The sequence below is a fragment of the Streptomyces sp. TRM49041 genome (assembly GCF_008271805.1).
Lineage (GTDB): Bacteria > Actinomycetota > Actinomycetes > Streptomycetales > Streptomycetaceae > Streptomyces.
Window position 1 is genome coordinate 114,066 of the sequence record NZ_VSRY01000147.1, and the last position, 56,181, is coordinate 170,246.

The following is a 56,181-nucleotide window of genomic DNA, read 5'->3' on the forward strand; positions in this document are numbered from 1 at the left end:
CCTCGCCCCGTCGGCCGCAGCGTCGGTGAGCGGCACGGACCTTCTGCTGTGGGTCGCCGTCCCCTACATCTGCCTCGCGGTGTTCGTGGTCGGGCACGTCTGGCGCTACCGCCAGGACCAGTTCGGCTGGACCACGCACACCAGCCAGCTTCTGGAACACCGCTGGCTGCGCTGGGGCAGCCCGCTGTTCCACCTCGGAGCCTTCATGGTCATCGCCGGGCATGTCGTGGGACTCGCCATTCCGGACTCGTGGACCGAGGCCGCCGGCATCTCCGAGCACGTGTACCACACCACGTCCGTCTGGGCGGGTTCGGTGGCGGGCGTCGCCATGGTCGCCGGGCTGGGCATGCTGTGCGCCCGCAGGCTGCTGACCCGCCGGATCCGGCTCACCACCGACCGCAGCGACAAACTCCTCTTCCCGCTGCTGTCCGCCACCGTCCTGCTCGGAATCACCGCCACCGCCGCCCATAACGTGTTCGGCGCCGGCTACGACTACCGCTCCACCGTCTCCGTCTGGTTCCGCGGACTGTTCGTCCTCCAGCCGCAGCCGGAGGCGATCGCCGGAGCCCCGCTGCTGTTCCAGCTACACGCCCTGACCGCCTTCCTGCTCTTCGCGGCCTGGCCGTTCACCCGGCTGGTGCACGTGTGGAGCGCCCCGATCGGGTACCTCGCCCGGCCCTATCTGGTCTACCGCCGGCGGACCACACCGGCGGCAGCCCCCACGGCCCCGGGCCGACCGCGGTCGGCCTCCGGCTCCCGGTGAGCCGCATGACTCACGGACCCGCGCTCGCACATGACTCACGGACCCGCGCTCGCAGCGGACGCCACGACCGCCCGTCGCGGGAGCGCGGTGGGCGCGAGCCGCCGAACGGGCCCGGTGACACTCCTCAGTGCCCGCCTGCACCGGCTGCTGTGGCTCGCGCTGAACGCCGGGGCACTGGTGGCGGTGGTGTTCGTCCACTGGCTGATCGGATCGTCCACAAGTACCTCTTCCGTGCCATCGCCGACGTGCTCGGCGACGCGGTCACGCCGGAGGTGGCCGCCGCCTGGGACGACAGGAACCCCCCGACGCGGTCTCCTTCCTGCTGCGCCCAGCCGACGAGGACGCTCTGTCCGCTCCGTTCGGCGATCTGCTCCTCGATGAGGCCGACAGCCCGCTGCTGCTGGTCTCGGCCGGTATCGGCTGCACTCCGAAGGTCGGCATGCTCGAACACCTCGCGGCGACCGGAGCCGCCCGCCCGGTGACGGTGCCGCACGCCGACCGTTCCCAGGCCGACCATGCCCTGCGGGTGGACACCGGTCGCCTCGTCGGCCGACTGCCCGGTGCCCGGGCGGAGTTCTGGTACGAACAGGACGCCGCCGCCGAACCCGGCGCCCGCACCGGCCTGATGGATCTCTTGGGGCTGGACCTGTCCGCCGACGCCGATGTCCACCTGTGCGGCTCGCTGCCCTTCATTCGGGCCGTCCGGGCCCGGCTGCTCCAGGCGGCCATCCCGGGGGCGGCCGGCCGGCGGGGCGGCTAGCCCGCCCGGGTGGCGGAGAGGTGGGCGTCCACGGCGACGACACCGTCGACGCCCTGGCAGAGACCCACGACCACCTGGACGAGGCGCGGTGCCGGGACGTGACCACGAAGGGTGACGACACCGTCTTGGACCTCGACGGCGACGGTGCCCTCTTCCAGGCCGAGGATGCGCCCCAGGACGTCCTGCTCGACCTCGCCTCGGATCTCGACGTCGGAGCGGATGAAGGCATCGAGCAGGTCGCTGCGGGTGACGATGCCGGTGAGGAACCCGTCGTCGCCGACCACCGGTAGCTGCTTGACGTGCCGCCTGCGGAGTTCCCGCACGGCCCGGGGGATCGTCCAGTCGGCGCGGGCGGTGAAGACGGGGCTGCTCATGAGCGCGCCTGCGGTCCGTGCCCGCGCCTTGCTCCAAGCGTGCTCGTCGGTCCCCTCCTGCCCCTGTGGATCAGGCGCGCCGGTCTCGTGCCGCAGTACGTCGGACGCGGACACGACGCCGACAGGGGCGCCATCGTCGTCGACGACTGGCGCCGCGACGATATCGTTCGCGTCCAGCAGGGCGGCGACCTCCTGGAGTGGTGTGGTGGGGCGGAGGGTGACGACCTCCTCGGTCATCACGTCTCCGACCGTGCGGCGGTGCAGCATGGCATCGGTCTCCTCCGCATTGCGACGGGGCGGCCGCGGTCGGACCGCCCGGGCGGGCCACGCGCGGTGCGCCGGCTCGTACACGCCGTCCTCCCTACCCATGACAACACCGCGCCGCTCCGGCGACCAGTGAGGTTCGGCCTGGCGGGGGAAGGCCGACGGGGTCCCACGGCCGGCAGTGCGGCCAAGTGCGCAAGATGGTGCTCAGCCGCGAATACGCGACCACCAGCCGGATGCCGTTCACCGGCCGCCCAGTGGCGGAACCGATCGTGACGGAGATGATCGGCGCCGCACGGGCGGAGGGCGCGCACCTGGAGGTGCCCGACATCGTGGGGATTCGGAGCCTGCTGCAGTTGGCCCAGGCGGGCGAGGTCCGCAACGCGTCCCACGCGGGAGCACGGCCGAGGCGCGGCCTGGCCGGCAAGCAATCCGGGGCGCGCCGAAGAGGAGGGGCGGCCGGACCCGGCACGAGGACCGTCAGCGCCGCGGCAGGGACCCATGACCCATGCCGCCCAGGCGTCCCCTGGCGGACAGTGGCCGAGGAGTCACCGACCCGCGGGGCAAGAGGCCCGCGGGTTTTCGCCTGCGACCTCTGTCGCAGAACTGGCGTGAGCAAGAGGGAAGGGACGGACAGCATGGTCCAGTCTTCGATGACGGAGAGCGGCAGGGCGGCCGCCGGTGCGCCGGCGCCCGGACGGGCCTGGCTGATGCTGACCCTGGCCACCGTCGGATTCGCCGTCAACTTCTGGGCCTGGGCGCTGCTCAGCCCGCTCGGCCCCCGCTTCAAGGACACTCTGGACCTGACATCCTTCCAGCAGTCGCTGCTGGTGGCCGTACCAGTCGTCGTCGGCTCCCTGGGCCGCATCCCGGTCGGCGCACTGACCGACCGGTTCGGCGGACGCGTCATGTTCCCGATCATCTCGGCGGCCACCATCGTCCCGGTGCTCTACCTCGGTCTCGCCGGCCACTCCTCGCTCACCGCCCTGCTGGCCGGCGGGTTCTTCCTCGGCATCGGCGGCACCGCCTTCGCCGTGGGCGTGCCCTTCGTGAGCGCCTGGTTCCCGCCCGAGCGGCGGGGTCTTGCCATCGGCGTCTTCGGCATGGGCATGGGCGGCACCGCGATCAGCGCCCTGACCACCGTGAAGCTGGTCGACGCGAACAGCGTGGCGACGCCCTTCCTGATCACCGCGGGGGTGCTCACGGCCTACGCCGCCGTGGCCGCGCTGGTGCTGCGGGACGCCCCCGGACGCACCGTGCCGTCCGAACCGCTGAGACGGCGTATGGCCGCCACCCTGCGCCTCGGCGTCACCTGGCAGGCGTCCGCGCTGTACGCGGTGGCCTTCGGCGGCTACGTCGCCTTCTCCGTCTACCTGCCCACCTACCTCAAGACCGGCTACGACCTCACCCAGGCCGACGCGGCCAACCGAATGGCAGGCTTCGTGCTGCTCGCGGTGGCCATGCGGCCGATGGGCGGCTGGCTGTCCGACCGTATGGGCCCGGTGCGGGTGCTGGCCGGCACGCTCGCGGTCGTGCTGGTCGGGGCGCTCACGCAGTCCTTCACACCGGCCCTGGCCCCGGTGGGCACGATCGCCTTCCTGGCCATGGCCGCCGCGCTGGGCGCGGGCAGCGGCGCGGTGTTCGCCCTGGTGGCCCTGATGGCCCCGGCGAACAAGGTCGGCTCCGTCACCGGCATCGTCGGCGCCGCAGGCGGCCTGGGCGGCTTCGTGCCGCCGCTGCTGATGGGCTCGCTGTACGGCGCCTACGGCTCCTACGCGATCGGCCTCATCCTGCTGGCCGCGGTCGCGGCGGTGGCGCTGGCCTTCACCGAGACCGGGGTGCGACACGCGCTCACCCGCCGCACCCGCACCGCCCACTCCCACTGAACCGACGTAGAGCAGAACCGGAGTCCTTCGATGTGCGAATACTGCGGCTGCCAGTCCGTGGCGACGATCGACGAGCTGACCCGCGAACACGACGAGGTCGTCACCCTCATCAGCCACGTGCGCGACGCCCGGCACGGCGGCGACATCGCCGGCATGGCCGAAGTCGCCCGCCGCATCACCGCCGTCCTGGACCCGCACACCCAGGTGGAGGAGCACGGGCTGTTCCCCGCGATGGCCATGGAGTTCCCCGACCACATCGCCGCCCTGGAGGCCGAGCACCCTCACATCGAGGCGGTGCCGGCCGAGGCCGCTCACGGCGTGCCGGGGGATCCCACCTGGCCCGACCGGGTGCTGGAGGTGCTCGACGTGCTGCGTGATCACATCCTCAAGGAGCAGGACGGCGTCTTCCCCGCCTCGCTGGCGACCCTGTCGACCGAGCAGTGGGAAGCCGTCGAGGCCGTGCGCGCCGAAGCGGGCAGCGCCCTGTCCCGGCCTGCCGCCTGACCGCCCACGGCCGGGCGCCAGGTCGCGCCAACCCCGCCCGTTCACCGCTCCTGTGCCCGACCGGACCGTCCCGGCCGGGCACAGGACGTTCGGCCGACGCGCCCGGGGCGGAATGCACGGTGAGCACGGAGACCAGCCCGGAACGGGCACAGGCGCGCATGGACGGCGAACTGGCGAAGGCGCTGGTGCGCAGCCGCCGCTTCTTCACCCGCGCGGAGATCTCGAAGGACCTGCGCACCCTGCACAAGGGCGGCGGGCGCAAGGCGGACGAGTTCTACCGGGACCGCTGGTCGCACGACAAGGTGGTGCGCACCATGCACGGGGTGAACTGCACCGGCTCGTGCATGTCCGTGACGGCGAGTTGGGATCGTTGCTGCAGCTCGTCCGGTTCGTCCCGTGGGACGGCCCGTCCACCGGGACGGTGGACGGGCCGCGAGGTCGTCAGCCGGAAAGGCCGTCGTAGGACGGCAGGCTGCTGTCGATGAACAGGTGCCTGTCGCCGGGGCGGTTCTGGGCCAGCTTCTGCGCCGGCAGGACGCCGAGCGAGAAGCCGACATGGACGAGCTGCGCAGGCAACTCCTCGGCGGCGGCGGTTCCGCGTGCCGTGATCGTGTCGAACCCGGCGTTCTCGGCGTAGCCGATGCCCTCCTCAAGGCTGTCGAATACCTGCCCTTCGAACAGGTCTGGGGCGTGGATGTCCGGCCCGTCGCAACTGCTCGGCGAACTCGCGAACGCCGGCGGTCAGCCCGTGTCCATGGTGGAAGACCAGCACCTCAGCCACGTTGCTCCTCTCGTGCTGCGGTGCCCGGATGGTGCCGCGGCACGAGTGTGGCCCGCGGCACTGACAGCCACGGGCCTCGGCCGGAACCTTCTGGGCGGCGCAACCACTGTCCACCACCGCTGCGAACGCGCGGGGCCGTGCGCATCACGGTGAGCCGTCGGCGCGGGCGGCGGGACGCGGCTTGGCCGGCTCAGCCGAGCAGTTGTGCGCTGCTGACCGGTTCGCGCCGCTGCTGTCCATTGATGCGGTGCCGCTCGATGGACGAGCGCCGGTACACCTCCTGCCGCACCCGCTGGATCTCACCGATGGGCCGGTGCTCCTCACGTGAGCGCCACGGTGTGATCGACGTGGCGTCGGCGGCCGCCACGTTGTCGTCCCCGCCGATGTCCTGACGCGGGAGGTCCACACGGGCGACGGTCACCCAGGGGGACAGCTCTTCGGGCCACTTCACGGAGGTGTTGTCCACCGGCATGCGGGCCAGATCGGTGTTGAGCTGCACCTGGAGCTCGAAGGAGTGGTCCCGCTCCGCGGCCTCGGCAACCAGGGTGCGGCGGAACGCCTCGTTGTCCGCGCGCACATCCACGATCTGGTGCGTGAGGGAGGCCAGGGACTCGACCGTCGGCACGGTGCGGATCTTGGCGATGTGATCGCCGTACCGGAAGGCGCCCATGCTGTTGTAGGCGTACGACAGCAGGTTCCTGCGCGGGACGGTGGTGAACGAGAGCATGGCGAACAGTTCGTCCCACAGCCAGCTGTCGGGATCGGTGAGCGTGCCTCGGCGGGTCAGGAACTCCGCCATCCAGGTCTTGCGGCGGGCGGGGTTCGCCAGTCCCTCGGGCAGCTCGGCGAACAACTCCTCGATGACCATGTAGTCGTAGGCGGTGTTCGCGAAGAAGACCTCGTTGTTGATGAGGTTGAGGTCGAAGGTACCGGTGTCCGGTTCGTCGGCCAGCAGTGAGGGGCCGGGGACCCCGAACAGCTTGATGCCCATCCCGCACGCGGCGCCCAGCTGGTGATCGGGACGCTGGTGGCCCAGACCGTTGGAGTAGCGGACGACGGCGTCGTACACGGCGGGCAGGGCGAAGATGCCCTGCCCGTGGAAGCCTCGGTTGTCACCGATCGTGACGGTGGCCTTGAGCAGGCCGTAGGTCTTTCCGTGGGCGGTGCGGACGGCGCGGCCGACGGCCTCGCGCTCGACCGAGGCCCCGGTGCGCTGTGCCACTTGTGCGACCACAGCATCCAACTCCTCCTGGTAGCCGGGACGTTCGGCGGGGCGGTAGTCCTCGTAGCGGACGGGGTCCATGGTGCTGCCTCCCTGTGCGGTGGTGTCGATCTCGAACGCTAGCCATCAATTAAATTGTGCACAACATAACTATCTGTGATGAATCACACGCAGGCCAGTGGAACCACATCGTGGGCACGGCACCCAGGGTCGATTCGGCCTTTTCCCCGCCTGTGCGTAGACACGGTCCGCTCTGAATGGAACGCTCCCTACAGAGACGCGGACCTGTTCTCCCGCTCCGCCGGTTCTTCTTCCGCTCGTCGGTCGGCGTCGCCGCTCCAGCGCAACTACGCCCCGTTGTCCGCACGAGCCGTGCGTCCCCACCAGTGCGCAGATCTCGCAGCAACCGATTCCTCGTACGCCCAGATTCCTCGCCGGGAGGAGTTCACCGCATGAGAGTCCGAGTCACCACTGCGGCACTCGCCGCCACCGTTTTAGCCATGGCGGCGCCATTCGCCGCCGCCGCCGCGGCCCAGGCCGCCGACCCAGCGGAATTCGTCGTGGACACCACCTCCGACGCGGTGGACGCCGATCCGTCGGACGGCCGGTGCCGCACCGTCGGGAGCCTGCAGTCTGCGTGCCGCCGTCATGGCCGCCAACACCCGGCCGGGCAGTACGATCACGCTGCCTCCCGGCCGCTACCGGCTGACGATCCCGCCCGACCCCCGGCTGATCATCGGCGACCATCCCGACCCGACCACGGGGGACCTGAACGTCGACGCACCCACCACGATCCGCGGCGCCGGCGCGCGTAGCACCGTCATCGACGCCAACCGCCTGGACCGGGTCTTCCGCCTGCGGGCGGACACCCACATGTCCGATGTGACGATCACCGGGGGCAGGGCCAGGCAGCGCGAAGTACCCTTCGCCGGCACCGGTGGCGGCGGCATCGCCAACGGACGGCACCTGACGCTGCGTCGGGTCGCCGTGACCGGTAACTCCGCCGGCTACGGCGGCGGCATCTTCAACGTCCCCGACTCCCACCTGGATCTCGTCGACAGCACGGTCAGCCAGAACGCCGCGGGAGAGGCCGGCGGCATCAGATTCGACGACAGCGGCACCGTGACGAACTCGACGATCGCCGACAACCGGGTGACGGACCCCGGCGACCGCCCCGGCAGCCTCGGCGGCTACGGCGGAGGCATCGACATCCGCGGCCTGGGAACCGTGCAGATCCTCAACTCGACCGTCACAAGGAACAGTTCCAGCCGTGGCGGGGGCGGAATCAACATCGCGCCGGCCTATCTGGACAGCCTGCCCGCGCCCATCCCCGACATCATCGATCTGCCACTGGGGCATCTGACCCTGCGCAACTCCGTCATCGCGGGCAACACCGTCGACGGCGCGGCCGCCGACTGCGAGAAGGCCTTCGCCACCATCAGGTCACGCGGCCACAACATCGACGGCGACGGCAGCTGCCGGCTGACCGCGGCGGGTGATCTGCCCAGCCGCGACCCGCTGGTCGGACCGCTGGCGGACAACGGCGGCCCCACGGACACCGTGGCGCTGCTGCCCGGCAGCCCCGCCCTGGACGCGGCCGACGGCTGCCCGGCAACCGATCAGCGCGGCGTCGCGCGCCCGCAGGGCGCCACCTGTGACATCGGCGCATACGAGCACACGCCATGACCCCCACCCCGACACCGGCACCTCTGGAGCGATGGATGAGAGTCCCGAGCCCGCGCCCCGCCCTGGCCCGCGCCACAGCAGCCGTCGCGGCCCTGCTCCTGTCACTGGCCGTTCCCCCACCCACGGCGGGCGCCGCTTCCGGCCCCGACTCCCCGGTCGTGCGTACCGACCGGGGCTGGGTGCGGGGCGCGGCCGTCCGCGACGGCGGGCGGGTCTTCCAGGGGATCCCGTTCGCCGCCCCGCCGACCGGTGAGCTGCGATGGCGTCCGCCGCGCCCCACGCCGCGATGGTCCGGCGTACGGAACGCCACCGCACCGGCCCACCCCTGCCCCCAGTTACCGCTGACGCTGCTCCCCGACGGCGGCCCCGTCCTGCCCGGCGAGTCCAACCGCACGGGCAGCACCGTGGAGGACTGTCTGTACCTCAACGTCCGGACACCCGCCCGCACCGGCAACCGCCCCCTTCCGGTCCTGGTGTGGCTGCACGGCGGCGGCAACGTCTACGGCGCGGGCAGCGACTACGACGGCGCCGCGCTGGCCGCGCGGGGTGTGGTCGTGGTGACCGTCAACTACCGCCTCGGAGCACTGGGGTTCCTGGCCCACCCCGCCCTGTCGGCCGAGAGCCCGGACCACGCCTCCGGCGACTACGGCCTGATGGACCAGCAGGCCGCCCTGCAGTGGGTACGGCGCAACATCGGTGCCTTCGGTGGCGACCGGAACCGGGTGACGCTCGGCGGCCAGTCCGCCGGATCGGCCGACACCTGCCTCCACATCGCCTCCCCGACCGCGAAAGGCCTGTTCCACCGGGCGATCCAGCAGAGCGGAGCCTGCGCCTCGCCCGGCGGTCTGACCCCCCTCACACTCGACGCGGCCGAGCGGAAGGGAAGCGACTTCGCGGCCTCGGTCGGCTGCACCGGCCCGACGACCGCGGCGGTCTGCCTGCGTGCCGTGCCCACCACCGAGCTCCTCCGCGCCACCGGGACAGGGGCCGCCTCCCTGTGGGCCCCGAACACCGGTCCCCGGGTACTGCCCCGCCCCCCGCACACCGCGTGGGCCGAAGGACGAGTGAACGCGGTCCCGACGCTGAGCGGCAGCACCCACGACGAATACCGCTACTTCACCGCGCTGTACGTGGACCTGCTCGGCGGCGGCCCACTGACGCCCGACTCGTACGCCGAGCTCATCGGGGTCCAGCACGGCAACCGCGCGACCGCGGTCCTGGACACCTACCCGGCCTCGGCGTATCCGTCCGCCAACCTGGCCTACTCCGCCGTCGGCACCGACCAGCGGTTCGCCTGCCCGGCACGGGCCGACAGCCGGCTGTACGGCAGCCGCGCACCTGTCTACGCCTACGAGTTCCACGACGCGGAGGCACCGCCGTTCATCCCGGCACCGCACACGCCGCAGGGCGCCTTCCACGCCTCCGAACTGGCCTATCTGTTCCCGACCGACGCGGTAGCGCCCCTGACGCCCGCTCAGCGGCGGCTGTCCGCCACGATGACCGCCTACTGGGCCCGCTTCGCGGCCACCGGTGACCCCAACGCGCCCGGGACTGAGCCCTGGCCGCGCTACACGGCCGAAGGGGACCACATCCAGGTGCTGGCACCGGACCGGGTCGGACCCACCACCGGGTTCGCGGCCGACCACCACTGCGCGTTCTGGCAGCCCGCTCCCACTCCCGGAGGAGCCGTGCGATGACATCGACACCGGCCCTGATCCGGGACGGGCGCCGGACACTGCGGGAGGGCCCGGACGCCCTGGCCGACCGGCAGCGGGAACGGCTGGCCGCGATGGTCGACTTCGCCCGCACCCACTCCCCGTACTACCGCGAGCTGTACCGGACGCTGCCCGAACGTGTCGAGGACCCCGCCCTCCTGCCGGTCACGCGCAAGCAGGACCTGATGGCGCGCTTCGACGACTGGGTCACCGATCCCGAGGTGACCATCGACCGCGTACGGGCCTTCGTCGCGGATCCCCGGCGGGCCGGTGAACGCTTCCTGAGCCGGTATCTGGTCACCACCACCTCCGGAACCACCGGCCACCGGGGCCTGTTCCTGCTCGACGACCGCGCGGCGGCGGTGGTCAGGGCCCTGTCGCTGCGGGCCGTCGGGCGTACCCTCACGCCCGCCGTGACGGCCCGGTTGCTCGCCCGCCGCATGCGCTCGGCGCACATCGTGGCCACCGGCGGCCATCTGGCCGCGTACACCGTCATCGTCCGCTCCCGCACGGCCGGTCGGCTGCCCGCCGGGGGCCGCCGGGTGCTGTCGGTGCACAGCCCGCTGCCTGAGTTGGTGGACCAGCTCAACCGCTGCCGCCCGGTGTTCCTGTCCGGCTACGCCACTGTGATCGCGCTGCTGGCCGGCGAGCAACTGGCCGGTCGGCTGCGGATCACGCCGGCCGTGGTGTCGCTGCTGGCCGAGGGCGTCAGTGACCGCGACCACCACAGGATCCGCTCTGCCTTCGGGGCGCACCTGGTCAACACCTACGGCTGCAACGAGAGCCTCGCCTTGAGCTACGGCTGCCCGTCGGGATGGCTCCACGTCCACAGCGACTGGCTGATCCTGGAGCCCGTCGACCCCGACCACCGCCCCACCCCGCCGGGCCGCGAGTCCTTCACCGTGCTCCTGACCAGCTTGGGCCGATGGGCGCAGCCGATTCTGCGCTACGACCTCGGAGACAGCGTCCTGCTGCGTCCTGACGCGTGCCCGTGCGGAGACCCGCTCCCCGCGATCAGGGTACGCGGCCGCGCGGCCGAACTGCTGTCCTTCCCGCGCCGGGACGGCGGCACCGTGCAGATCGTGCCCATGGCCTTCGAGACCCTTCTGGAGAGCATCCCGGGCATCGAGCTGTTCCAGATCGTCCAGACGGCGCCCGCGCGCGTCCGCGTGCGGATCCTGTCCGCCGCCGGAGCCGATCGGGAGCGACTGTGGGCGGCGGTGCGAAAGGAGTTGGTCGCCCTGCTCTCCGCCCACGGCGCGGGCCAGGTGAGCGTCGAACACGGCCACGAGCCACCCGAGCAGACTCCGGGCGGCAAGTACCGGGTCGTCATTCCCTGGCCATGACCCCGTTCGACGGGGCGTCCTCGCCAGGGACGCCCCGCACCGGAACGCCGTGGTGAGCCGCCAGCGCCAGCAACGCCACGCGCAGTGGTCCGGTCTCCAGGACGGTATCCGGCTCGAACCAACGGGCCACGGCGGTTCCGCTCGCCACCCTCAGCGTGAAGCGCGCCAACTCGTCCGCCGCCTCGGGGCGGTCACGCAGCGCGAAGACGGAGCTCACCGAGTCCCGGGCCCAGGCCACCAGCGCGTCGCGGTAGTGACGCACCTCGGCCACCGCAGCCGCGCTGGCGTCCTGCCGCACCATGCCCAGCCCCAACAGCAGCTTCACACCGTGCGGGTGGCGCTGGAAGGCGTCCCCGACCTCTGTGAGAAAGGTGTCCAGACGCTGCGCGACGTCGGCTCCCGGCACCTCGGCCGGGGGCAGAGCCGCCAGCAGCGCGGTGCCGGCGCGCTCCAGCACCGCGACATAGATCCCGTCCTTGCTGCCGAAGTGCCAGTAGATCGAGCTGACCGGCAGACCACATGCGGCGGAGATCATCGAGATGGACGTGGCGGCGTAGCCGTGGCGCGACATCAGGTCGGTGGCGGTGTCGAGTATCGCGTCACGGGACCGCGCGCCGCGGCCCTGGGCCGGTGCCTCCGTCATACGGCGACTCTAGAGGATGCACCGGCCCACGTGCCTGACTCGAACCCCGCTCGGGCGTCCGCGGGGCGCGGCAGGGGACGGGGGCGGTCCTCAGGTGTCGGGCATCGACGGACCGCCCCCGCCGGCTCATTTCGCCAGTGGACCGAACTCCTTGCGGGTGTCCACCGGCTTGCCGAACAGCTGCCACCGCTCGCCCTTGAACCGCATCAGCTGCATCGTCTCGATCGGGAAGGCGTCATCGGGCCCGGTGGCGAGGGTGACACCGGGCAGCAGCATGTCGACCTTGACGTCCTTGAGGTTGCGCACCGAGTCCCGCAGCCCTTCCCTGGTCGGGCACTTCATCGTGTCCAGGGCCTTGTGCAGGCTGGAGGCTGCGGCCCAGCCGTAGGCGTTGAACTGGTTGGCCGGGTCGGAGTCGGGCGCGTACTTGCGCAGCGCGTCCTGGTACGTCTTCATCTCCGCGTCGTCGGCCCACTGCGGGTCGGCGGGGTCCTTGAAGTAGGTCGCCGACACCACGCCCTGGACGTTCTTGAACCCGACGGGCTTGAGCACCGTGGCGGACGAGGACACGTTGTTGACGATGTGCAGCGGGTTCCACTTGGTGTTCTTGGCGTCGGCGGCGAGGGCCTGGCTGCCGAACTTCGGCGTGGTGATGTTGAGCAGCACATCCGCCTCGGACCGGGCGAGGCTCGTCATCTGCGCCGAGACGGAGGGGTCGGTGACCTCGTAGCTCTCCTCGGCGACCACCTTGATGCCGCTGCCGGCGACGGCCTCCTTGAATCCGCCGAGCAGGTCCTTGCCGAAGTCGTCGTTCTGGAAGAGGACCGCGACCTCGGCCTTCGGCTTCTCGTCCTTGAGGTACTTGGCGTACACCCGCGCCTCGGACACGTAGTTGGGCTGCCAGCCGATGGTCCAGGGATGCTTGTCGTCGGTGCCCCAGAGGGAGGCGCCCGTGGCGACGAAGGGCTGCGGCACCTTCTGCTTGTCGAGGTAGTCCCAGACGGCTGCCGTGGACGGAGTGCCGAGGCTCTGGAACACGGCGAAGACCTTCTCCCGCTCGACCAGTCTGCGGGCCTCCTCGACCGCCTTGGGCGGCTGGTAGCCGTCGTCGCGGACGATGAACTCCACCGTACGGCCGTCTATGCCGCCGTTGTCGTTGACGTGGCCGAAGTAGGCGGTCACGCCCTTGCTGATCGTGCCGTAGGCGGAGGCGGGTCCCGACAGCGGGTAGATCCCGCCCAGCTTGATGGTCTTGTCGGTGATGCCGGTGGTCTGCTGACCCTTGCACGCGCCGTCGGCGGCGCTGTCCTGGGAGTCCTGCCCTCGCTGGCTGCTGCAGGCGGTCGCGGTGAGCAGGGCGGCGGTGGCGGCCGCTGCCGCCCGCAGAGCGGTGGTCTTGCGCATGGGGTTCATTCCTTTTCCGTGCGGGGCGGTGCGCCCACGGGTTCGGCGTCGGCAACTGCGGGGTCCGCGGTGGTGTCCGTCGCGGAGGGTTCGGACGCTGCCTGGGAATCCGGCTCCGCGTCCGGCGCGGATCCGGTCTCGGGCGTCGGGTCGAGGGCGGCTGCGGGGCGGGGCGGGCGACGGGTGACAGCGGCCCGAACCCGGCCCGGCAGACCGGCCAGGCCCGTGGGGGCCACGTACATCACGGCGATGATCAGCAGGCCGAACACCACACCGGGTGCCGCCTCGCTGACGTCCTGGGAGACGCTCGGCACGTACATCACGAACGCCGCGCCCAGCAGCGGTCCGTACAGCGAGCCGAGCCCTCCGACCACCAGGCCGGCCAGCAGCGTGATCGACAGCACGAAGCTGAAGGAGTCGGGCGAGACGAAGCCGATCACCCAGGTGTACAGACATCCGGCGACACCCGCGAACATCGCGCTCCACGCGAAGGCGAGGGTCTTGTGCAGCGACAGCCGCACACCCATGACCTCGGCGGCGCTCTCGTTGTCCCGCACGGCGAGCAGGGCCCGGCCGACGCGAGAGCGCAACAGGTTGCGGGCGAGCAGCAGGGCCGTCGCGGTGACGGCGAGGACGGCGAAGTACAGCCACTGGTCCTCGGCCAGCCCGCTCCACACGGGCGGCTGCAGCTTGTCCACGGTCAGGCCCATGGAGCCGCCCGTCACCGGTTCGAGCCGTTTGAGCAGGGGCGGCAGGAACACCGCGAACGCGAGGGTGACCAGGGCCAGGTACAGGCCGCGCAGCCGCAGCGCCGGTACTCCGAACCCCAGTCCCAGCAGGAAGCCCGCGGCGGCCGCGACCGGCAGCGTGGCCAGGTGGCCGGTGTCGTAGCGGTCGAGCATGACCGCCGCCGTGTAGGCCCCTGCCGCGAAGAACGCACCGTGGCCGAGGGAGATCTGCCCGCCGAAGCCGACCAGTAGGTTGAGTCCCGCCAGCGCCACGGCGTACAGGAGAACCATGGTGAGCTGGAAGACCTGGAAGGGGGCGAAGTAGAACGGGGCGCCGACGGCGACGCCCGCGGCGAGCAGCGCGGTGAGCGCGGCCCGCAGGCGCCGGGCGCGGTCGGTGCGGAGTGTCGCGGTGATCGTGCTCATGCGCGCTCCACCGCCGCCCGTCCGAACAGGCCCTGGGGCCGTACCAGCAGCACCGCCAGGATGATCACCAGCGGGACGCCCACCTTGAGATCGGCGCCTATGACGTCCACGTACGCCCCGGTCAGCGTCTCGGCGACGCCCACGAACAGGCCACCGACGACCGCGCCGACCGGGCTGTCGAAGCCTCCGAGGGTGGCCGCGGCGAACGCGTAGATCAGTACACCGCCCATCATGTTGGGCTCCAGGAACAGCAGCGGGGCGACGAGCACGCCCGACACCGCGCCGACTGTCGCGGCCAGCCCCCAGCCGAGCATCAGCACCCGGCCGACCCTGATGCCCGACAGCCGGGCGGAGGCGGGGTTGGACGCGACTGCCCGCATCACCAGGCCGATGGACGTGTGCTGGAACAGCACATACAGCAGGCCCATCACGACGGCCACCACCCCGATGATCCCGAGGCTCGACCAGTCCACGCGCACCCCGGCCAGGTCGATCCCGCCGTCGGGGAACGGCTGCGGGAAGTCCTTCACCGTGAACGACCAGATCAGACCGGCCAGCGCGTTGACGAAGATGAACAGGCCGACCGTGACGATGACCATCGTCAGTTCGGGCGCCTTCTGCACGGGGCGGATGACGATCCGTTCGATCAGCATGCCTCCGGCGAAGGACACCGCCAGGGTGACCGGCAGCGCGAGCCAGAACGACATCCCGGACGCCACGAGCTGCCACGCCACGTACGTGGAGATCATGGCGAGCTCACCCTGCGCGAAGTTGACGATCCCGGTGAACCGGTGGATCAGCACCAGGGCCAGCGCCAGGCTGGCATAGACCGCGCCGGAGCCGACCCCTTCCACCACTTGCTGGAGCAGTTCGGTCACGGCGCTCACCCGCCCTCTCCTGAGCCGACGGCGATCCCGAGGTAGACCTCGGCGACCTGCCCGTCCTCGCGGATCTGCCGGGCCGGCCCGGACAGCACCAGGCGGCCGGCCTCCAGTACGTGCGCCCGGTGCGCGATGTCCAGCGCGAGTTGGGCGTTCTGCTCTACGACGACCACGGTGGTGCGTTCCTCCTCGTTGACGGCACGGACGATTCCGAACAGTTCGCGGGTGACCAGCGGGGCGAGCCCCAGGGACGGCTCGTCCAGGAGCAGCAGCGAGGGCCGCAGCATCAGCGCCCTGCCGATGGCGAGCATCTGCTGTTCGCCGCCGCTGAGGCTGCCGGCGGCCTGGCGGGACCGCTGGCGCAGCCTGGGGAAGTAGCCGTAGATCCGCTCCAGGTCGGCCGCCACGGCCGCGCGCTCGGCACGGGCCCGCAGGAGCAGACCGGTGCGCAGGTGGGCGCCGATGCGCAGGTTCTCCTCGACGGTCAGGTCGTTGAAGGTGCCCCGGCCCTCGGGTACGTGCGCCACACCGAGACGGGCGGTCTGCTCGGGCGAGCGGCCCAGCAGCTCCGTACCGTTCAGGGTGATCGAGCCACGGCCGCGGACCACGCCGCACAGCGCCCGCAGAGTGGTTGTCTTGCCCGCGCCGTTGGGGCCGAGGATCGCGCACACCTCGCCGCGGGCGACGCAGAAGTCGAGCCCCTGGAGTACCCGGGCCTGGCCGTATCCGGCATGCAGGCCGGCGACCTTCAGGAAGTCCGGCTCCGCATTCGGCTGCCCGGCCTCGGTGCTGTCGATGGCGGGTTCCGTCATGCCGCCACCCCCAGATACGCCTCGACGACCGCCGGGTCGCGCTGGATCTCCTCCGGCGAGCCTTCGGCGATCTTGCGCCCGAAGTCGAGACACACGACCTTGTCGCAGAGGCCCATCACGAACCCCATGTGGTGTTCGACCACCACGAGCGTCAGGTCGAAGTCCTCGCGCACCGACCGGACCAGATCCGCGAATTGGCCGACCTCGCCGTGGCTGAGCCCGTTGACGGGTTCGTCGAGCAGCAGCAGCCGGGGCCGTACCGCGAGCGCCCGGGCGAGTTCGACGCGTTTGAGCGTGCCGAACGGCAGACCGGAGGCGGGGTGGTCGGCGACGTCCGCCAGGCCGAGCCGCCGTAGCAAGTCGTCCGCCTGGCCACGCAGTTCCCTCTCCTCTCGCCGGACACGGGGCAGCCGGAGCGCCGCGGCGAGGTGTCCGGTGCGCCCCCGATTGTGGGCGCCGACCATGACGTTCTCCCGGACTGTGAGCCGCGGGAACAGGCCCAGGTTCTGGAAGGTGCGGGCGATGCCACGCCCGGCCACGGAGTGCGGCGGGAGGGCGAGCAGGTCCTCACCGTCGAACCGCACCGTTCCCGCATCGGGGGTACAGCGCCTGGTGAGGCAGTTGAACAAGGTGGTCTTGCCGGCTCCATTCGGTCCGATGAGCCCCACGGCGGTGCCCGGCTCGACGGTGAACGCGACACCGTCCAGTGCCGTGATCCCGCCGAAGCGCACGCTGATACCGTCGACCGCGAGCATGAGTGACGCCCCTTCCGAGGTGCTGGGGGGTGAGCGAGCGCCACAGTAGGTGGGCGCGTTCCGGGCGCACATTGGGTGTGAGCACCCAACTTCGCGGCCACCGACTTGTGCGCCACGCCCAGCTCCCCCGGTATGTCGCCCGCCGAGCCTGTTGACGGGACACGAGGAGTGCAGCGACGATCGACGCCATGCCACGCGGACCCGCACTCGGCGCCCCCGCACTCACCGCCCCGCTCAGCCGGGAGCGGCACCGCATCCTGCTCGCGGTCCAGGACCGGCTGGAGGAGGTGGCGCAGGCCGCCGTCGCGGTGATGCGCACAGAGATCCCGTCATACGCGCTGCAGGACGAGCGGTTCTTCGACGACGTACGGGAGCAGGTGCTCGAGCACTACCGGATGCAGCTGGCGGCGCTGGCCGGGGACCGCGACATCGCGCCGGAGGACCTGCTCTTCAGCCGCGCGGCAGCCATGCGCAGAGCACGCGCGGGATTCGCCCTCGAGGACTGGATCAGTGCCTTCCGGGTCGGCCGACAGGTGCTGTGGGACGCGCTGCTGGACTGCGCGGGCGCGTCCGCCGAGGCGCAGCAGGCCGCGCTGTCCCTCGTCACACCACTGATGCGCTACGTGGACTACGCCAGCACCCATGCCGCACAGGCCTATGTCGAGTACAAACAGCACGTGGTCGCCGACGCGGACCGGGAACGCCGGGATCTCCTGGACCAGCTCCTGGCCGGAGCGGCACCGACGCGCGGTCCGCTGCTCGCCGCGGCGCAGGCATACGGCATCGGACCGCACTCGCCGATGATGGCGGTCGTGGCGGTGTGCGTCGACGACACTCGCACCGGCGACCTCACCTCCGCCGAGCACGGCTACGCGACCAGCGCGTCCATCAGCGTCGCCGGGCCCTGGGCCGGCCGGACCCTGGTCGTCGTGCGCCACGGCGAGGTGGTGGCCGTGCCCGTGGTCCGCACCGGCATGGACGCGGAGGACATCTGTGCCCACTTCGAGGCCGTCCAGCGGCGGCTCGCGCGGGCGGGAACCATGCTCGCCATGGGCATCAGCACAGTCGCCGAGGGTGCCGGCGAACTGCCGCGCGCCTACCAGGAGGCACGGGCCGCTCTCGACCTCGTGCCGAGCGGGGGCGGGGTGGCGGCACTGCCGCGCCTGTCCCCCTTCGACTACATGGCGCTGCGCGCCGACGATCTCGCCCGCCAGCTGGTCGATCCCCGTGTGCGTGCGCTGCTGGAGGAGGACCGCAGACGTGGCGACACGCTGGCGATCACCATCCGGGCCTTCGCGGAGGCCGACCTCAACCTGCGGCTGACCGCCGACCGGCTGCGGATACACCACAACACGGCGCACTACCGGTTGCGCCGGATCGAGGAGCGCACCGGGCGCAATCCGCGCCGGATCGCCGACCTCCTGGAACTTCTGGTCGCCCTCGCCATCCGCGACGGGGCCGGGGAAGGTGAGGGTCGCCAGTGAGCGGCATCGTGGAGTCTGCCGGGACCGAGGCGGCACATCGGCCGGCGGACGAGCGGGAGGGCATGGGCCTGCCGGGGGCACCCACCGGGCGGAACCGAACCGTCCGGAGTGCGCTGCTGGACGCCGCGCTGGAGGTGTTCGCCGAGCGCGGGTACACCGACGCCGGCCTCACCGAGATCGCGGCGCGCTCCGGCATCCCGGTGGGCAGCCTCTTCCAGCACTACGGCGGAAAGCGAGGGCTCTACCTCGCCCTTTGGGAGGAGTTCCGGGAGGAACAGGAGCGCCGCACCGCGGCCACGCTCAGCGCCGAGCGCGGCCGCGGCGTGGACGACCCCATCGCCCTCTTCGTGGCGGGAGCCAGGGCATACCTGGAGGGCGCCTGGGACAACCGGCGGCTGGGCAGGATCCTCGCGGATGATGACGGCCCCGCGGGCTTCGACGCGCTGCGCCGCCAGTGGGACCGCGCGTGGGTACGGCGCAACGCCCGGCTCCTGGAGGTGGACGAGAAGCGTCGTGCCGGCAGGGTTCGGGTGAGAGTGCTCACCACTGTGATCAGCGGGGCGGCGCGCGAGCTGGCCGACTGCGGGGACGAGACGGAGGCCATGGAAATCGTGGACGAGGTGTGCGGCATCCTGATCCATCTGACGGCACCGCCTGACTGAAACGCGCGGCGCATGGCTCGGTGGGGCCTCACGAGGGTGTGCGCGCCGTTGCTGCGGCGCTCAAGGAGTGGACGGAACCACGCTGCACGCCCGGGCTGCCGCGCCCCACGGAGGAGGAGCCCGGGGAGTCCGGACCGGCGAACCGCCGCATGCCTGCGAAGTGACATGCAGCGGTTGGCACCCCGGCCGCGATCAGGTTGTCTCCTCGGGGTGGAGGCGCCCCAGTAGCTCGTAGAGACTGCGGCGACCCTCCTCGTCCAGACGCGCAAAGGCTGCCGAGGTGGCCCGCATATCGGCGCGGATGAGGCGGACCGCCTCCCGTCCCTCTTCGGTGGCGACCACGTTCTTGATCCGCCGGTCGGCGGCGTCGGCGTGTCTGGAGACCAGTCCACGCGCCTCCAGCCGGTCGACGATTCCGGTGATGTTGGAGGCGTCGCAGGCGAGCCGCCCTGCGAGGGCGCGCATGGGCAGCGGTTGCCGAAGCAGGATGAGCATCTTGGCCTGCGTCATGGTGAGCCCATGCATTGCGGCCGCCGCTGTCAGATCCCGGTAGTAACCGGCAGCAGCGCGTGCCAAGCGCTCCATGAGTGCGTCGTGGGCAGGGTCGCTGTCCTGCGCGGCGGAGCCGTCGGCGGGCGGGGCGGGAGTGTGGGCCATGCCTCAAGTCTAGGCGAAGCTCAACGTTTGACTTCCTCAACCATTTAGGTCTACCGTCTCCATCATTGCTTGGCTGCATCAAGCATCTAATCGTCGACCAGTCCCCCGTCGTGTTCCCGCCACAACACCCCGCCCCGCACCGGAGAAAGCACCCGTGTCACATCCCCTGGCTCCGCCGCATGGCCGACACCGAGCCGAAACCGCAGTCGTCCTTGCCCTGAGCCTCGCCGCGATGATCGTGTCGATGATGCAGACACTGGTGGTGCCGATCCTCGGCCTGATCCAGAGCAGCCTCGGCGCCAGCTCCGCCGAGGTCAGCTGGGTCACCACCGCGACCCTGCTCTCGGCAGCCGTCTTCACCCCGCTGCTCGGCCGCTTCGGCGACCAGCACGGCAAGAAACCGACCCTCATCGGCGTGCTGGCGCTGATGATCGTCGGCTCCGTCCTGGCCGCCACGACCGACTCGCTGCTCTGGCTGATCGTCGGCCGTGTGTTGCAGGGCGCCGCCACCGCGATCTTTCCGCTCGCTCTGTCGGTGCTCCGCGAGGAGGTCCCTGCCCGCCGTCTGCCGGGAGCGATGGCGCTGGTCAGCGGCACCCTGGCGTTCGGCAGCGGTTTCGCACTGGTCACCACCGGCCTGCTGACCCGCGGCGAGAACGCCGACTACCACCGGGTCTTCTGGCTGGCCACCGGCCTCGCGGTGGTCACCCTGCTCGCCGTCGTCCTCTTCGTTCCGGCGAGCCGCAGTAAGACCGGCGGACGCACCGACATACTCGGCGCCCTCACCCTCGGCCTCTTCCTGGTTCTCCTGCTGCTGCCGATCTCCCAGGGTCACGAGTGGGGCTGGACATCCGCCCGTACGCTGGGCAGCTTCAGCGGAGCGGTCCTCATGGCAGGCGTCTGGAGCTTCACCGAGAGCCGCGTCCGCGAACCCATGGTCGACATGAGGATGTTCCTCCACCGCCCGGTGCTCCTCAGCAATCTCGCGGGCCTCTTCGTGGGATTCGGGATGTTCGCCCAATTCCTCGGTGTCTCCTTCCTGGCGCAGGTACCGAGGGACGTCGCAGGCTACGGCTTCGGCGCCTCCGTTCTCCGCGCCTCCGTCGAATACCTGCTGCCCAGCACGATCGCGTCCCTCGTCGCCTCCCAGTTCGGTGGCCTGCTGATCCGCAGGTTCGGACCACGCCTCACCCTCGCCCTCGGTGCGACGACGGGCATCGTCGGCTTCGCGTGGCTGGCCGCCGCACACTCCTCGACCCCCTCGGTCATCGGCGCCGGCATGGCTGTCGGAACAGCCATCAGCCTCGGGTACGCCGCGATGCCCGCCCTCATCGTCGCGGGGGTGCCACCCCACCAGACCGGCATCGCCAACGGCATCAATTCCATCTCCCGGTCCGTCGGCAGCTCGATCGGCAGCGCGCTGATCACCTCACTGCTCGCCTCCCGAACCATCGAGAACCTTCCGGCCGGAGTGCCCCCGCTGCCCGCCGAGAGCCAGTTCACCCTGAGCTTCACCCTTGCCGGTGTCGCCTTCGCCTTCGTCCTGGCCCTCTCGCTGGTCGGCCTCAAGCGGGGACAACAGGCACCCCGTACGGAACGCCTGTCCGTCACGGAGCCGGTCGCTGCCACTACCGCTGCCTGACGAGCCCCACCGCGATCTGCACCACCGCACCACCGCACCACCGCACCACCGCACCACCGCACCACCGCACCACCGCACCACTGCACCAAGGAGTTGCCACCATGAAAGCCATCACCTACCGCACCTACGGCGGCCCGGAGGTCCTGGAGTACGGCGATGTGCCGAACCCGAAGCTCGGCGTGGACACCGTGCTGGTCCGCGTGAAGGCCGCCTCCGTCAACCCGGTCGACTGGAAGATCCAGGCGGGGCACCTGGACGCCGTGATGGACGCCGTCTTCCCCGTCATCCCCGGCTGGGACATGGCGGGCGTCGTCGAGCAGACCGGCGCCGGGGTCACCGAGTTCGCTCCAGGAGACGAGGTGATCGGCTACGTCCGTGAGGACTTCGTGTCCCGCGGGACCTTCGCCGAGTACGTCGCCGCCCCGATCCGTACGCTCGCCCGCAAGCCCGCCGGCCTCTCCATCGAGGAAGCTGCCGGCCTTCCGCTGGCCGGCCTCACCGCATACCAGGCACTGACACGATCCCTGCGGGTGCGGGCCGGCGACACCGTGCTGGTGCACGCCGCGGCGGGTGGCGTCGGCTCCCTGGCCGTACAGATCGCAAGGTCGCTCGGCGCCCGGGTCATCGGCACCGCCGGCGAGTACAACCACGCCTACCTGCGAGGTCTGGGAGCGGAGCCGGTCGCCTACGGCGAGGGTCTCACCGACCGGGTCCACGCCCTCGCGCCGCAGGGCGTGGACGCCGTCCTCGACCTCGTCGGCGGGGACGCCCTGAAGGTCTCGCCAGGGCTGCTTGCCGAGGGCGGCCGCCTGGCCTCGGCTGTGGACGGCGCCGTGCTCGGCCTCGGTGGCGGGTACGTCTTCGTGCGACCCGACGCCCGGGACCTGGAGGCTCTCACCGAACTCGCCGAGCGCGGAGAGCTGCGGGTGGACGTGGCCGCCGTGTTCCCCCTCGAACAGGCCGCCGACGCCCAGCGCCTCAACCGCGAGGGCCACACCCGAGGCAAGATCATCATCGCCGTCGCCTGAGCCACCGCTCGCCGCCGCACCGCCACCGGCACCGGCACCGGCACCGGCACCCCGCCGGACACCCCCCACCACCGCACGACCCACGCGCACTTTGAAGGAGACAGTTGTGACCGCAGTTCTGTTCGTCGTCACCGGCGCCGACCACTGGACGCTCGCCGACGGCACCCTGCACCCCACCGGCTACTGGGCCGAGGAACTCGCCACACCCCACCGGCTGTTCCGCGAGGCCGGGTTCGATGTCACCATCGCCACACCCGGCGGCGTGGCTCCGACCGTCGACGCCGTCAGCCTCGCTGCCGCGGCCACCGGCGGCGAGGAGCAGGCCGATGCCATCGCCGCGTACCTGGCTTCCATCCGCGCCGACCTGGAGAACCCTGTCAAGCTCGAAGAGGTCGACCTCGACGCGTACGCCGCCGTCCTCTACCCCGGTGGCCACGGCCCCATGGAGGACCTCGCCGTGGACGCCGCCTCCGGCCGCCTGCTCACCACGGCGCTGGACTCCGGCAAGCCGCTCGCGGTGCTGTGCCACGCCCCAGCGGCCCTGCTCGCCGCCCGGCGCGAGGACGGGAGCTGGCCGTTCGCCGGTTACCGCATGACCGGCTTCACCAACACCGAGGAGAGCGCGGCCGGCTTCGCCGACAAGGCCGAGTGGCTGCTCCAGGACCGTCTGGTGGAACTGGGGGCCGACTTCCAGGCCGCGGCGCCGTTCAGCGAGCACGTCGTGGCGGACCGCAATCTGCTCACCGGTCAGAACCCCGCCTCCTCGGCGCAGCTCGCCCGGAACCTCATCGACACCCTGAACCGCGGCTGATCCCCCTGCCGACGCCGACGCCCGGGCTGCCCCGCGGCGTGACGACAAACCCCCGTCCCCGTACCGCACCTGTGAGGGAACCATGAACAACCCCGCGCCCGCGCAGCCCGCCGAGCTCGTCGCCCGGCTGCGCGCCACCTTCCGCGCCGGCAAGACCAAGCCCGTGGCCTGGCGCACCGAGCAGCTGCACCGGATGCGTACCCTGCTCACCGAGCAGGGGGAGACATTCGCCGCGGCGCTCCGCGCCGACTTGGGAAAGAGCTCCACCGAGGCTTACCGCACGGAGATCGACTTCGTCATACGCGAGATCGACCACACCCTGGAGCATCTCGACGGGTGGCTGCGGCCCGAACAGGCCCCCGTCCCCGCGTTCATCGGGGAGGCGAGTGCCTGGACGCAGTACGACCCCCTGGGCGTCGTACTGGTCATCGCCCCGTGGAACTACCCGGCGCAGCTGCTGCTGGCCCCGGTGGCCGGTGCCCTGGCGGCGGGCAACGCGGTGGTCGCCAAGCCCAGCGAACTGGCCCCGGCCACCTCCGCCGCCCTCGCCCGCCTCGTACCGCAGTATCTCGACACCGACGCGGTCGCGGTGGTCGAAGGCGGGGTCCCGGAGACCACCGCCCTGCTCGAGCAGCGCTTCGACCACATCCTCTATACCGGCAACGGCACGGTCGGCCGCGTCGTGATGGCCGCGGCCGCCCGGCACCTCACGCCCGTCACTCTCGAACTGGGCGGCAAGTCCCCGGTGTTCGTGGACCGCGGCACGGACCTGGACACCGCAGCCGCCCGCCTCGCGGCCGGGAAGTTCCTCAACGCCGGGCAGACCTGCGTCGCGCCCGACTACGTCCTCACCGACCCCGAGACCGCACGCGCTCTGGAAGCCGCCCTGGCCAAGGCGGTCGAGGGGCTGTACGGGACCGACCCCGCCGCTTCTCCGGAGTACGGCCGTATCGTCAACGAACGCCACTTCGACCGGCTGACCGCTCTCCTCGACGCCGGCCGTCAGGTCACCGGCGGCGCGCACGACCGCGAGACGAAGTACATCGCGCCGACCGTCCTGGCCCAGGTGTCACCGGACGCGCCTGTCATGCAGGAGGAGATCTTCGGCCCCATCCTCCCGATCGTCGAGGTGGCCGGGCTCGACGAGGCCATCGACTTCATCAACGACCGCGACAAGCCGCTGGCCCTGTATGCGTTCACCGACTCCGACGCCACCCGGGAGCGGCTCGCCGCCGAAACCTCCTCCGGCGGCCTCGGGTTCGGCCTGCCGCTGGCCCATCTCACCATCTCCGACCTGCCGTTCGGCGGCGTCGGGGAAAGCGGCATGGGCAGCTACCACGGCCGCTACTCCATCGAGACCTTCAGCCACCGCAAAGCCGTCCTCGCCACGCCTCTCAGCTGATCCACCCCAGCGGCCCCGGTGACGACGGCGGTGCGACCGGTGAGATCGAGTCCTGCCATCTCAGCTCACCGCCGCCGTCGCCGCGTCGCGGTACTGCCGCAGTTCCTGCTTGGCGATGGCCCGCTTGTGCACCTCGTCGGGACCGTCAGCCAGCCGCAACGTCCGCAGATGCGCGTACATCATCGCCAAGGGGAAGTCGTCGGTCACGCCCGCTCCCCCATGCACCTGAATCGCGCGGTCGACGATCTTCAACGCGATGTTCGGGGCGGCCACCTTGATGGCCGCGATCTCGGTGCGCGCTTCCTTGTTGCCGACCGTGTCCATGAGATACGCGGCCTTGAGCGTGAGCAGGCGGATCATCTCGATGTCGATGCGCGCTTCCGCGATCCAGTCCTGGATGTTGGACCGTTCGGCGACCGGACTGCCGAAAGTCACCCGTGACTGTGCGCGCCGACACATCAGTTCCAGCGCCCGCTCGGCCGCGCCGATGGCCCGCATGCAATGGTGGATACGACCGGGACCGAGCCGGGCCTGGCTGATCGCGAAACCCTCACCCTCGCCCTTGAGCACGTCCTTGGCCGGCACCCGGACATTCTCGAAGATGATCTCCGCATGGCCCTCGCGATCCGCGTACCCGAACACCGGGAGGTTCCGGACCACGGTGACCCCGGGGGCCTCGATCGGTACGACCATCATCGACTGCTGGCGATGTGGGACCGCCGTGGGGTCGGTCTTGCCCATGACGATGAGCACCTTGCAGTTCTTGTGCATCGCGTTCGAGGCGAACCACTTGCGGCCGTTGAGCACGTACTCGTCGCCGTCGCGCTCCATCCGCAGCTCGATGTTGGTGGCGTCGGAACTGGCGACACGCGGCTCGGTCATCGCGAACGCCGAGGCCATCGTCCCGTCGAGCAGGGGCTTGAGGTACTTCTCCTTGTGCTCGTCGCTGCCGAACAGCGTGAGCACCTCCATGTTTCCGGTGTCGGGAGCGTTGCAGTTGCACGCCTCGGAGGCGATGTGACTGCGGCCCATGATCTCCGCCAGCGGCGCGTACTCGAGGTTCGTCAGACCGGGGCCCCACTCCGGGTGCGGGTGGAACAGGTTCCACAGTCCGCGCCTCCGCGCCTCCGCCTTGAGCTCCTCGAGGATCGGCGGGTGGAAGTGCGGGTCGCCCGACGCGCGCATCTGCTCGTGGTACACCGCCTCGGCGGGATAGATGTGCGCACCCATGAACTCGAGCAGATCCGCCCGGTACTTCTTGGCGCGGTCCGACATCTCAAACAGGGACATCCGAACTCCTGACGGGTAGGGAGGGAAAGTCGGGTGGGCGCTTGTCCAGGTGACTGGCCACGCCTTCGACGACGTCGGACCCGCGGAAGGCCTGGAGCATGAGGCCCTCGGCCCGGGTCACGGAATCGGCGTAGGTGCCGTCCGCGTCGTTGCTCAGTTGGCTCTTGATGGTGGCCATCGATAGCGGGGAGCAGTGCCTCGCCAGATCGGCGGCATACGTGACAGCGGCATCCACCACGCTGCCGGTGGGGACCAGGTGGTCGAGGAGTCCGATGCGGAAGGCCTCCTCGGCATCCACCATGCGACTCGACAGCAACAGGTCCGTTGCCCGGCTGTGCCCCACCAGCCGGGGCAACAGCCACGAGATCCCGTACTCCGCGATCAGCCCGCGTTGCGCGAATGCCGTGGTGAACCGGGCCGAGGGTGAGCCGAAGCGAATGTCGCAGTAGAGCGCCTCCACCATGCCCAGGCCGGCGGCCACCCCGTTGATCGCTCCGATCAGCGGTTTGCGCAGGGACAGCGGCATGTCCCGCGGACGGCGCCGTGCCCTGTCCGCCTCGGAGGCCTTGCCGATTGCCTGCAGCCGTCGCAGGTCGGCTCCGGCGCAGAATCCGCGTCCCGCGCCGGTGACCACGACGGCACGTATGTCCGGGTCGTCTTCGGCGGTGTCGAGCAGCGCGAAATAGCGGTCCTCGAGCTCGTCGGTCCAGGCATTCAGCTTGGCGGGCCGGTTGAACGTGAGCACCAGCACCGGCCCTCGGTGTTCGGCGAGGACGAGTTCGCCCGGCGCGCCGGTCATGCCTGGGCCAGCAGGGAGCTCTGGTAGCGGCGCATTCCGCGCAGCCACCGGTCGTAGTCCGAGCCCTTGTGCCGGTACATCTCGAGAACGTCTTCATGCGGGAGGATCAGGAAGCGCTCGTCCTCGATCGCGGCGAGGACGGCGTCGGCGACTTCGGTCGGCTCCAGGACGTCGCCTGCGGACGTGACGGCCCGCGTCGCCGCTCTCCCCAGCGCGTCCCCGGAGTCCTCCCCGGAGGTCAGCATCCTGGTGTTGACCCCCATCGGACACAGACAGCTGACCTGGATCCCGCGATCGCCGTAGGTGACGCTCAGCCATTCGGCGAAGGCGACGGCCGCGTGCTTGGTGACGGCGTACGTTGCGGAGCCGATCTGGGTGAGCAGCCCGGCTGCCGAGGCGGTGCTGACGAAGTAGCCTTCCCCGCGTTCGAGCCATCGCGGTACCAGCAGCGTCGCCGCACGGATGTGAGCTCGCAGGTTCACGACGATCGAGAGGTCCCAGTCCTGTTCGCTCGCGTCGAGGCCAGGTGCCCCGGGGACGCCCGCGTTCGCGAAGTAGAGGTCGACCGGGCCGAACGTGCTCTCGGCCAGGTCGATCAGCTCCTGGATCCGGTCCGTGTCCGACGCGTCAGCGCCGGCGTTGACGGTGCTTCCCGGATGGTCGGCGTTGACCGTCTCCGACACCGCCCGCGCGACCTCCGGGTCGAGGTCTGCGACCACGACCCGGGCACCCTCGCGAGCGAGCCGTGCGACCAGCGCGCTGCCGATGCCGCCACCCCCACCGGTGACGATGGCGACTCTTTGTGCAATGTTCACAGCGGACCCCTCCGTACCGGGACGGTCTTCCCTCACTCTGTATAATTGAATCTGGCGTCAACTTCAATAGCTGGCCCGCCGCAGCCCTTGGTTGTCACGTCCATGAGGCAGACGAGAAAAGGAAAAGACACCCGGCGGTACCGGGTGTCATGGAGGCAGGCGGTTCAGCGGTGGCCGGGGAACCGCAGGGCGTTCGCCCAGAGCCGGGTCACCGTGGACACGAGATCCTCGAAGTCCACCGGCGTACCTTCTTCTTCCTGCCCTTCACCGAGCACGAAGGCGTTGTAGGCCATGACGCTGACCATCCCCGACAGTGCACGGGACGCCATCACCGGATCGACTTCACGGTCTGCGACACCCCGCGCCTGCAGTTCGGCGATGCCTCGGGCGTTCCGGCGGATGAACGCCTCCCCGCGCCGCCTCCGGAACTCACGGAACTCCGGCTCCACCTGGGCGACCTGCTCAAGCAGCCCCATCAGCTTCGCGTTCCGCTGGTACGCCGCGAGATAGGCGCGATTGCTCGCCTCGAGCACCGAATAGGGATCGTCGGTGTCCTGCACCCGGCCCATGCCGGGGTGCATCATGTCCTCCTGCGCCTCCAGGAGGACGGCGGCGAGCACCTCTTCCTTGTTGGCGAAGTAGGTGTAGAAGGATCCCGCCGCGCATCGAGCCTCTTTGGTGATGTCGGTCAGGCGGGTGTCGAGGTAGCCGTCCCGTTCGAACACCTTCCGCGCGGCCTTCACCAAAGCGGCCCGCGTCCGCGCCCCGCGCTGCGTCGAGGGCGGCTCGCGAAGTTGCGAGAAGGGCGCCACGGGCGGCGCCTTCTCGCCGCCGATCTCCTCGGGCGCGGTGGTGTCCATCCCCGGCACTTTACTTGAATCCGACGCCATAGTCACAAACCCCAGGGGGCAGGCGGGGCCGGTCGATGTCCTGGTGGCGCAGGGCGATGTTGTCCGGAACGGCGGACGCGTGGCGGCACACCGGATCGAAGGCGCCGGCCATGAGCGGTGCCTTCCGGGGGTGTGAGCGGGTGTCGGTGCGGGCCCCGCCCTCGCCGCGCCCGATGCGTCGATCGGTCAGGTGCTGATACGGAAGCGTTCGGCGAGTTGGCGGCGGGTGTCGGCGGCACTGGTGTGCAGCACTCCCCCGATTCCGATCCGCGCTGCTCCGTCGAGGTTCTGCCGCAGATCGTCGACCATGACCGCCTCCTCGGGGCCGACGCCGAGGCGTTCACACGCGATCGCGTAGATCCGCCGGGAAGGCTTGCGGATCCCCACCTCGGAGGAGATGACGACGACATCGGCGACCGCGGCGAGGTCGACGCCGTCGTAAGTCCCGGTGCCGAACGAATTGGACACCAGCGCGACGGGACGACCGGCGGCTCGAAGCTCGCCGACCAGCGTGAGCATGTCCTGGTCGATCGACATGCCCGCTTGCATCCGGGCCGTGAGGCCCTCGGCCGGTACGTCGGCGCCGTGGGCGCGGAGACGCTCGGCGAAGCCTCGCTCGAAGGCTTCGGCGTCGATACGGCCGCACTCGTGGTCGGCGAGGAGGGTGCGTGAGGGCTGGTCCCTGGCGAGGAGGTCCAGCGGCAGGCGCGGGTCGCCGCCGAGCGAGGCGCCGAAGTCGGTGAAAGCCCGCAGCACACTGGAGGTGATGACCCCGCCGAAGTCCACCAGGACCGCGGTTCGGTCCTTCTCCCTTTCCGGGTCCATCAGGCGACCTCGAACAGTCCGGCGGCGCCCATGCCGCCGCCGACGCACATCGAGATCACCACGTACCGGACGCCTCGGCGCTTGCCCTCGATGAGGGCATGCCCCACCAGGCGGGCCCCGGTCATTCCGTACGGGTGGCCGACCGAGATCGCGCCCCCGTCGACGTTGAACCGCTCCGGGTCGATGTGCAGTTCGTCGCGGCAGTACAGCGCCTGCGAGGCGAATGCCTCGTTGAGTTCCCACAGGCCGATGTCGTCGATGGAGAGGTTGTGCTGCTTCAGCAGCTTCGGAATGGCGAACACCGGGCCGATGCCCATCTCCTCCGGCGCGCAACCGGCCACGGTCATACCCCGGTAGACGCCGAGCGGTTCCAGGCCGCGGCGCTCGGCCTCCTTCGACTCCATAAGCACCGACGCCGACGCCCCGTCCGACAACTGCGAGGAGTTGCCCGCCGTCACGCTGGAGTGCGCGCTCACCTGACCGTCGGGCAGCACCGGAGCCAACCCGGCCAGGCCCTCGATCGTCGTGGAGGGGCGGTTGCCCTCGTCCCGGGTCAGCGTGACCTCTTCGTCCCGCACCTCTCCGGACTGCTTGTCGAGGACCTTCTTGACGCTGGTGAGCGGGACGATCTCCCGGTCGAACCGGCCGGCCTCCTGGGCCGCCGCGGTGCGCTGCTGTGACACCAGGGCGAACTCGTCCTGCCGTTCCCGGCTCACGCCGTAGCGTTCGGCGACGATCTCCGCCGTCTGCAGCATCGGCAGGTAGATGCCCGGCTTGTGCTCGACGAGCCAGGGATCGGTCATGCGGTGGGTGTTCATGTGGTCGTTCTGCACCAGGGAGATCGACTCGACACCGCCGCCGACAGCGACCTGCATGCCGTCCGTGATGATCTGCTTGGCGGCCGTCGCAATGGCCATCAGGCCCGACGAGCACTGCCGGTCGATCGCCATCCCCGACACGGTGTCCGGCAGTCCGGCACGGAGAACGGCCTGGCGCGCGACGTTGAAACCGGCCGACCCCTGCTGCGCGGCACAGCCGAAGACGACGTCCTCGACCTCTCCTCCCTCGAGTCCGGCGCGCTGCACCGCGTGGGAGAGGGCATGGGCGGCGAGTTCCTGCGCCTGGGTGTCGTTGAACGCCCCGCGGTAGGCCTTTCCGATCGGCGTCCGCGCCGTCGAAACGATGACTGCTTCCCTCATGTCGCCTCACTGCTTCCTGTCGGTCCGGTTCGCCCGGGAGCTTCGGAGCCGGCATTCCGAGCTCCGTGAGCCGGGCTCGATGCCGGGAGGTGGTGCCGAACGTCAACTGAGGTGCTGTGACTGCTCATTGACCGCTCGCTCCGCTGACCGATGACATGAGCCATGCAGGGGTGACGGGAGCCGACCTCCGGCTCCGTTATAGTTGAATTCGGCGTCATGTTCAATCAGGGCAGGCCCGCCCTCAGGGCTTGACAGGCCGCCCCCTCGCCTGAAAGCTACCGACCAGTCGGTATGAAGGGGTGGGCCGTGACCGAGCTGAGCATCTCCACCGGCGCGGGTGTGTTCGACGCCACCGCGGCGGGCCCGCCCGAGGGCCGCCCGGTTCTGCTGCTGCACGGCTTCCCGCAGACGGGGCTGGTGTGGCAACGGCAGATCGAGGCGTTGGCCGCGCACGGCTACCGGGTCGTGGCACCCGACCAGCGTGGGTACTCCCCCGGCGCCCGCCCCCGGCGGCCCGAGGACTATCGCATCAGCCATCTCGTCGACGACGTGGTCGCGATCAGCGAGGGACTGGGCTGGGCGGCGTTCGACCTGGTGGGCCATGACTGGGGAGGCGCGGTGGCCTGGTGGACCGCACACGCGCACCCCGGCCGCGTACGCACCCTGACGGTTGTCTCGACTCCGCACCCCGGCGCTCTGGCCACCACCCTGCGCACCGACCAGGATCAGCGCAAGCGCTCCCACTACATGATCGACTGGCGCGAAGCACCCGCGACCGAGGAGCGCATGCTCGCCCATGATGCCCAAGAGCTTCGCGAGTTCTACGCCGGAAAGGTCCCACAAGACAGTGCCGACGCCTATGTGTCACACCTGTCTCAGCCGGGCGCTCTCACCGCGGCGCTGAACTGGTACCGAGCCGGCCGCCCCGACGGCGCGATCGGCGTCATCGACGTGCCCACGCTGTACGTCTGGAGCACCGGGGACAGCGCGTTCGGCCCGGCAGCAGCGCAGGAGACCGGGCGGTGGGTCAGCGGACCGTACCACTTCGAGCCCCTCCAGGGCGTCAGCCACTGGATCCCCGAGGAGGCGCCCGAAACGCTGAGCCGCCTGCTGCTCGAACACCTGCGAGCGCACGGCGAGTACTGACAACCGCGGCGAACAACCCGTTCGTCGACTCTCCGAATCCGAAGAGGTGACCGCATGAAGACTGCGCGCGAGGCCTGGCGCCGCCTCGAGCCCGTTCACGCCATGATCTACTTCGTCCCCGAGGGAAGGCGACGGTACGCGGACCTGGGCCTGAGCGGTCGCGCCGGGTACTTCACCTCCCGTAGTGCCGCGTTCGGCCGAGCATCAGCCGAGCTGGTCATCTCGACTTTCTACAACTTCAACCCCGATGTCGTACGGCAGGCGGTCGAAGGGGCCTGGGACGCGACGACACCGCAGCAGGTGCTGGACGCGCGGTACGCCGCGGCGGGCGAAGCCCTGCGGCGGGCGGGCATCCACGAGTTGCCCGACCTGAACGAGGTCCTGGCGCTGACCCGCCGGGCCGCCGAGGCGGCCTGCGAACACCCGCAGGGGCGCCCGCTGTTCGCCGCGCATGCCGCACTGCCCTGGCCGGAAGAGCCGGTACTGCAGCTGTGGCATACCCAGACGCTGCTGCGGGAGTTCCGTGGAGACGGCCATGTCGCGTGCCTGCTGAGCGAGGGCGTCGGGGGCTTGGAGGCCCTGATCCTGCACGCCGCGACCGGTGACGTTCCCGTCGGCTTCCTCAAGGCGAGCCGTGCCTGGTCCGAGGAGGAGTGGGCCGGCACCCAGGAGCGCCTGCGCAAACGAGGTCTCCTCGACGGCGACTCCCTCAGCCCGGAAGGCGCGGCCCTGCGCCGGCACATCGAGGACCGCACCGACCGCCTGGCCCTTCCCGCCTACGCAGCCCTGGGTGAGACCGACTGTGAGCGTCTCGCCGAACTCGCGCGCCCCTTCGGCCGCGCCGTCGTCGCAGCCGGCCTTCTCAATCCCGGCTGACCGGGCCCTTATCAGCTGAAGCACGCTCCCACACCAGGGTCATTGGCACGTCCAAGGCTCAGGTACGCCGAAAGGTCGTCGCTGCCGTGCGGCCTGTGGATGCGCCGGGGCAGCGGTGGCGACCGGCGCCGAAAGCCAGCCAGTCACCCGGCGCCAAGTGGTCACCGGTGGCGACCGCGGTCTCGGCGTGTGGCCTGCCGTCGGGCAGCCGGGGGCTCGGCCGGACGGCCCGGCTGCCCGGACCGTGCGGTTGAGTTCGGCCGCCGACGCCGCGGCCACACGCCGAGCAGTGACACCGGCAGCCCGTGGCCGACACGGGCTGCCGTGAGCATTCTCAGATGCCGACAGGCTTGCCCGGGCCAGGCACATGACGGAAACGGAACGGCTCCGGGTCGCGTCCGGCCTGGATGAACCAGCACTCCCCGGTACCGTCGCCGGTGACGATCCGCAGTACCGTGTCCGCCACGACCTCAGCCGGGATGATCGGCATTTCCTGCTCGGAGAGCATGTCGCGCAGGTGGTCGATGATCCGCGACTCGGCGAACCCCGGGCAGACGGCGTTGAAGCGCACGTTGTGAGGCGCGAGAGCCGGCCCCAGGGAGCGTGCGAGTCCCACGACCGCATGCTTGTTGGCGCCATACAGCGGATCCAGCGGTACCGCCGCCAGACCCGCCAGGGACGCGGTCGCCACGATCGCTCCTCCGCCGCGGGCCCGCAGCGCCGGAAGCACCGCATGGGTGCCGAAGACCACGCCGTCGAGGTTGGCCCCCATCGCACGACGGTAGCGCGCCAGGTCGAAGTCCTCGCCGACGCCGCATCCCGTCGCCACCCCCGCGTTGAGAAACGCGATGTCGACACCGCCGCACTGCTCCTGGGCGAAGTCCACCAGCGCACGGTTGGCCTCGAGGTCGGAGACGTCGCAGGCACGGAAATGGCCGTCGATCATCTCGGCCACCTCGCGACCGCCCGCCGCGTCGAGGTCCGCGACCACGACGCGCGCCCCCGCCTTCGCCAGCGCCAGCGCCGTGGCCCGGCCCAGTCCGCTGGCACCTCCGGTGACGATCGCCACCTTGCCCCGGAGCACGGACCCGTTCTCGGCGGCCGTCATGCCAGCTCCAGGACGAGCTTGCCGACGTTCTCGCCGCGGAAGAGCATCTGCAACGTCTCGGGGAAGTCGTCCACGGTCCCCCTGACCACGTGTTCCTTGACCTTGATACGGCCGGCGCCGATCCAGGCGGATATCTCCTGGGCGGCCTCCGCGTAGCGCTTGGCGTAGTCGAAGACGACGAAGCCCTCCATGCGGGCCCGGCGCACCAGCAGCGAGAGGTAGTTCGAGGGGCCCTTGACCGGCGTGGCGTTGTTGTACTGACTGATCGCACCGCACACCACGACACGCGCATGCATCGCCAGCCGGGTCAGGGCGGCGTCGAGGATGTCCCCTCCCACATTGTCGAAGTAGACGTCGATGCCGTCGGGGGCGTGCCTGCGCAGCGCCTTTCTGACGTCCTCGGCGCGGTAGTCGATCGCCGCGTCGAATCCCAGTTCGCCGGTGAGCAACGCGCACTTCTCCGGCCCTCCGGCGATGCCCACGACCCGGCAGCCCTTGGCCTTCGCGATCTGACCCGCGATGGTGCCGACCGCGCCGGCCGCCCCCGACACCACGACGGTCTCGCCGTCCTTCAGCGCCCCGACGTCCAGCAGGCCGAAGTAGGCCGTCATGCCGGGCATGCCCAGCGCACCCAGATACGTCGAGGGCGGGGCGAGGGAGGTGTCGATCTTCAAGGCGCCCCTGCCGTCGGAGACCACGTACTCCTGGACGCCGAACGTTCCGACCACGTGATCACCCGGCTGGAAGTCGGGGTGGTCGGACGTGGTGACCTCGATGACCGATCCGGCGCGCATCACCTCACCGATGCCCACCGGCGGCAGGTAGGAGGGACGGTCGTCCAGCCAGCCCCGCATCGCCGGGTCGAGGGAGATGACGCGTGTCCGGCCCGCGAACCGGCCCGGGCCCGGCTCGTCGACCGGCCCCGCACAGTGCTCCCAGTCATTGGACTGGACCTCGCCCATAGGGCGGGCTGCCAGACGGATCTGGCGGTTGATCGCAGACATAGCGCCTCCTGTCGTCGCGGCTCCCTGCGACCATACCGACCGGTAGGTAGGTCTACTGTCGTGATGTTGACCACATGCCGCCGCCCCCGTGCAGATGCCTATGGTCCGCGGGGTCGTCGAGCCGCGCTTTCGGCGCCCCTGCCGACGTCGAAGCCCTCGCGGAGAGCCTGGCCCCGCCAACATGGTGGACGCGCGCACTCCCACCCAAAGAACTATGGTGTCCCGCCATATACGCCTCTGACCTGCACGTTCCTACGGTGTGGCGACACGAAAACGTCCCCGTCGAACGTCAGGAAGTGGTGCCGATGTCGTCGCCCGCGACCGCTCCCCCAGCCCCGTCCAACCTCAAGCGCATCGTCGCCGCGAGTCTCATCGGCACCACGATCGAGTGGTACGACTTCTTCCTGTACGGGTCCGCCGCCGCGCTGGTGTTCAACAAGCTGTTCTTTCCCGAGTCCGATCCGCTCGTCGGGACGCTGCTGTCGTTCCTGACGTACGCCGTGGGGTTCGCCGCGCGGCCGGTCGGGGCGTTGGTGTTCGGGCACTACGGGGATCGGCTCGGGCGGAAGAAGCTGCTCGTGCTGAGTCTGCTGCTGATGGGTGGGGCGACGTTCGCCATCGGGCTGCTGCCGACCCACGCGACGATCGGCAGTGCCGCGCCCGTGCTGCTCACGGTGTTGCGGCTGGTGCAGGGGTTTGCCCTGGGGGGTGAGTGGGGCGGGGCCGTGCTGTTGGTGTCGGAGCACGGGGACGCCGAGCGGCGTGGGTTCTGGGCGTCGTGGCCGCAGACCGGGGCGCCCGCCGGGCAGTTGCTGGCGACCGGCGTGCTGGCCGCGCTGACGGCGCTGCTGTCGGACGCGGCGTTCGTCTCGTGGGGGTGGCGTGTGCCGTTCCTGCTCTCCGGGGTGCTCGTCGTGGTCGGGCTGTGGATCCGGCTCTCCGTCGACGAGTCGCCGGTCTTCAAGGCCGCGCTCGAGCGTGCCGAGGCGCGTAAGTCGGAGGCGGCGTCGCGCGCGGAGAGGATGCCGCTCGTCGCCGTGCTGCGGTACCACTGGCGCGATGTGCTGATCGCCATGGGCGCCCGTATGGCGGAGAACATCAGCTACTACGTGATCACCGCCTTCATCCTGGTGTACGCGACCACGTCGGCCGGGCTCAGCAAGCAGAGCGCGCTCAACGCCGTCCTCATCGCGTCCGCCGTGCACTTCGCGGTCATTCCGGTGTGGGGTGCGCTGTCCGATCGCATCGGGCGGCGGCCCGTCTATCTCATCGGCGCGGTCGGCGTGGGTGCGTGGATGTTCCCCTTCTTCGCGCTCATCGATGCCGGGGGCTTCGGCACACTGCTGTCGGCCGTGACGGTCGGACTCGTCCTGCACGGGGCCATGTACGCGCCCCAGGCGGCGTTCTTCGCCGAGATGTTCGCTACGCGGATGCGGTACTCGGGCGCTTCGATCGGCGCACAGTTCTCGTCCGTCGCCGCCGGTGCGCCCGCGCCGCTGATCGCGACCGCCCTGCTCGCCGAGTACGGCGGCGCCACTCCGATCGCCCTGTACGTCATCGCCGCCGCGCTCCTCACGGTGGTCGCCATCGCCTGCGCCCGCGAGACCCGCAGCCAGGATCTCGGGGAGCGGGACGGGGATGGCGACCTGGAAGCGCCCCGGCGGGTCGACGCCGCGCGCTGATCAGGTTCCGTGCCGGCCGGCCGCCTCGTGCGGGCCGGCCGGCTTCATCGTTTCAGCGCCGGGGCCATCAGGTGGAGCCGCAGCGCCAGTTGGACCTCCAGCGCCCGGTCCGGGGACTGCCAGTCCGGGCCCAGGAGCCGGCCTATGCGCTCCAGGCGCTGCGCCACCGTGTTGACGTGGACGTGCAGTCGGTCCTTGGTGCGGGCCGGGCTCATGCCGCTCGCGAAGTAGGCGTCCAGGGTGCGGATCAGGTCGGTGCCGCGGCGCCGGTCGTAGGTGACGACCTGGCCGATCGTGCGGTCGACGAAGCCGTCGATGTCGCCCGCGTCGGCGAGGAGGAGGCCGAGGAAGCCCAGGTCCTGGGCGGCGGCGCCCTCGCCCGTGCGGCCCAGCAGGGCCAGCGCGTCCAGGCAGCGGCGGGCCTCGGCGTACGCGGGGGCGATGGCGCCCGGGCGGGTGGCGGGCGCGTCGACCGGGGACGACGCGCCGACGGTGACCGGCTCGCGCAGGGTGCGGCCCAGGTCGCGGGCGGTGCGGCGGGCGACGTCGGCCGCCGTGTCGCCCGGGTCCAGCGGGAGGAGCAGTACGGTGCCGCCGTCACGGGCAGAGGCCAGGCCACGGCGGGTGGCGGCCAGGTGGGAGGCGGCCGACCAGAGCCGCTGCCGGTCGGCCCCGGCCCCCTGGGATCGGCCGCCCGGCAAGGGCCCGGCGCAGCCCCGCGCGGCGCCACCCCCCGTGCCGCCGGGTCCTTCCACCCGGGCCGCCAGCACCACATGCGGGGCGTCGAAGTCGGCGCGCAGCCGGGTCGCGCGGTCCTTCAGGAGTCTGGGGTCGCGGTCCGGCGCGTCGATCAGGTCGTCCAGGAGCTCGCCCCGGACGCGTTGTTCGGCCTCGCCCGCCGAGCGGTGGGCGAGCAGCAGCAGGGAGGTGACCATCGCGGCGCGTTCCAGGGTCCGCCGGTCGACCGGGTCGGGCCCGGTGTCGCCGCGGAGCACGAGCGCGCCGAACACCTCGCCGCCCGCCGACACGGCGGCCACCCAGTCGTCGCCGTGCCGCACCGCGCGCCCGTCGTCGGCGGCCCCGGACGGTGGCGCCTCGGTGAACTCGACCGTGCCGCCGAGGACTTCCGACACTGCGTCCGTCACGTCCTGGACGCCGCCGCCGCGCAGTACGAGCTCGGTGAGCCGGTCGTGGACCTCCGAGGCGCGTTCGATGACGGCGCTGCGGTCGCGGATGATGCCGTTGGCGCGCTCCAGCTCGGTGAGGGCCGTGCGGGTCTCGGACAGGAGGTTCGCCGTGTCGATGGCCACGGCCGCGTGTGCGGCGAACGAGCCCAGGAGGGCCACCTGTTCGCGTTCGAAGACCCGGGCGCGGCGGTCCGCGGCGAAGAGGACGCCGATGACCTGGCTGCCGAGCGTGAGAGGTACGCCCAGGATCGCGACCAGGCCCTCGTCCCGTACGCCCGCGTCGATCGCGCGCGTGTGCCGGAACCGGTCGTCGTCGAAGTAGTTGTCCGTCACGTACGGGCGGGCCGTCTGGGCGACCAGGCCGCCGAGGCCCTCGCCCATGCCGAGGCGGAGCTGCTGGAAGCGCGCCGAGACGGAGCCCTCCGTGACGCGCATGTACGTGTCGCCCGCGACCGGGTCGTTCAGGCTCAGATAGGTGACCTCGGTGCCGAGCAGGGACCGGGCGCGCTGCACGATCGCGCGGAGCACCGCGTCCAGGTCGCGCAGGCCCGCCAGGTCGTGGGCGGTCTCGAAGAGCGCGGACAGCTCGGCCTCACGGCGTCGGCGCCCCTCCAGCTCGGCCCGGACGCGCAGCGCGAGTTGCTTCGCGTGCTCCAGCCCGGCGAGCGTCGTGGCGTCCGCGCCGGTCGCCCTGGCGAGGAGCGCGGGTCTGTCGTACGCCTCGACGGCCGCGCCCCGCGCCAGGAGCTCCAGGTAGGAGTCCTGCTCGGGACGGGGCAGCGCATGCTGTTCTTCGGACATGGTCACAGGGATACCTGCCGTACGTCGGGGCGCACCAGCCCTGTGGACGACCGCCCGCCGCGGAAGACGGTCAGTGGGCGGTCCAGCCGCCGTCCAGGGCCAGTGAGGTGCCGGTGATGAAGGCGGCCTGCGGGGTGCAGAGATAGGCGACGGCCTCGGCGACCTCCTCGGGTTCCACGAGTCGCTTCAGCGCCGAGCCCTTGAGGAGCACCTCGGTCAGGACGCGCTCGGGCGGGATGCCGTGCGCCGCCGCCTGGTCGGCGATCTGCCGCTCGACGAGGGGCGTGCGTACATATCCGGGGTTGACGCAGTTGGAGGTGACGCCGTGCGGGGCGCCTTCGAGTGCTGCGGTCTTGGAGAGCCCCTCCAGGCCATGTTTGGCGGCCACATAGGCGGACTTGAAAGCTGAGGCGCGCAGCCCATGGACGGAGGAGAGGTTGACGATACGGCCCCACCCCTGCCCGTACATATGTGGCAGCGCGCCTCTGATCAGGCGGAACGGCGCCTCCAGCATGACGGTGAGTACCGTGTGGAAGACGTCGGGCGGGAACTGCTCCAGCGGGCGCACGAGTTGCAGCCCGGCGTTGTTGACGAGGACGTCGGCGCCGGCCGCCGTCTTCTCCGCCGCGTCGAGGTCGGTCAGGTCGAGGACGTGCGACCGGACCGTACCGGGCAGGCCGCGCGCCTCCCCGGTCAGTGCGGTGAGGCCGGCGGCGTCCCGGTCGACGGCCCTGACCTCGGCGCCGGCCGCCGCGAGCCGCAGTGCGCAGGCGCGCCCGATGCCTCCGGCGGCGCCGGTGACGAGCGCGGTGCGGCCGCAGAGGTCGAGGGCGACGGCGTGCGGGGCGGGGCGGGGCGAGGAGGTGGGCGCGGTCATGTTCCGCACCCTAAGGAGCCCCACCTCACCCCCCGATATGGTCAGAACCCATAGTTCAGAGCCTCGGAGTGGTGGAGAACCATGTGGGTTCCTCGGTGCGGGCCTGCTTGATCCGGAACAACTGCCGCTCGTGCAGCGGCGGCAGCCCGTCCACCGGAAACCAGCCGACCTCCAGCGCCTCGTCGTCGTTGACGCGGGCCTCCCCACCGGTGGCGCGGCAGCGGAAGGTGATGTCCATGTACTGGCACTGGTCGCCGTTGGGGTAGGTGACGGGCTCCCGCTGGCCCTCGACGAGGACGACCCGCTCGGCCAGGCACTCCACACCCGTCTCCTCGTACACCTCGCGCACGGCGGTCACGGCGGGCTGCTCCCCCGGTTCGGCGATGCCGCCGATGAGCGCCCACTTGCCGTCGTCGGCCCGCCTCATCAGCAGCACACGCTCCTCGTGGTCCAGGACGACGGCGGTGACGCCCGGCAGCAGGAGGAGCTGGTGACCGGCGGTGGCCCGAACGGCCTTGATGAAGTCGGGGGTTGCCATGCCCAGACCCTACTGGCCGACGGGACCCTGCCGGCCGTCCGGACCTGTCGGCTGTCCGGGCCTGCCGGCCGTCCGGGCCTGCCGGCCGTCCAGACCCCTCCGGTCGTCCCGACCTACTGGTCCGGCGTAGCCTTCCTGCGGCGTACGGCTCCGGCGGCCGCCCAGCCGAGGCCGCCGAGCGCGACGGCGGCCAGCGCCGCCTCCGGCAGGACGCCCATGCGGGTCGCCGGGGTCAGGGAGGAGCGCAGCGGGACCTCGGCGACCAGCGCGTCCGGCGTGAACAGCTCCGACTGCCGGATGATCCTTCCGTCCGGGAGGATGATCGCGCTGACGCCACTGGTGACCGGTACGACCACGGTACGGCTGTGCTCGACGGCCCGGACCCGGTCCATGGCGAGCTGCTGGTAGGTCATCTCGGTACGCCCGAACGTGGCGTTGTTGCTGGGTACGGAGATGAGCTGCGCGCCGTGCGTGACGGTGTCTCGGACCGCCCAGTCGAACGCGGCCTCGTAACAGGTGGCGAGGCCGACGCGGGTGCCGGCCAGGTCGAAGACGCCGATCTCGCTGCCAGGGCCGAAGTCGCGGCTGACCCGGTCGACGTCCTTGTTGAAGAGCCGTACGACGGAGCGCATCGGGATGTACTCGCCGAACGGCTGGACGTGCCGCTTGTCGTAGGTGGCGACGGGGCCCCCACGCGGGTCCCACTGGACGAGCGTGTTGCGGAGCTTGCCGGTCTCCGGGGTGACGACGGCACCGACGACGGTCGGTACGCCGATGGCCCGTACGGCGCGGTCGATGACGTCGCGGGCGTCGGCGTTGCGGTACGGGTCGAGGTCGGAGGAGTTCTCCGGCCACAGCACGAAGTCGGGCGCGGCCGCCTTGCCCGCCGCGACGTCGGCGGCGAGCTGCTCGGTGCGCCGCGCGTGGTTGTCGAGGACGGCGCGGCGCTGGGCGTTGAAGTCCAGGCCGAGGCGGGGGACGTTGCCCTGGACGGCGGCGACCGTCGCGGTGCCGTCCTCGGCCGCTGTGGAGATCAGCGGTTGGGCGGCGACGGCGCCGGTGACCGGGGCGAGCACGGAGAGCGCCGCGGCCGCGAGGGGCCCGCGCGGCAGGGTGCCGGTGGCGCGGCGGACCAGAGCGAGGCGGACGGCCTCGTACAGGCCGAAGCCGCACAGGACGACGGCGAAGCCGAGGACGGGCGTGCCGCCGACGGCGGCGAGCGGCAGGAACGCCCCGTCGGCCTGTCCGAAGGCGACCTTGCCCCAGGGGAAGCCGCCGAACGGGACACGCGCGCGTACCGCCTCGCCCAGGACCCACACGGCGGCGGCGAACACCGGCCAGGCGGGCAGCCGCGACACGGCGGCGACGCCGAGGCAGGTGGCGGCGACCAGGAGCGACTCGGCGACGACGAGCGCCAGCCACGGCACCGGCCCCACCTCCTCGCCGGTCCACACCAGCAAGGGGAGCAGGAATCCGAGGCCGGCCAGGAAGCCGAGGCCGAACCCGGCCCGGAGGCGGCGGCCGCGCAGGGTCCGGCCGAGCAGGGCGAAGGCGGCGAGCGCGAGCCACCACAGGGGTCTGGGCGGGAAGCTCAGGAACAGGAGGGCCCCGGACAGCACCGCCGCCCCGGGCCGTATGTACCGCCGCAGGAACCGCCGTCCGCGCGGCTCCTCGGGCTCCGGAGCTTCGGGTACGGCGGCGGAATCGATGGTGGCGGTCACGTCCCGGAGTCTACGGCGCGTGGCGCCGCGTCGGGGGTCCGGACCGCTCCCGGTGCCGGTCAGCGGCCGTGGCCTGCCATTCTGCGTCGCAGGTGGAGGCGGTGGCGGATCACGCGCACCGCTGTCTCGGCGTCGTCGACGGTCACGGTGAAGCTGCGGCCGTCACCGAGGGTGAGGACGAGGCCCTCGCCGCGGCGTACGACGACGGCCGTGCCCATCTCGGGGCGCCACCGGTAGCCCCAGCCGCCCCACTGCCGGGGTGTGACGCGCGGGGCGAACTCCGCACCCACGACATGTTCGAGCGGGATACGGCGGCGGGGCAGTCCCATGTGGCCGCACCGCACCTCGAGGGCGTGCCGGTCCACGGTGAGCTCGACATGGACGAAGGCGAGGGTCCCGAAGAGGACGAGGAGCCCCACGGCGACGCAGCCGACCACCGCCATCAGCAGGGCGGTGATGCCCCCGGTCCAAACCGCGTCCACGGCAAGTCCGACGCCGAGGGCCAGGCAGGCCGCACCGGCCGCTGCCAGCAGCCACTGGACGCGGTTGGTCGCGCGGCCCTTCCAGGTCTCTGGCACGGCGGGCACGAAGTCCCGGGCCGGGAGCTCGGAGCGGGGATGGGCCCTCTCGGGGTCCCTGGAGTCCCTCATACCCGTGAGCGTACCCACGTTCCCGCACTGTGGCGCCTGGTCCGCCCGCGACCGGGTGAGCGCCGTCGAGGGGACCCGCGAAGGTCAGGCGACCGGTGCGCCCGCGCCCAGCAGGCGGCCCTCCGGGTAGGTCAGCGCCGCCGGGGGCAGCTCGGAGGGGCGGCCGCTGAGCAGCACGGTGAGCCCGGCACCCGGCGCGGGCACGGCACCCGAGGCGGTACCAGGCGCCGGCCAGGTGTCCGAGGCGGTTCCGGCGTCCGGACGGGCGTCGGCACCGATGCGGCGCAGGGCCTGGGCGGCGACCGCGTCGGCCGAGCCGTGCAGGGTCACGTCCCGGCCGGTGACGGGCCGCAGCGCCGCACGGATGCGCTCCTCGACCAGCTCGTAGTGGGTGCAACCGAGGACGACGGTGGTCACCCCGGGCGGGGTGAGGGCGGCGGCAGCGGCGATCGCGGCGTCGATGCGCCGGTCGTCGGCGTACTGCACGGCGTCGGCCAGACCGGGGCAGGGCACCTCCGTGACATCGACGCCGGACGCGAACTCCGCGATGAGCCGCTGCTGGTACGCGCTGCCGGTGGTGGCGGGGGTCGCCCAGATGGCGACGGGCCCGCCCCCGGCGGCGGCCGGCTTGATCGCCGGTACGGTGCCGATGACCGGGATGCGGGGCTCCAGCTCGGCACGGAGCGCGGGCAGCGCGTGGACGGACGCCGTGTTGCAGGCCACCACGAGCGCGTCCGGCGCGTGTGCGGCGGCGGCGCGGGCCACGGCCAGCGCGCGCGAGGCGACGTCGTCGGGCGTACGGGGTCCCCAGGGCAGCCCGTCGGGGTCCGAGGAGAGTACGAGACCGACGTCGGGCCGCAGCCGACGCACCGCGGCGGCCGCCGCCAGCAGGCCGATCCCGGAGTCCATGAGCGCGATCTTCACCCGGTCACCCTAGCCGAAGGCCCCTGCGCACGCCCCGATGTGGGGCAGACTGCGGCGAATGAGCGTGCTTGCGTGGATCGCCCTGGCATCGTGTGCGGCCTGGGCGTGGCTTCTTCTCGGTCAGGGCCTGTTCTGGCGCACCGATCAGCGGCTGCCGCGCGGCTCGGTCGCACCGGACGTGTGGCCGTCCGTGGTGGTCGTGGTCCCGGCGCGGGACGAGGCGGGGATTCTGCCGGTGAGCCTGCCGTCACTGCTGGGGCAGGACTATCCGGGCCGGGCGGAGGTCGTCCTCGTCGACGACGGCAGCGAGGACGGTACGGGGGAGCTGGCGCGTGAGCTGGCCGCACGGCACTCGGAGCGGTACGGGCGGGGGCTTCCGCTGACCGTGGTGTCGCCGGGTCCGCCGGAGCCCGGCTGGACGGGCAAGCTGTGGGCGGTACGGCACGGTATCGGGCTGGCACACGCGCGCGGGGAGGGCGCTCCGGAGTTCCTGCTCCTCACGGACGCCGATATCGCCCACGCGCCGGACAGCCTCCGCCGGCTGGTGGCGGCGGCCGGCTCGCACGGCCTGGACCTGGTGTCGCAGATGGCGCGGCTGCGGGTGGCGGGCGCCTGGGAGCGGCTGATCGTCCCGGCCTTCGTCTACTTCTTCTGTCAGCTGTACCCGTTCCGGTGGATCAACCGGGCCGGGGCGCGGACGACGGCCGCGGCGGGCGGCTGTGTACTGCTGCGCACGGAGGCGGCCCGGCGGGCCGGGGTCCCGGACGTGATCCGGGACGCGGTGATCGACGATGTGGCCCTGGCGCGGGCGGTGCGCCGCTCCGGCGGGCGGATCTGGCTGGGGCTCGCCGAGCACGTCGACAGCGTCCGGCCGTATCCGCGGCTGGCGGACCTGTGGCGGATGGTGGCGCGCAGCGCCTACGCCCAGCTGCGGCACAGCGGCACACTGCTCGCCGGGACCGTCGCGGGACTGGCTCTCGTCTATCTGGCGCCGCCGCTGTGCCTGGCGGCCGGGGTGGCCGACGGGGACGCGGTGGCGGGCTGGGCGGGTGGCGTGGCCTGGGCGGTGATGACGGGGACGTACCTCCCGATGCTCCGCCACTACCGGCAGCCGCTGTGGCTCGCTCCGCTGTTGCCGGTGACTGCTCTCCTCTATCTCCTGATGACCGTCGACTCGGCGGTCCAGCACCACCAGGGGCGGGGTGCCGCCTGGAAGGGGCGCACATACCCGCGCCCCCGGACGGCGTCGGACCAGCGCTGAGCGCCCCCGCCCCATCCGGCTACTTCCGGCCGGGGGTCCAGTTCATCCCCCAGCCGTACTCGCGGTCGATGGTGCGCTGGGGGCTGACTCCGCGCGCGGGCACGAGGTAGCGGGCCTCGCGCTGGATGACGAGGTCGTCGCCCCGGCGGGTGATCAGGGCGAGGGCGCAGACGGTGGAGGGCACGGTGCACTCGTCGAGGAAGAACTCGACGGGCGCGCCGTGCTGCGGCGTCAGCGTGACTGTGGCGTGCAGATCGGCGAAGCTGCGGGCGCCCTCGTAGATGGTGACGAAGACGAGGATCTTGCGGAACGCGTCCTTGCGGTCCAGGTTGACGGTGAGGTTCTCACCGGTGGTCACCGCGCCGGTGCGGTCGTCGCCGTCGAGGTGGATGTACGGCGGGTGGCGCAGGGCGCCGAAGGCGTTGCCGAGGGCCTGGATGACGCCCTTGCTGCCGTCCGACAGCTCGTACAGCGCGCACAGATCGAGGTCGAGGTCGGAGTGGTGGGCGACGGCGCGGCCGCGCTTGGCGCCCCAGCCGCGGAACTGTTTGCGTACCTCCCAGTTGAGGTTCACGCGCAGCGCGCCGGAGGTGCCGCCCTGCTTGGCGAGGGAGACGGAGGGGGCGTCCTTGGTCAGAGTCACCTTGGACAGCCGCACAGGCGCGGGAGCGGAGTTCTGCGCGGGAGCCGGGGCGGGAGCCGGGGACGGCGGCGAGGGCACGGCCGGCGGCCTCGGTGCCGCCGGGCCGAAAGCGGGAGCGGCCGCCGACGCGGGGGCGGGGGCGGGGGCGGGGGCGGGCGGAGAAGCGGTACGCGGCGGCGGCACCGCCCGCTGGGGCTCGTCGACCGTGATGCCGAAGTCCGTTGCCAGCCCCTCCAGTCCGGTGCCGTACCCCTGACCGACCGCGCGGAACTTCCAGGCGCCCTGGCGGCGGTAGAGCTCGCCCATGATGAACGCGGTCTCCACCGTCGCGTCCCGGCTCTCGTACCGCGCGACCTCGGTGCCGTCCGCCGCGTCCAGCACCCTGACGCACAGGTCCGGCACCTGGCCGAAGGTGCCGCCGTCCGCGGACGCCGTCAGGACGATCCGCTCCACCGCGGGCTCCACGCGCGCGAGATCGACGGTGAGTCCGTCCGTCACCGACGCGCCCGAGGCGCGCTTCCCGTCATGACGTACGGAACCCGAGGGGTGCGCGGCCTGGTTGTAGAAGACGAAGTCCGCGTCGGAGCGCACTTTCCCCGACACGAGCAGTAGTGCCGAGGCGTCCACATCCGGTACGCCCGGTCCCGAACGCCACCCCAATTCGACGCGCAGAGCTCGCGCCGGTACCGGAACATTGGCTCCTTTAAGCATGGACATGCCCGCCCCCATCGCGTGTCGAGCCACAGGTTTCTTATGTATCGGCCACGTTAATCCCGCCGGTGCGCCCGTGCCCCGGAGACCCGGCGGTAACCCCCCGCCAGCTCGGCTTTTACACGATCATCACGCCGTGCCGCGACCGATTTTCCCATATTCGGTCACATTGGTGTTCCGTCGTCACTCAAGACGCGTCAAACAACCTGCTTATCGGCCTTCCAACCTGCACATCGTGGGCTTAACTTAGGGCCATGACCTCCCCCCGTGCCTCGTACGGTGGTGCGTACTATCACGCGCCGTCGTTCCCGGACACCCCGATCTACGACTCCCTGGTCGCAGAGCGGGGCACGCCTCAGATCGCCCCGATCCGAGTGCCCTCCGCGTACGACACCGGCAGCTCGTACATGCCGGCGCTGCCCGCGGCCCTTCCCGCCCTACCGGCGGCCCCCACTCCCCAGCCCGCCCCGTCGTACGGCGGTGGTTACGGCTACCCCCAGCAGGCCGCCGCGCCGCAGCCCGCCCCGCTGCAGCACGCCCCGGCCGCCTACGCCCCGCAGCAGGCCGCGGCCCCGCGCGGCTACGGCTACCCCGGCCCGCAGGGCCCCCAGCCGGTCCGCCCGATGGCCACCGGGTACGAGGCGATGCGCCCCGCCGCGGCCCCGCGCCCGGTCCAGGCGCCCGTCGCGGCTCCGTACGAGGAACAGTACCGACGGCCGTACCAGGGCGGCGGATACTGAGGCCGCGCGCGGACACCGGCGTTTGACGGCCGGGAGCTCCTGCCAGGATGAGGCCATGCCCAGTGTTGAGGTCACGCCCCGACTTGTCCTGAGTTCCCTGCATGTCCACCCGGTGAAGGCCATGGGAGGTACCGCGCCCGCGCACGCGGAGGTGGAGCCGTGGGGGCTGGCCGGGGACCGCCGCTGGATGCTGGTCGACACGGCGGGGCGGGTGGTGACCCAGCGTCAGTACCCCCGGCTCGCCCTGGCCTCCGCCGAACTGCCGCCCGACGGCGGTGTCCGGGTCTCCGCGCCGGGCCGCGACCCGCTGACCGTCCCGGTGCCCGACCCGGCGGTCGGCACGCTCGCCGTGGACCTCTTCGGGACGAAGGTCGACGTCGTGCCCGCCGACTCCGCGGCGGACGCGTGGTTCAGCGCGTACCTGGACACCGGGGTACGGCTGGTGCACCTCGACGACCCGGCACGCCGCCGCCCCGTCGACCCCGAGCACGGCCTGCCCGGCGAGACCGTCAACCTCGCCGACGGCTTCCCGCTGCTGGTCACCACGACCGCCTCCCTCGACGCCCTCAACGCGCTCATCGCGGACGGCGACCACGCCGACGAAGGGCCGCTGCCCATGGAGCGGTTCCGGCCGAACGCCGTCGTCGACGGCACCACGGAGTGGGAGGAGGACCGGTGGGCCCGCGTCGCGATCGGCGAGGTCACCTTCCGCGTCGTCAAGCCGTGCGCGCGCTGCGTCGTGACGACGACCGACCAGCGGACCGCCGTGCGGGGCAAGGAGCCGCTGCGTACGCTCAGCCGGCACCGGCGGTTCGGCAACCGACTGGTCTTCGGGCAGAACCTCGTACCGGAGACGACCGGCCGCCTGCGGATCGGCGACCCGCTGCGGATCCTCGCCACGCGTGAGACGGACGCGCCACAGGCCGGCGCATAGGCCGCGGCCGCCGCCGACCGACAGCTCCGTATCCCGGTCGAGGCGCGCTGGACGGCGCCCGACGGCACCGGAAACACCGGCACACCGACCGTCGCACGGCGGTCCGCCGACGCGGGCGACACGGTCCCGCTGTGAATCGACGCGCGTGGGGCGGCCCGTCGACCGGCCGCTCAGCACCGACTCGGCACGCGAACACGCCGTACTCGTCGGCATGGGCACGGCCGTCGCCTCGGCGGCGCTTGTCGAGGGCGCCCGGCGACTGATCGTACGACGACTCGTGCAGCGGCGGTACGCGCGTCTGGACCAGGCATGGTCCGCGGCCGGTCCCGACCCGGGGCCGGACCGGCGCGGGGGGCTGACCCGGCAACTCGCCCCCGCCGTGCGCGCTACGGTGGTGCGACGGGCCGGAAGCGGCGGGTCGGGCGAGCGCACGAGGTGGGGGCAGAGCAGCACCATGGCACAGGGCACGGTCCAGGTGACGCACAGCGGTACGTCGCGGTGGCGGCGCCGCACCGGCGAGTACGCCTCCCTCGCGGCCGCCCTGGAGGCCGCGGCCGACGGCGACGTCCTCACCATCGCCCCCGGCACGTACCGGGAGAACGTGGTGCTGCGCCGGGCGGTGACACTGCGCGGCACGGACGGCGCGATGGGCTCCGTACGGATCGCCCCGGCCGATGGTGTCCCGCTGACCGTACGGGCCTCCGCGACCGTGCGGGACCTGCACGTGGAGGGGCAGGACGCGGCGGCGCCCGCGCTGCTCGTCGAGGACGGCACACCCGAACTGCTGGACCTGCGGATCGTGACCCGCTCCGCGGCGGGCCTGGAGGTCCGGGGCGCCTCGCGGCCCACGGTGCGGCGGTGCACCGTCGACAATCCGGCGGGCGTCGGCATCGGCGTCCTGGACGGCGCGGGCGGCGTGTTCGAGGAGTGCGAGGTCGTCGCGGCGGGCCAGGCCGGCGTGTCGGTGACCGGCGGGGGCCATCCCCGGATCGAACGGTGCCGGATCCACCACGCGTCGGGCGCGGGCCTCTCCGTGACGGGCGAGAACAGCGGCCTGGAGGCGATCGGCTGCGAGGTGTACGAGATCCGGGGCAGCGGCGTGCGGATCGGCGGGCGGGCGGTGGCGCACCTGACCGACTCGTCGGTCCACCGGACGTCGGCGGACGGGGTCACGCTGGACACGGACGCGGTGCTGACGCTCTCCGACTGCGACATCCACGACGTCCCGGAGAACGCGATCGACCTGCGCTCCCGGTCCGTACTGACGCTGACGCGGTCGAAGGTCCGCAGGTTCGGGCGGAACGGGCTGTCGGTGTGGGACCCGGGCACCCGCGTGGACGCCAACCAGTGCGAGATCCACGACAGTACGGGCGACTACCCGGCGGTGTGGGTCAGCGACGGCGCGACGGCCGTGCTGGACGCGTGCCGGGTCCACGGCGTGCCGGACGCGCTGTTCGTGCTCGACCGCGGCTCGCGCGTCGACGTGGTGGACAGCGACCTGTCGCAGGTGCGCAACACGGCCGTGTCGGTGAGCGACGGGGCCACCGCACAGCTCGACGACTGCCGCATCCGGGACACCGCCACCGGCGCCTGGTTCCGTGACCACGGCAGCGGCGGCACGCTCGCCAACTGCGCCTTCGACGGGGTGCAGACGGGTGTCATCGTCAGCAAGGGCGCCGACCCGACGGTGGAGCGGTGCACCGTCACGTCCCCGGCGGAGGCCGGTTTCTACGTGTCGGCCGAGGGCCGCGGCACGTTCCTCGGCTGCCGGGTCACGGGCAGCGGCGGCTACGGCTTCCATGTGATGGACGCCTGCCGTACGACGCTGCGGCGCTGCCGTACGGAGCGCTGCGCGCGCGGGGGTTACGAGTTCGGCGAGGACGGGCCGGTCACCGAGGACTGTACGAGCGACGAGAGCGGCGTTCCTGGCGGCCGCGCCGACACCGCCGTACCCGCCGTCTCCGCGCCGCCGTCGTCCGCGACGTCCGCCGTGCTGACGGCGGCGCGGACGGCGCAGCCGGCGTCGACGGGCGGGCTGCTCGGTACGGTTCCGGCGCAGCCCGCGGAACCGGTCCCGGCCGCCGCCCCGGCGTCCGAGCCGGTACGCGCCTCCCAGGACGTCCTCGGCGAACTGGACGCGCTGGTGGGCCTGGACAGCGTCAAGCGGGAGGTCCGCACCCTCACCAACATGATCGAGGTGGGCCGCAAACGCCTGGAGGCCGGGCTGAAGGCGGCCTCCGTCCGCCGCCATCTGGCGTTCACCGGCAACCCCGGCACCGGCAAGACCACGGTGGCACGGCTCTACGGGGAGATCCTGGCGTCGCTGGGGGTGCTGGAGCGCGGGCATCTGGTCGAGGTGTCCCGGGTCGACCTGGTCGGCGAGCACATCGGCTCCACGGCGATCCGCACCCAGGAGGCGTTCGACCGGGCGCGTGGCGGGGTGCTGTTCATCGACGAGGCGTACGCGCTGTCGCCGGAGGACTCGGGGCGGGACTTCGGGCGCGAGGCGATCGACACGCTGGTGAAGCTCATGGAGGACCACCGGGACGCGGTGGTGGTGATCGTCGCCGGGTACACGGCGGAGATGGAGCGGTTCCTGACCGTCAACCCCGGTGTGGCGTCCCGGTTCTCCCGGACGATCAGCTTCCCGGACTATGTGCCCGAGGAACTGCTGCGGATCGTCCGGCAGCAGGCCGAGGAGCACGAGTACCGGCTCGCCGACGGCACCGCGGAGGCACTGCTGAAGTACTTCGAGGAGCTGCCCAAGGGACCGGCCTTCGGCAACGGCCGTACCGCGCGGAGGACGTTCGAGTCGATGGTGGAGCGGCACGCGGGCCGGGTCGCCGCGCTCGCCAGCGCGAGCACGGACGACCTGAGCCTGCTCTACCCGGAGGACCTGCCGGAACTGCCCTGAGAGGCGGTGCCGTCGATGTCGTCGGGGCCGTCGCCGCGCTGCAGGGGCACCGGCAGGGGCAGGGCGGGCGGCAGCCGGTCGAGGAGCGCCGCGCGCTCGCGGGCGAACGCCGGGTCGGCCTGGTAGTCGGAGTGGCCGAGGATCGGCTCGGGCAGCGGATGGTCCTGCGTACGGCCGTAGACGACGGGGTCCAGCAGGGGCGCGTGGTCGACCTCCGGCTTGTCGCCTTCGGCGGGCAGCCGGACCGGGCCGCCAATCGGGTCGGTGCGCCGCCACAGGTTCCGCCAGCAGTGCACCTCGCGGTGGAGTTCGGCGAGCGGCTCACGGCCGAAGTAGGCGGGGAACCAGCGCCCGTACAGCCGTTCCAGGGGCGAGCCGTACGTGAGGAGCCCGACCCGGCGGCGGGTTCCGTGCGGCAGCTGCCAGACGGCGGCGGCGGCGAGGACGCTGCCCTGCGAGTGGCCGGAGATGACGAGGCGTCCGCCCGTGCGGCCGGTCCAGGAGGACATCCGCCAGGCGAGGTCGGGCACGGCCCGCTCGGCGTAGCAGGGCGGGGCGAACGGGTGGGCGGCGCGCGGCCAGAACGTGCCCACGTCCCAGAGGATGCCGATGGTGCGGCGGGCGGACGCGTCCCGGTAGGCGCGGCGGCCCCAGGTGACGAACAGTATGAAACCGAGGCCGACCAGCCAGGAGCCGAGTGCCTGCGCGCCCTCGGCGACGCTGTCGACGAACGCGGGGGCCCAGCCGAACGCCTCCCCGGGGACCTTGCCGGTCGCCCAGGCCCCGGCGACGGCTCCCGCGCCCAGCAGCAGCGTGGCGCCGGCGAGGAGGCCGACGAGACCCGGTGCCGCGTCGGTGAGCCGGGCGGCCGCGCGTACGCGGGCGATCCGCCGGGTACGGACGCGGTCGGGCCGCTCCCCGGCGTACTCCCCCTCGACGACCGGTGCCAGGCGCAGCGCGGCGTGCGCGGTCCGGGCGGCGAGGAACAGGGCGGGGACGAGCAGCAGGAGCAGCAGCGCCGGGATGACGGCGGCCTGCCAGCTGAGCAGCACGGGCGGGCCCGCGATGGGTCCGCTCCCGGTGCCGGGGGTGCCGGGCCCGTCGAGCCAGTCGGCGACCCGCTGGGCGACACCGCCGGCCATCACGCCGCCGAGCGCGCAGGCCAGCATGGCGACGGCCGGCCCGGCGAGGCCTTGCAGGGCCGTGCGGGGGTCGGGGGCGCGGCGGTGGAGGCGCAGGGCGACGGCCGCGAGGAGCAGGACGAGGGTGCCCTGGGCGAGGGCGATCACGCCGAAGGTGGCGTCACCGGGGAGGGCGCCGGAGGACCGCCAGGCGGGCCGGGACCAGGCCGCGTACACCGCGGCGAGGAGGAGCAGGGCGGCGGCGGACCCGGGCAGCCAGGTCACCAGCGCCCGGTCGATCCGGATGTCGAGGCGCCGTTCGCTGCGGCCCCGCCGGCACACCACGCACACCACGACGACGGCGCCGATGGTCAGCGCGCCCTCGATGGACCAGCCGAGTACCGCCCGGACGGTGCTGTCGGAGCCGCGGTCGTGGCGGGCGGCCGCGCCGGCGACGGCCGCGGCGACGGTGAGGAGCCCGGCTGCGGTGTGGGCCGCGCGGAGCCGGGCGACCAGCCTGCGGCCGTACCAGAAGCCGGGCCGGCCGAGGGCGGGGCGGCCGTCCTCCTCGTCCTCGCCGCGCGGTGGCCGCTGGGCCTCGTACGCGCTCCAGGTGCGCCGGGACAGATACCACAGGAGTGCGACGAGCGCGGTGGGGACGAGCGCGGCGAGGGCGAGGCGGCGGCCGGGCTGCGACCACCAGCCGCCCTCGGCGGCCGACAGGAGGCCGAGCCAGGACCGGGTCTCGGTGCAGGCGGCGGCGCCCGCGCACTGCCAGGCCGTCAGGTCCAGGGCGACCTCGCAGGCGGCCGCGGTGAGCAGCACGGTGAGGCTGAGGGCGACGAGCCGGACGAGGACGCCGTAGAAGCGCGTCGAGCCGCTGCGGCCGGCGGAGGGCGGGCGCATCCAGTGGGCGATGTTGACCACCATGAACGGCAGGAGGAGCAGCCACAGGGCGCGGGCTCCGTTGCCGGAGGTGAGGTTGGACCAGCAGTACGCCTCGGGGACGGGGCCGTCGCGGAACCGGTCCGGGTCGCTCTCGGCGCCGGCGTCGTCGGCACGCCGGTACATGGCGGCCGTCGCGTCGCCGGTGACGCGGACGGTGCGGGGGTCGTCGAGCATTCCGTGCGGGGTGGCGCCGCCGACGCCGTGCACGAGGAGTTCGAGGGCGGCGCCGGGGCTTCTCGGCTCGCGAGCGGCTTCGGGAACGGGTTCCGGTGCGGCTGGGGACACTTCGGTGCTCGCTCTCTGCGGCAGGGGTGTGCGGCGGCGCGTGATCAGCCTGGCCGGTCACGGCGGTCCGCCGCACGGCTCTCACGTAATCTCCCCGCCCTCCCCCGATGTGAAGCGCGTGGCAGGATGAGCCTGCTCGGCGGGCTGCGTGGCAGACGACCCGACCCACGACTACGGAAGGACCGGCCCCTGCGGTGAGCGACAACCAGAACCTCCTCGCGGAGCAGCGGCGCGCCTTGATCCTCGACGAGGTGCGGCGGCATGGCGGGGCGCGGGTCAACGAGCTCACACGCAAGCTCAATGTCTCCGACATGACGGTCCGCCGCGACCTGGACGCGCTGGCGCGGCAGGGCGTCATCGAGAAGGTCCACGGCGGTGCGGTGCCCGTCACGGACGCGCGGACTCACGAACCGGGCTTCGAGGCGAAGTCGGCGCTGGAACCGGGCGCGAAGGAGGACATCGCGCGCGTGGCGGCCGCGATGGTGGCGCCGGGCAGCGCGATCGCCCTGTCGGGCGGCACGACCACATACGCCGTGGCACGGCGGCTTCTCGAGGTGCCGGGTCTGACGGTGGTGACGAACTCCGTGCGGGTCGCGGACGTGTTCCACACCGCTCAGGGCGCCGAGCCGGGCGGCGAGCCGCGGCCGGGGTCCGCGACGGTGGTGCTGACGGGCGGGGTGCGGACCCCGTCGGACGCGCTGGTGGGCCCGGTGGCCGACCAGGCGATCGGGTCGCTCCACTACGACGTGCTGTTCCTCGGGGTGCACGGCGTCTCGGTCGAGGCGGGGCTGTCCACGCCGAACCTGGCGGAGGCGGAGACGAACCGGCGGCTGATCCGGTCGGCGCGGCGGGTGGTCGTGGTCGCCGACCACACCAAGTGGGGCACGGTGGCGCTGAGTTCGTTCGGACGCCTGGAGGACGTCGACACACTCGTGACGGACGCCGGGGTGTCGGAGGAGGTGCGGGCCGAGATGGCGGAGCGCCTGCCGGGGCTCGTCGTCGCGGGCCGGGAGTCCGCCGCGGGGGGCGGGTTCCGGTCCGGGCCGGAGGCCGGGCACGAGGACCGGTCGGCCGGGGCATGAGCGTCTTCCGGCTGGAGCGGCGTACGCGGCTGTCCGCCGCCGAGACGTGGCGTCGGGTCACCGACTGGCCGGCGCACGGCGCCGGCGTACCGCTGACGCGGGTGACGGTGCTGACGCCGGGGCCGCCGGGGTCGGGGACTCGGTTCACGGCGCGTACCGGGATCGGGCGGCTCGGCTTCGACGATCCGATGACCGTGGTGCGCTGGGAGCCGCCGGGCGCCGGGCACGGATCGGCGGGCGTGTGCCGCCTTGAGAAGTACGGCCGGGTGGTGCGCGGCTGGGCCGAGATCAGGGTGTACGGGGACGGGACCGGGGCGGCGCGGGTGACCTGGGCGGAGGAGCTGCGGGTGCTAGGTGTGCCGCGGTGGTGCGACCCGGCGCTGCGGTGGGCGGCGCGGCGCGTGTTCGGCCGGGCGCTCGACGGCATACTGCGGAGCCCGGCCGGCGAGGGCTCTCAGGACCCGGGCCGGGGCCGGGGCGGGGGCCGCTGAGAGTACGGACGGCTGCTGAGGGTACGGACAGCTGATGGGTGGTCAGCTACCGTACGGGCGGCCCTGTACTCGTCCTGTTGGAGGTGCGGTCCCATGGCACACCCCGTCCGCCCGGTGGAGCTCGCTTTCCTGTCGTCGGCGCCGGTGCGCCTGGTGTGTGCGGCGGAGCTGGCCGCGCCACCGGACACCGTGTACCGGGCGCTGGCCGAGGATGTGGCCGGCACTCCGTCGTGGTTCGCGGCCGTGGCCGCCGCACGGCCGACCGACGGCGGCGCGGGCCGCGAGATACGGCTGCGGGGCGGAGTGGTGTTCCGGGAGCGGATACTGGCCCGGGAGCCCGCGCGCCGCTACGCGTACCGCGTGGAGGAGACCAACGCGCCGGGCGTGACCGCGCTGCTGGAGGAGTGGGCGCTCTCCCCGGCCGGAGCGGGGACTCGGGTCCGCTGGACCATGGCGGCCGACGGGGCGGCGGTGTTCCGCTGGGGGCTGCGGGCCGGCCGGGCCGGCGTGGGCCGCTCCTTCCGGGACGCGATGCGCGCCCTCGACCGGAGGCTGACCGCGCACCCCGCCCCGTGACACCTCCGGGGGTCAGGCCGGCCAGACGCCCGTGGCGAGGAACTCGTCGAGCGTGGCCGCGTACGGGTCGATGTCCAGGCCCTGCTCGGCCAGCCACTCGTCGGCGAAGTACTTGTCCAGATAGCGCTCGCCCGGGTCGCAGATCAGCGTGACGACGCTGCCGGTACGGCCCTGCGCCACCATCTCACCGACGATCTTCAGGGCGCTCCACAGGCCGGTCCCGGTGGAGCCGCCCGCCTTGCGCCCGATGGCGTTCTCCAGGGCGCGTACGGCGGCGACGCTGGCCGCGTCCGGGACCTTCATCATCCGGTCGATGGCTCCCGGTACGAAGCTGGGCTCCATACGGGGACGGCCGATGCCCTCGATGCGGGAGCCGCAGTCGCTCGCGGCGGCCGGGTCGCCCTTGGTCCAGCCCTCGAAGAAGCAGGAGTTCTCGGGGTCGGGGACGCAGACGCGGGTGTCGTACTGCATGTAGCGGACGTAGCGGGCGATGGTGGCGGAGGTGCCGCCCGTACCCGCCGTGGCGACGATCCAGGCGGGTTCGGGGTACCGCTCGAGGCGCAGCTGCTGGTAGATGGACTCGGCGATGTTGTTGTTGCCGCGCCAGTCGGTGGCCCGCTCCGCGTATGTGAACTGGTCCATGTAGTGCCCGCCGGTGTCGGCGGCGAGGGCCGCCGACTCCTCGTACATGCGGCGTGAGTCGTCGACGAAGTGACACTGGCCGCCGTGGAATTCGATGAGGCGGATCTTCTCGGGGCTGGTGGTGCGCGGCATGACGGCGATGAACGGGACGCCGATGAGCTTCGCGAAGTACGCCTCGGAGACGGCGGTCGAACCGCTGGACGCCTCGATGACGGGCTTGTCCGGGCGGATCCAGCCGTTGCACAGGCCGTAGAGGAAGAGCGAGCGCGCGAGACGGTGCTTGAGGCTGCCGGTGGGGTGGGTCGACTCGTCCTTGAGATAGAGGTCGATACCCCACCGCTCGGGCAGCGGGAACCGCAGGAGGTGTGTGTCGGCGGACCGGTTGGCGTCGGCCTGGACCTTGCGCACGGCTTCTTTCAGCCATGCCCGGTAGGCCGGATCGGTGCGGTCCACGTCGATGGTCACGGTGCTCGTTCCGGTCGGCGTCCCGGTCGGCGTCCCGGTCGCCTCGGGCTGCTCAAAGGTGTTCACGCGTGCCACTCCTCATCTGCCGTGTCAGCCGCCTCGTCGGTGTCTTCCGCACGGCGGTTCCCCACGGGCCTCTGAACCGAACATACCTCCCTCACCTGGGCAAACGATGACTTTGACCCTGCATAGGAGTTCCTTGCAGGGCGGCCTTGCGCGGTGCACTGGTGCGGAGGCGGGTCGTTGTGCAGACTGGCCGTTCCGGAAGCCGGTGCGAAGGGGGCGGCGCAACCATGACTGAACCCGATTTCAGCGCCACGGGGGTACGGATCGAGCGGTGGCCGCGCTCCCTGACGAAAGCCGGCGAGGTCCGTATCGAGGGCGGCCGGCTCGCCCTGCT

The 56,181-nt window shown here is 71.9% G+C and carries 51 protein-coding genes and 1 pseudogene (2 of these 52 running past the window's edge); 26 read left to right on the forward strand and 26 right to left on the reverse strand.

What is annotated here, in order from left to right:
* Nucleotides 1-763, forward strand: the 3' portion of a protein-coding gene (gene narI, locus FVS66_RS21475) for a respiratory nitrate reductase subunit gamma (protein ID WP_149182817.1). The gene continues 14 nt to the left of window position 1, outside the view; the window shows 763 of its 777 coding nt (coding positions 15-777); its start codon lies off the left edge, out of view; it ends in the stop codon at nt 761-763.
* 439 nt (nt 764-1,202) lie between these two features.
* Entirely contained in the window at nt 1,203-1,523 is a 321-nt protein-coding gene (locus tag FVS66_RS36915) for a hypothetical protein (RefSeq protein ID WP_399225991.1), read from the forward strand.
* Here FVS66_RS36915 and FVS66_RS21490 read toward each other — a convergent pair.
* The gene (locus tag FVS66_RS21490) at nt 1,520-2,164 is read right to left on the reverse strand and encodes a CBS domain-containing protein (RefSeq protein WP_149182818.1); all 645 of its coding nucleotides are present in this window, start codon (nt 2,162-2,164) and stop codon (nt 1,520-1,522) included. The genes FVS66_RS36915 and FVS66_RS21490 overlap by 4 nt on opposite strands.
* Nucleotides 2,165-2,799: 635 nt before the next feature.
* On the opposite strand from FVS66_RS21490, the gene FVS66_RS21495 reads away from it, so the two are divergent.
* From FVS66_RS21495 to FVS66_RS35170, 4 genes and pseudogenes are all read left to right on the forward strand, one after another.
* Nucleotides 2,800-4,047, forward strand: a complete 1,248-nt coding sequence (locus tag FVS66_RS21495) for a nitrate/nitrite transporter (protein WP_399225993.1) — start codon at nt 2,800-2,802, stop codon at nt 4,045-4,047.
* Between the two features lie 30 nt (nt 4,048-4,077).
* Nucleotides 4,078-4,551 (forward strand): hemerythrin domain-containing protein, encoded by a 474-nt coding sequence (locus FVS66_RS21500; RefSeq protein ID WP_149182819.1) that lies wholly within the window; start codon nt 4,078-4,080, stop codon nt 4,549-4,551.
* Nucleotides 4,552-4,709: 158 nt separating this feature from the next.
* Nucleotides 4,710-4,895, forward strand: a pseudogene (locus FVS66_RS36920) (hypothetical protein); the annotation flags it as partial.
* Nucleotides 4,896-5,032: 137 nt separating this feature from the next.
* On the forward strand, nt 5,033-5,188 hold the full coding sequence (locus FVS66_RS35170; protein WP_187645640.1) for a hypothetical protein: 156 nt from the start codon (nt 5,033-5,035) through the stop codon (nt 5,186-5,188).
* A 334-nt stretch (nt 5,189-5,522) separates the two neighbouring features.
* Here FVS66_RS35170 and FVS66_RS21510 read toward each other — a convergent pair whose 3' ends face one another.
* Nucleotides 5,523-6,635 carry a catalase family protein gene (locus FVS66_RS21510; RefSeq protein ID WP_149182820.1) on the reverse strand — a complete coding sequence of 371 codons (1,113 nt, stop codon included), beginning with the start codon at nt 6,633-6,635 and terminating at the stop codon, nt 5,523-5,525.
* Nucleotides 6,636-7,202: 567 nt separating this feature from the next.
* Between FVS66_RS21510 and FVS66_RS21515 the strand changes: the two genes are divergently transcribed.
* The 3 genes from FVS66_RS21515 to FVS66_RS21525 are packed head-to-tail and all read left to right on the forward strand — an operon-like array spanning nt 7,203 to nt 11,301.
* On the forward strand, nt 7,203-8,240 hold the full coding sequence (locus FVS66_RS21515; RefSeq protein ID WP_262387127.1) for a right-handed parallel beta-helix repeat-containing protein: 1,038 nt from the start codon (nt 7,203-7,205) through the stop codon (nt 8,238-8,240).
* Between the two features lie 35 nt (nt 8,241-8,275).
* Nucleotides 8,276-9,937 carry a carboxylesterase/lipase family protein gene (locus FVS66_RS21520; protein ID WP_149182821.1) on the forward strand — a complete coding sequence of 554 codons (1,662 nt, stop codon included), beginning with the start codon at nt 8,276-8,278 and terminating at the stop codon, nt 9,935-9,937.
* Nucleotides 9,934-11,301: a phenylacetate--CoA ligase family protein gene (locus FVS66_RS21525; RefSeq protein ID WP_149182822.1), complete on the forward strand. Its 1,368-nt coding sequence runs from the start codon at nt 9,934-9,936 to the stop codon at nt 11,299-11,301. Before FVS66_RS21520 ends, FVS66_RS21525 begins: the two co-directional genes overlap by 4 nt.
* On the opposite strand, the gene FVS66_RS21530 is transcribed toward FVS66_RS21525, so the two are convergent.
* The 6 genes from FVS66_RS21530 to FVS66_RS21555 all read right to left on the reverse strand — a co-directional run bounded on the left by FVS66_RS21530 (nt 11,285) and on the right by FVS66_RS21555 (nt 16,950).
* The gene (locus tag FVS66_RS21530) at nt 11,285-11,944 is read right to left on the reverse strand and encodes a TetR/AcrR family transcriptional regulator (RefSeq protein WP_149182823.1); all 660 of its coding nucleotides are present in this window, start codon (nt 11,942-11,944) and stop codon (nt 11,285-11,287) included. The two genes, FVS66_RS21525 and FVS66_RS21530, sit on opposite strands and share 17 nt — an antisense overlap.
* Before the next feature lie 126 nt (nt 11,945-12,070).
* Nucleotides 12,071-13,348, reverse strand: a complete 1,278-nt coding sequence (locus tag FVS66_RS21535) for an ABC transporter substrate-binding protein (protein WP_149182824.1) — start codon at nt 13,346-13,348, stop codon at nt 12,071-12,073.
* 5 nt (nt 13,349-13,353) lie between these two features.
* A complete protein-coding gene (locus tag FVS66_RS21540; RefSeq protein ID WP_149182825.1) occupies nt 13,354-14,502 on the reverse strand; it encodes a branched-chain amino acid ABC transporter permease in 1,149 nt (382 codons plus the stop codon).
* Nucleotides 14,499-15,389, reverse strand: coding sequence for a branched-chain amino acid ABC transporter permease (locus tag FVS66_RS21545; protein WP_262387128.1), 891 nt, complete (start codon nt 15,387-15,389; stop codon nt 14,499-14,501). Before FVS66_RS21545 ends, FVS66_RS21540 begins: the two co-directional genes overlap by 4 nt.
* The gene (locus tag FVS66_RS21550) at nt 15,386-16,195 is read right to left on the reverse strand and encodes an ABC transporter ATP-binding protein (protein WP_149182826.1); all 810 of its coding nucleotides are present in this window, start codon (nt 16,193-16,195) and stop codon (nt 15,386-15,388) included. The genes FVS66_RS21545 and FVS66_RS21550 overlap by 4 nt, the downstream gene beginning before the upstream one ends.
* Nucleotides 16,192-16,950, reverse strand: coding sequence for an ABC transporter ATP-binding protein (locus FVS66_RS21555; RefSeq protein WP_187645641.1), 759 nt, complete (start codon nt 16,948-16,950; stop codon nt 16,192-16,194). The genes FVS66_RS21550 and FVS66_RS21555 overlap by 4 nt, the downstream gene beginning before the upstream one ends.
* Nucleotides 16,951-17,138: 188 nt before the next feature.
* On the opposite strand from FVS66_RS21555, the gene FVS66_RS21560 reads away from it, so the two are divergent.
* Both FVS66_RS21560 and FVS66_RS21565 read left to right on the forward strand, forming a co-directional pair.
* Nucleotides 17,139-18,434, forward strand: coding sequence for a CdaR family transcriptional regulator (locus FVS66_RS21560; RefSeq protein WP_149182828.1), 1,296 nt, complete (start codon nt 17,139-17,141; stop codon nt 18,432-18,434).
* Nucleotides 18,431-19,096, forward strand: a complete 666-nt coding sequence (locus FVS66_RS21565) for a TetR/AcrR family transcriptional regulator (protein WP_222946968.1) — start codon at nt 18,431-18,433, stop codon at nt 19,094-19,096. Before FVS66_RS21560 ends, FVS66_RS21565 begins: the two co-directional genes overlap by 4 nt.
* 192 nt (nt 19,097-19,288) lie before the next feature.
* Here the strand turns inward: FVS66_RS21565 and FVS66_RS21570 are convergent, their stop codons facing one another.
* Nucleotides 19,289-19,753, reverse strand: a complete 465-nt coding sequence (locus FVS66_RS21570) for a MarR family transcriptional regulator (protein WP_316248205.1) — start codon at nt 19,751-19,753, stop codon at nt 19,289-19,291.
* Nucleotides 19,754-19,997: 244 nt separating this feature from the next.
* On the opposite strand from FVS66_RS21570, the gene FVS66_RS21575 reads away from it, so the two are divergent.
* From FVS66_RS21575 to FVS66_RS21590, 4 genes are all read left to right on the forward strand, one after another.
* Nucleotides 19,998-21,395, forward strand: a complete 1,398-nt coding sequence (locus FVS66_RS21575) for an MFS transporter (protein ID WP_399225999.1) — start codon at nt 19,998-20,000, stop codon at nt 21,393-21,395.
* 101 nt (nt 21,396-21,496) lie between these two features.
* Nucleotides 21,497-22,423, forward strand: a complete 927-nt coding sequence (locus tag FVS66_RS21580; RefSeq protein ID WP_149182830.1) for an NADP-dependent oxidoreductase — start codon at nt 21,497-21,499, stop codon at nt 22,421-22,423.
* 106 nt (nt 22,424-22,529) lie between these two features.
* The gene (locus FVS66_RS21585) at nt 22,530-23,234 is read left to right on the forward strand and encodes a type 1 glutamine amidotransferase domain-containing protein (RefSeq protein ID WP_149182831.1); all 705 of its coding nucleotides are present in this window, start codon (nt 22,530-22,532) and stop codon (nt 23,232-23,234) included.
* A gap of 82 nt (nt 23,235-23,316) precedes the next feature.
* The gene (locus tag FVS66_RS21590) at nt 23,317-24,636 is read left to right on the forward strand and encodes an aldehyde dehydrogenase family protein (RefSeq protein WP_149182832.1); all 1,320 of its coding nucleotides are present in this window, start codon (nt 23,317-23,319) and stop codon (nt 24,634-24,636) included.
* 60 nt (nt 24,637-24,696) lie between these two features.
* Here the strand turns inward: FVS66_RS21590 and FVS66_RS21595 are convergent, their stop codons facing one another.
* The 6 genes from FVS66_RS21595 to FVS66_RS21620 all read right to left on the reverse strand — a co-directional run bounded on the left by FVS66_RS21595 (nt 24,697) and on the right by FVS66_RS21620 (nt 30,454).
* Nucleotides 24,697-25,926: an acyl-CoA dehydrogenase family protein gene (locus FVS66_RS21595; protein ID WP_149182833.1), complete on the reverse strand. Its 1,230-nt coding sequence runs from the start codon at nt 25,924-25,926 to the stop codon at nt 24,697-24,699.
* Nucleotides 25,913-26,725 carry an enoyl-CoA hydratase-related protein gene (locus FVS66_RS21600; protein WP_149182834.1) on the reverse strand — a complete coding sequence of 271 codons (813 nt, stop codon included), beginning with the start codon at nt 26,723-26,725 and terminating at the stop codon, nt 25,913-25,915. Before FVS66_RS21600 ends, FVS66_RS21595 begins: the two co-directional genes overlap by 14 nt.
* Entirely contained in the window at nt 26,722-27,540 is an 819-nt protein-coding gene (locus FVS66_RS21605; protein WP_149182835.1) for an SDR family oxidoreductase, read from the reverse strand. Before FVS66_RS21605 ends, FVS66_RS21600 begins: the two co-directional genes overlap by 4 nt.
* A 164-nt stretch (nt 27,541-27,704) precedes the next feature.
* Entirely contained in the window at nt 27,705-28,400 is a 696-nt protein-coding gene (locus FVS66_RS21610) for a TetR/AcrR family transcriptional regulator (RefSeq protein ID WP_149182836.1), read from the reverse strand.
* A gap of 216 nt (nt 28,401-28,616) precedes the next feature.
* A complete protein-coding gene (locus FVS66_RS21615) occupies nt 28,617-29,255 on the reverse strand; it encodes an HAD family phosphatase (RefSeq protein ID WP_149182837.1) in 639 nt (212 codons plus the stop codon).
* Nucleotides 29,255-30,454, reverse strand: coding sequence for an acetyl-CoA C-acyltransferase (locus FVS66_RS21620; RefSeq protein ID WP_149182838.1), 1,200 nt, complete (start codon nt 30,452-30,454; stop codon nt 29,255-29,257). Before FVS66_RS21620 ends, FVS66_RS21615 begins: the two co-directional genes overlap by 1 nt.
* 315 nt (nt 30,455-30,769) lie before the next feature.
* Here FVS66_RS21620 and FVS66_RS21625 point away from each other — a divergent pair, with 315 nt between their 5' ends.
* Nucleotides 30,770-31,600, forward strand: a complete 831-nt coding sequence (locus tag FVS66_RS21625; RefSeq protein WP_149183004.1) for an alpha/beta hydrolase — start codon at nt 30,770-30,772, stop codon at nt 31,598-31,600.
* Nucleotides 31,601-31,654: 54 nt separating this feature from the next.
* On the forward strand, nt 31,655-32,476 hold the full coding sequence (locus FVS66_RS21630; RefSeq protein ID WP_149182839.1) for an SCO6745 family protein: 822 nt from the start codon (nt 31,655-31,657) through the stop codon (nt 32,474-32,476).
* A gap of 334 nt (nt 32,477-32,810) precedes the next feature.
* Here the strand turns inward: FVS66_RS21630 and FVS66_RS21635 are convergent, their stop codons facing one another.
* Entirely contained in the window at nt 32,811-33,545 is a 735-nt protein-coding gene (locus tag FVS66_RS21635) for an SDR family oxidoreductase (RefSeq protein ID WP_262387130.1), read from the reverse strand.
* Nucleotides 33,546-33,580: 35 nt separating this feature from the next.
* Nucleotides 33,581-34,588 (reverse strand): NADP-dependent oxidoreductase, encoded by a 1,008-nt coding sequence (locus FVS66_RS21640; RefSeq protein ID WP_187645643.1) that lies wholly within the window; start codon nt 34,586-34,588, stop codon nt 33,581-33,583.
* Between the two features lie 305 nt (nt 34,589-34,893).
* Between FVS66_RS21640 and FVS66_RS21645 the strand changes: the two genes are divergently transcribed.
* Nucleotides 34,894-36,270 (forward strand): MFS transporter, encoded by a 1,377-nt coding sequence (locus FVS66_RS21645; RefSeq protein WP_187645644.1) that lies wholly within the window; start codon nt 34,894-34,896, stop codon nt 36,268-36,270.
* Between the two features lie 44 nt (nt 36,271-36,314).
* Here FVS66_RS21645 and FVS66_RS21650 read toward each other — a convergent pair whose 3' ends face one another.
* The 6 genes from FVS66_RS21650 to FVS66_RS21675 form a co-directional block, all read right to left on the reverse strand.
* Nucleotides 36,315-38,258: a GAF domain-containing protein gene (locus tag FVS66_RS21650; protein ID WP_149182842.1), complete on the reverse strand. Its 1,944-nt coding sequence runs from the start codon at nt 38,256-38,258 to the stop codon at nt 36,315-36,317.
* 70 nt (nt 38,259-38,328) lie between these two features.
* Entirely contained in the window at nt 38,329-39,135 is an 807-nt protein-coding gene (locus tag FVS66_RS21655; protein WP_149182843.1) for a 3-hydroxybutyrate dehydrogenase, read from the reverse strand.
* A 55-nt stretch (nt 39,136-39,190) separates the two neighbouring features.
* On the reverse strand, nt 39,191-39,673 hold the full coding sequence (locus tag FVS66_RS21660; RefSeq protein ID WP_149182844.1) for an NUDIX domain-containing protein: 483 nt from the start codon (nt 39,671-39,673) through the stop codon (nt 39,191-39,193).
* A gap of 113 nt (nt 39,674-39,786) precedes the next feature.
* Complete coding sequence (lnt, locus tag FVS66_RS21665) at nt 39,787-41,394, reverse strand: apolipoprotein N-acyltransferase (RefSeq protein WP_149182845.1); 1,608 nt, start codon at nt 41,392-41,394, stop codon at nt 39,787-39,789.
* A 59-nt stretch (nt 41,395-41,453) separates the two neighbouring features.
* Complete coding sequence (locus tag FVS66_RS21670) at nt 41,454-42,044, reverse strand: hypothetical protein (RefSeq protein ID WP_262387131.1); 591 nt, start codon at nt 42,042-42,044, stop codon at nt 41,454-41,456.
* Nucleotides 42,045-42,128: 84 nt separating this feature from the next.
* On the reverse strand, nt 42,129-42,968 hold the full coding sequence (locus tag FVS66_RS21675; protein WP_149182846.1) for a glutamate racemase: 840 nt from the start codon (nt 42,966-42,968) through the stop codon (nt 42,129-42,131).
* 58 nt (nt 42,969-43,026) lie between these two features.
* On the opposite strand from FVS66_RS21675, the gene FVS66_RS21680 reads away from it, so the two are divergent.
* Entirely contained in the window at nt 43,027-44,229 is a 1,203-nt protein-coding gene (locus FVS66_RS21680) for a glycosyltransferase (protein ID WP_149182847.1), read from the forward strand.
* Between the two features lie 19 nt (nt 44,230-44,248).
* Here FVS66_RS21680 and FVS66_RS21685 read toward each other — a convergent pair whose 3' ends face one another.
* Nucleotides 44,249-45,601, reverse strand: a complete 1,353-nt coding sequence (locus tag FVS66_RS21685) for a TerD family protein (RefSeq protein WP_149183007.1) — start codon at nt 45,599-45,601, stop codon at nt 44,249-44,251.
* A gap of 236 nt (nt 45,602-45,837) precedes the next feature.
* Between FVS66_RS21685 and FVS66_RS21690 the strand changes: the two genes are divergently transcribed.
* From FVS66_RS21690 to FVS66_RS21700, 3 genes are all read left to right on the forward strand, one after another.
* Nucleotides 45,838-46,323 (forward strand): DUF6643 family protein, encoded by a 486-nt coding sequence (locus tag FVS66_RS21690; protein ID WP_149182848.1) that lies wholly within the window; start codon nt 45,838-45,840, stop codon nt 46,321-46,323.
* A gap of 55 nt (nt 46,324-46,378) precedes the next feature.
* Nucleotides 46,379-47,257 (forward strand): MOSC N-terminal beta barrel domain-containing protein, encoded by an 879-nt coding sequence (locus FVS66_RS21695; protein ID WP_149182849.1) that lies wholly within the window; start codon nt 46,379-46,381, stop codon nt 47,255-47,257.
* 454 nt (nt 47,258-47,711) lie between these two features.
* A complete protein-coding gene (locus tag FVS66_RS21700; protein ID WP_149183008.1) occupies nt 47,712-50,171 on the forward strand; it encodes a right-handed parallel beta-helix repeat-containing protein in 2,460 nt (819 codons plus the stop codon).
* On the opposite strand, the gene FVS66_RS21705 is transcribed toward FVS66_RS21700, so the two are convergent.
* Nucleotides 50,141-52,525, reverse strand: coding sequence for a hypothetical protein (locus tag FVS66_RS21705; protein ID WP_149182850.1), 2,385 nt, complete (start codon nt 52,523-52,525; stop codon nt 50,141-50,143). The two genes, FVS66_RS21700 and FVS66_RS21705, sit on opposite strands and share 31 nt — an antisense overlap.
* A 194-nt stretch (nt 52,526-52,719) precedes the next feature.
* Between FVS66_RS21705 and FVS66_RS21710 the strand changes: the two genes are divergently transcribed.
* The 3 genes from FVS66_RS21710 (at nt 52,720) to FVS66_RS21720 (ending at nt 54,674) form a co-directional block, all read left to right on the forward strand.
* Complete coding sequence (locus tag FVS66_RS21710) at nt 52,720-53,607, forward strand: DeoR/GlpR family DNA-binding transcription regulator (RefSeq protein WP_149182851.1); 888 nt, start codon at nt 52,720-52,722, stop codon at nt 53,605-53,607.
* Nucleotides 53,604-54,098 carry an SRPBCC family protein gene (locus FVS66_RS21715; protein WP_149182852.1) on the forward strand — a complete coding sequence of 165 codons (495 nt, stop codon included), beginning with the start codon at nt 53,604-53,606 and terminating at the stop codon, nt 54,096-54,098. The genes FVS66_RS21710 and FVS66_RS21715 overlap by 4 nt, the downstream gene beginning before the upstream one ends.
* 93 nt (nt 54,099-54,191) lie before the next feature.
* Nucleotides 54,192-54,674, forward strand: a complete 483-nt coding sequence (locus FVS66_RS21720) for an SRPBCC family protein (protein ID WP_149182853.1) — start codon at nt 54,192-54,194, stop codon at nt 54,672-54,674.
* 12 nt (nt 54,675-54,686) lie between these two features.
* Here the strand turns inward: FVS66_RS21720 and FVS66_RS21725 are convergent, their stop codons facing one another.
* On the reverse strand, nt 54,687-55,781 hold the full coding sequence (locus FVS66_RS21725) for a PLP-dependent cysteine synthase family protein (RefSeq protein WP_149183009.1): 1,095 nt from the start codon (nt 55,779-55,781) through the stop codon (nt 54,687-54,689).
* Nucleotides 55,782-56,074: 293 nt separating this feature from the next.
* Here FVS66_RS21725 and FVS66_RS21730 point away from each other — a divergent pair, with 293 nt between their 5' ends.
* Nucleotides 56,075-56,181: the beginning of a hypothetical protein gene (locus FVS66_RS21730; RefSeq protein WP_149182854.1), read on the forward strand. The gene runs 214 nt beyond the window's last position; the window shows 107 of its 321 coding nt (coding positions 1-107); the start codon lies at nt 56,075-56,077; its stop codon lies beyond the right edge, outside the window.

Bases quoted from the DNA above. Each gene is read 5' to 3' on its own strand.
- FVS66_RS21695 (WP_149182849.1), top strand. From the start codon at position 46,379: ATGCCCAGTGTTGAGGTCACGCCCCGACTTGTCCTGAGTTCCCTGCAT.
- FVS66_RS21595 (WP_149182833.1), bottom strand. From the start codon at position 25,926: ATGTCCCTGTTTGAGATGTCGGACCGCGCCAAGAAGTACCGGGCGGAT.
- FVS66_RS21640 (WP_187645643.1), bottom strand. From the start codon at position 34,588: ATGTCTGCGATCAACCGCCAGATCCGTCTGGCAGCCCGCCCTATGGGC.
- FVS66_RS21570 (WP_316248205.1), bottom strand. From the start codon at position 19,753: ATGGCCCACACTCCCGCCCCGCCCGCCGACGGCTCCGCCGCGCAGGAC.
- FVS66_RS21580 (WP_149182830.1), top strand. From the start codon at position 21,497: ATGAAAGCCATCACCTACCGCACCTACGGCGGCCCGGAGGTCCTGGAG.
- FVS66_RS21650 (WP_149182842.1), bottom strand. From the start codon at position 38,258: ATGTCCGAAGAACAGCATGCGCTGCCCCGTCCCGAGCAGGACTCCTAC.
- FVS66_RS21515 (WP_262387127.1), top strand. From the start codon at position 7,203: ATGGCCGCCAACACCCGGCCGGGCAGTACGATCACGCTGCCTCCCGGC.
- FVS66_RS36915 (WP_399225991.1), top strand. From the start codon at position 1,203: ATGCTCGAACACCTCGCGGCGACCGGAGCCGCCCGCCCGGTGACGGTG.
- FVS66_RS21520 (WP_149182821.1), top strand. From the start codon at position 8,276: ATGAGAGTCCCGAGCCCGCGCCCCGCCCTGGCCCGCGCCACAGCAGCC.
- FVS66_RS21655 (WP_149182843.1), bottom strand. From the start codon at position 39,135: ATGACCGCGCCCACCTCCTCGCCCCGCCCCGCCCCGCACGCCGTCGCC.
- FVS66_RS21530 (WP_149182823.1), bottom strand. From the start codon at position 11,944: ATGACGGAGGCACCGGCCCAGGGCCGCGGCGCGCGGTCCCGTGACGCG.
- FVS66_RS21540 (WP_149182825.1), bottom strand. From the start codon at position 14,502: ATGAGCACGATCACCGCGACACTCCGCACCGACCGCGCCCGGCGCCTG.
- FVS66_RS21720 (WP_149182853.1), top strand. From the start codon at position 54,192: ATGGCACACCCCGTCCGCCCGGTGGAGCTCGCTTTCCTGTCGTCGGCG.
- FVS66_RS21495 (WP_399225993.1), top strand. From the start codon at position 2,800: ATGGTCCAGTCTTCGATGACGGAGAGCGGCAGGGCGGCCGCCGGTGCG.
- FVS66_RS21670 (WP_262387131.1), bottom strand. From the start codon at position 42,044: ATGAGGGACTCCAGGGACCCCGAGAGGGCCCATCCCCGCTCCGAGCTC.
- FVS66_RS21535 (WP_149182824.1), bottom strand. From the start codon at position 13,348: ATGCGCAAGACCACCGCTCTGCGGGCGGCAGCGGCCGCCACCGCCGCC.
- FVS66_RS21685 (WP_149183007.1), bottom strand. From the start codon at position 45,601: ATGGGGGCGGGCATGTCCATGCTTAAAGGAGCCAATGTTCCGGTACCG.
- FVS66_RS21620 (WP_149182838.1), bottom strand. From the start codon at position 30,454: ATGAGGGAAGCAGTCATCGTTTCGACGGCGCGGACGCCGATCGGAAAG.
- FVS66_RS21715 (WP_149182852.1), top strand. From the start codon at position 53,604: ATGAGCGTCTTCCGGCTGGAGCGGCGTACGCGGCTGTCCGCCGCCGAG.
- FVS66_RS21550 (WP_149182826.1), bottom strand. From the start codon at position 16,195: ATGACGGAACCCGCCATCGACAGCACCGAGGCCGGGCAGCCGAATGCG.
- FVS66_RS21690 (WP_149182848.1), top strand. From the start codon at position 45,838: ATGACCTCCCCCCGTGCCTCGTACGGTGGTGCGTACTATCACGCGCCG.
- FVS66_RS35170 (WP_187645640.1), top strand. From the start codon at position 5,033: ATGAACAGGTGCCTGTCGCCGGGGCGGTTCTGGGCCAGCTTCTGCGCC.
- FVS66_RS21575 (WP_399225999.1), top strand. From the start codon at position 19,998: ATGATGCAGACACTGGTGGTGCCGATCCTCGGCCTGATCCAGAGCAGC.
- FVS66_RS21500 (WP_149182819.1), top strand. From the start codon at position 4,078: ATGTGCGAATACTGCGGCTGCCAGTCCGTGGCGACGATCGACGAGCTG.
- FVS66_RS21700 (WP_149183008.1), top strand. From the start codon at position 47,712: ATGGCACAGGGCACGGTCCAGGTGACGCACAGCGGTACGTCGCGGTGG.
- FVS66_RS21630 (WP_149182839.1), top strand. From the start codon at position 31,655: ATGAAGACTGCGCGCGAGGCCTGGCGCCGCCTCGAGCCCGTTCACGCC.
- FVS66_RS21660 (WP_149182844.1), bottom strand. From the start codon at position 39,673: ATGGCAACCCCCGACTTCATCAAGGCCGTTCGGGCCACCGCCGGTCAC.
- FVS66_RS21560 (WP_149182828.1), top strand. From the start codon at position 17,139: ATGCCACGCGGACCCGCACTCGGCGCCCCCGCACTCACCGCCCCGCTC.
- FVS66_RS21610 (WP_149182836.1), bottom strand. From the start codon at position 28,400: ATGGACACCACCGCGCCCGAGGAGATCGGCGGCGAGAAGGCGCCGCCC.
- FVS66_RS21525 (WP_149182822.1), top strand. From the start codon at position 9,934: ATGACATCGACACCGGCCCTGATCCGGGACGGGCGCCGGACACTGCGG.
- FVS66_RS21490 (WP_149182818.1), bottom strand. From the start codon at position 2,164: ATGCTGCACCGCCGCACGGTCGGAGACGTGATGACCGAGGAGGTCGTC.
- FVS66_RS21600 (WP_149182834.1), bottom strand. From the start codon at position 26,725: ATGACCGGCGCGCCGGGCGAACTCGTCCTCGCCGAACACCGAGGGCCG.
- FVS66_RS21645 (WP_187645644.1), top strand. From the start codon at position 34,894: ATGTCGTCGCCCGCGACCGCTCCCCCAGCCCCGTCCAACCTCAAGCGC.
- FVS66_RS21680 (WP_149182847.1), top strand. From the start codon at position 43,027: ATGAGCGTGCTTGCGTGGATCGCCCTGGCATCGTGTGCGGCCTGGGCG.
- FVS66_RS21510 (WP_149182820.1), bottom strand. From the start codon at position 6,635: ATGGACCCCGTCCGCTACGAGGACTACCGCCCCGCCGAACGTCCCGGC.
- FVS66_RS21590 (WP_149182832.1), top strand. From the start codon at position 23,317: ATGAACAACCCCGCGCCCGCGCAGCCCGCCGAGCTCGTCGCCCGGCTG.
- FVS66_RS21555 (WP_187645641.1), bottom strand. From the start codon at position 16,950: ATGCTCGCGGTCGACGGTATCAGCGTGCGCTTCGGCGGGATCACGGCA.
- FVS66_RS21615 (WP_149182837.1), bottom strand. From the start codon at position 29,255: ATGGACCCGGAAAGGGAGAAGGACCGAACCGCGGTCCTGGTGGACTTC.